This is a genomic window from Ereboglobus sp. PH5-5 (genome assembly GCF_029504805.1).
In the GTDB taxonomy this organism is placed as follows: Bacteria; Verrucomicrobiota; Verrucomicrobiia; order Opitutales; family Opitutaceae; genus Ereboglobus.
On sequence record NZ_JAQFIT010000015.1, the window covers coordinates 1 to 56,766 of the forward strand.

At 59.0% G+C, this 56,766-nt stretch carries 57 protein-coding genes (1 of these 57 only partly in view); 42 read left to right on the plus strand and 15 right to left on the minus strand.

Going from position 1 to position 56,766, the window contains the following annotated elements:
- The 4 genes from M2103_RS10530 to pyrH form a co-directional block, all read right to left on the minus strand.
- On the minus strand, positions 1-1,205 hold a 1,205-nt coding region (locus tag M2103_RS10530), incomplete at its 3' end, for a glycosyltransferase family 4 protein (protein WP_277510455.1).
- Between the two features lie 169 nt (positions 1,206-1,374).
- A complete protein-coding gene (gene frr / locus M2103_RS10535; protein ID WP_277510456.1) occupies positions 1,375-1,932 on the minus strand; it encodes a ribosome recycling factor in 558 nt (185 codons plus the stop codon).
- 123 nt (positions 1,933-2,055) lie between these two features.
- Positions 2,056-3,288, minus strand: a complete 1,233-nt coding sequence (locus M2103_RS10540; RefSeq protein ID WP_277510457.1) for a serine hydrolase domain-containing protein — start codon at positions 3,286-3,288, stop codon at positions 2,056-2,058.
- Positions 3,289-3,442: 154 nt separating this feature from the next.
- Entirely contained in the window at positions 3,443-4,186 is a 744-nt protein-coding gene (gene pyrH, locus M2103_RS10545) for a UMP kinase (protein WP_108824580.1), read from the minus strand.
- Between the two features lie 138 nt (positions 4,187-4,324).
- On the opposite strand from pyrH, the gene M2103_RS10550 reads away from it, so the two are divergent.
- The 4 genes from M2103_RS10550 to upp all read left to right on the plus strand — a co-directional run bounded on the left by M2103_RS10550 (position 4,325) and on the right by upp (position 7,036).
- On the plus strand, positions 4,325-4,531 hold the full coding sequence (locus tag M2103_RS10550; RefSeq protein WP_108826433.1) for a hypothetical protein: 207 nt from the start codon (positions 4,325-4,327) through the stop codon (positions 4,529-4,531).
- Positions 4,515-4,973 carry a nucleotidyltransferase gene (locus tag M2103_RS10555; protein WP_277510459.1) on the plus strand — a complete coding sequence of 153 codons (459 nt, stop codon included), beginning with the start codon at positions 4,515-4,517 and terminating at the stop codon, positions 4,971-4,973. The genes M2103_RS10550 and M2103_RS10555 overlap by 17 nt, the downstream gene beginning before the upstream one ends.
- Positions 4,974-5,077: 104 nt before the next feature.
- On the plus strand, positions 5,078-6,340 hold the full coding sequence (locus M2103_RS10560; RefSeq protein ID WP_277510461.1) for a S41 family peptidase: 1,263 nt from the start codon (positions 5,078-5,080) through the stop codon (positions 6,338-6,340).
- A gap of 81 nt (positions 6,341-6,421) precedes the next feature.
- Positions 6,422-7,036 (plus strand): uracil phosphoribosyltransferase, encoded by a 615-nt coding sequence (gene upp, locus M2103_RS10565; protein ID WP_277510462.1) that lies wholly within the window; start codon positions 6,422-6,424, stop codon positions 7,034-7,036.
- Between the two features lie 61 nt (positions 7,037-7,097).
- Here the strand turns inward: upp and M2103_RS10570 are convergent, their stop codons facing one another.
- The gene (locus M2103_RS10570) at positions 7,098-8,159 is read right to left on the minus strand and encodes a DUF481 domain-containing protein (protein ID WP_277510464.1); all 1,062 of its coding nucleotides are present in this window, start codon (positions 8,157-8,159) and stop codon (positions 7,098-7,100) included.
- Positions 8,160-8,280: 121 nt separating this feature from the next.
- On the opposite strand from M2103_RS10570, the gene M2103_RS10575 reads away from it, so the two are divergent.
- The 4 genes from M2103_RS10575 (at position 8,281) to M2103_RS10590 (ending at position 12,999) form a co-directional block, all read left to right on the plus strand.
- On the plus strand, positions 8,281-9,216 hold the full coding sequence (locus tag M2103_RS10575) for a class I SAM-dependent methyltransferase (protein WP_277510466.1): 936 nt from the start codon (positions 8,281-8,283) through the stop codon (positions 9,214-9,216).
- Positions 9,217-9,475: 259 nt separating this feature from the next.
- The gene (locus tag M2103_RS10580; protein ID WP_277510467.1) at positions 9,476-10,984 is read left to right on the plus strand and encodes an O-antigen ligase family protein; all 1,509 of its coding nucleotides are present in this window, start codon (positions 9,476-9,478) and stop codon (positions 10,982-10,984) included.
- A gap of 143 nt (positions 10,985-11,127) precedes the next feature.
- Positions 11,128-11,589, plus strand: a complete 462-nt coding sequence (locus M2103_RS10585) for a hypothetical protein (protein ID WP_277510468.1) — start codon at positions 11,128-11,130, stop codon at positions 11,587-11,589.
- A gap of 522 nt (positions 11,590-12,111) precedes the next feature.
- Positions 12,112-12,999: a fructose bisphosphate aldolase gene (locus M2103_RS10590; RefSeq protein ID WP_277510470.1), complete on the plus strand. Its 888-nt coding sequence runs from the start codon at positions 12,112-12,114 to the stop codon at positions 12,997-12,999.
- An 82-nt stretch (positions 13,000-13,081) separates the two neighbouring features.
- Here the strand turns inward: M2103_RS10590 and M2103_RS10595 are convergent, their stop codons facing one another.
- Entirely contained in the window at positions 13,082-13,759 is a 678-nt protein-coding gene (locus tag M2103_RS10595; protein ID WP_277510471.1) for a hypothetical protein, read from the minus strand.
- A 239-nt stretch (positions 13,760-13,998) separates the two neighbouring features.
- Between M2103_RS10595 and M2103_RS10600 the strand changes: the two genes are divergently transcribed.
- The 11 genes from M2103_RS10600 to M2103_RS10650 all read left to right on the plus strand — a co-directional run bounded on the left by M2103_RS10600 (position 13,999) and on the right by M2103_RS10650 (position 24,396).
- Positions 13,999-16,116, plus strand: coding sequence for a sulfatase-like hydrolase/transferase (locus tag M2103_RS10600; RefSeq protein WP_277510472.1), 2,118 nt, complete (start codon positions 13,999-14,001; stop codon positions 16,114-16,116).
- A 72-nt stretch (positions 16,117-16,188) separates the two neighbouring features.
- Positions 16,189-16,488 carry a hypothetical protein gene (locus M2103_RS10605; protein WP_152032696.1) on the plus strand — a complete coding sequence of 100 codons (300 nt, stop codon included), beginning with the start codon at positions 16,189-16,191 and terminating at the stop codon, positions 16,486-16,488.
- 12 nt (positions 16,489-16,500) lie between these two features.
- Complete coding sequence (locus tag M2103_RS10610) at positions 16,501-16,803, plus strand: hypothetical protein (RefSeq protein ID WP_108824590.1); 303 nt, start codon at positions 16,501-16,503, stop codon at positions 16,801-16,803.
- 137 nt (positions 16,804-16,940) lie between these two features.
- Positions 16,941-17,315 carry a hypothetical protein gene (locus M2103_RS10615; RefSeq protein WP_277510474.1) on the plus strand — a complete coding sequence of 125 codons (375 nt, stop codon included), beginning with the start codon at positions 16,941-16,943 and terminating at the stop codon, positions 17,313-17,315.
- 215 nt (positions 17,316-17,530) lie between these two features.
- A complete protein-coding gene (locus tag M2103_RS10620) occupies positions 17,531-17,905 on the plus strand; it encodes a metalloregulator ArsR/SmtB family transcription factor (protein ID WP_277510475.1) in 375 nt (124 codons plus the stop codon).
- Between the two features lie 102 nt (positions 17,906-18,007).
- A complete protein-coding gene (locus M2103_RS10625) occupies positions 18,008-19,312 on the plus strand; it encodes a permease (RefSeq protein WP_277510479.1) in 1,305 nt (434 codons plus the stop codon).
- Positions 19,313-19,356: 44 nt separating this feature from the next.
- Positions 19,357-19,590: a thioredoxin family protein gene (locus tag M2103_RS10630; protein WP_108826435.1), complete on the plus strand. Its 234-nt coding sequence runs from the start codon at positions 19,357-19,359 to the stop codon at positions 19,588-19,590.
- 13 nt (positions 19,591-19,603) lie between these two features.
- Positions 19,604-20,026 (plus strand): thioredoxin family protein, encoded by a 423-nt coding sequence (locus M2103_RS10635; RefSeq protein WP_277510481.1) that lies wholly within the window; start codon positions 19,604-19,606, stop codon positions 20,024-20,026.
- Between the two features lie 19 nt (positions 20,027-20,045).
- Positions 20,046-20,744: a cytochrome c biogenesis protein CcdA gene (locus tag M2103_RS10640; protein WP_277510482.1), complete on the plus strand. Its 699-nt coding sequence runs from the start codon at positions 20,046-20,048 to the stop codon at positions 20,742-20,744.
- Between the two features lie 388 nt (positions 20,745-21,132).
- The gene (locus M2103_RS10645; protein ID WP_277510483.1) at positions 21,133-22,383 is read left to right on the plus strand and encodes an FtsW/RodA/SpoVE family cell cycle protein; all 1,251 of its coding nucleotides are present in this window, start codon (positions 21,133-21,135) and stop codon (positions 22,381-22,383) included.
- Positions 22,384-22,611: 228 nt separating this feature from the next.
- Complete coding sequence (locus M2103_RS10650) at positions 22,612-24,396, plus strand: Rne/Rng family ribonuclease (RefSeq protein ID WP_277510484.1); 1,785 nt, start codon at positions 22,612-22,614, stop codon at positions 24,394-24,396.
- Positions 24,397-24,567: 171 nt separating this feature from the next.
- Here the strand turns inward: M2103_RS10650 and M2103_RS10655 are convergent, their stop codons facing one another.
- The 3 genes from M2103_RS10655 to M2103_RS10665 all read right to left on the minus strand — a co-directional run bounded on the left by M2103_RS10655 (position 24,568) and on the right by M2103_RS10665 (position 27,138).
- Complete coding sequence (locus tag M2103_RS10655) at positions 24,568-25,362, minus strand: glycerophosphodiester phosphodiesterase family protein (RefSeq protein WP_277510486.1); 795 nt, start codon at positions 25,360-25,362, stop codon at positions 24,568-24,570.
- Between the two features lie 184 nt (positions 25,363-25,546).
- On the minus strand, positions 25,547-26,347 hold the full coding sequence (locus M2103_RS10660) for a glycerophosphodiester phosphodiesterase family protein (protein ID WP_277510489.1): 801 nt from the start codon (positions 26,345-26,347) through the stop codon (positions 25,547-25,549).
- Positions 26,348-26,442: 95 nt separating this feature from the next.
- A complete protein-coding gene (locus M2103_RS10665; RefSeq protein WP_277510490.1) occupies positions 26,443-27,138 on the minus strand; it encodes an L-ribulose-5-phosphate 4-epimerase in 696 nt (231 codons plus the stop codon).
- A 225-nt stretch (positions 27,139-27,363) separates the two neighbouring features.
- On the opposite strand from M2103_RS10665, the gene M2103_RS10670 reads away from it, so the two are divergent.
- The 13 genes from M2103_RS10670 (at position 27,364) to M2103_RS10730 (ending at position 40,452) form a co-directional block, all read left to right on the plus strand.
- A complete protein-coding gene (locus M2103_RS10670; RefSeq protein WP_277510491.1) occupies positions 27,364-28,704 on the plus strand; it encodes a sn-glycerol-1-phosphate dehydrogenase in 1,341 nt (446 codons plus the stop codon).
- A gap of 335 nt (positions 28,705-29,039) precedes the next feature.
- Entirely contained in the window at positions 29,040-30,428 is a 1,389-nt protein-coding gene (locus M2103_RS10675; protein WP_277510492.1) for an MFS transporter, read from the plus strand.
- Positions 30,429-30,626: 198 nt separating this feature from the next.
- The gene (locus M2103_RS10680; protein WP_277510493.1) at positions 30,627-31,412 is read left to right on the plus strand and encodes a DeoR/GlpR family DNA-binding transcription regulator; all 786 of its coding nucleotides are present in this window, start codon (positions 30,627-30,629) and stop codon (positions 31,410-31,412) included.
- A 66-nt stretch (positions 31,413-31,478) separates the two neighbouring features.
- The gene (locus tag M2103_RS10685) at positions 31,479-32,678 is read left to right on the plus strand and encodes an AAA family ATPase (RefSeq protein WP_277510494.1); all 1,200 of its coding nucleotides are present in this window, start codon (positions 31,479-31,481) and stop codon (positions 32,676-32,678) included.
- Positions 32,679-32,765: 87 nt separating this feature from the next.
- Positions 32,766-34,286, plus strand: coding sequence for a carboxypeptidase M32 (locus M2103_RS10690; protein ID WP_277510495.1), 1,521 nt, complete (start codon positions 32,766-32,768; stop codon positions 34,284-34,286).
- Between the two features lie 38 nt (positions 34,287-34,324).
- The gene (locus M2103_RS10695) at positions 34,325-35,131 is read left to right on the plus strand and encodes a TatD family hydrolase (RefSeq protein WP_108824605.1); all 807 of its coding nucleotides are present in this window, start codon (positions 34,325-34,327) and stop codon (positions 35,129-35,131) included.
- Positions 35,132-35,153: 22 nt separating this feature from the next.
- A complete protein-coding gene (locus tag M2103_RS10700) occupies positions 35,154-35,528 on the plus strand; it encodes a metallopeptidase family protein (protein ID WP_108824606.1) in 375 nt (124 codons plus the stop codon).
- Between the two features lie 67 nt (positions 35,529-35,595).
- Positions 35,596-35,985 carry a hypothetical protein gene (locus M2103_RS10705; protein ID WP_108824607.1) on the plus strand — a complete coding sequence of 130 codons (390 nt, stop codon included), beginning with the start codon at positions 35,596-35,598 and terminating at the stop codon, positions 35,983-35,985.
- Positions 35,982-36,905, plus strand: a complete 924-nt coding sequence (gene nadC / locus M2103_RS10710) for a carboxylating nicotinate-nucleotide diphosphorylase (protein ID WP_277510496.1) — start codon at positions 35,982-35,984, stop codon at positions 36,903-36,905. Before M2103_RS10705 ends, nadC begins: the two co-directional genes overlap by 4 nt.
- A 16-nt stretch (positions 36,906-36,921) precedes the next feature.
- The gene (locus M2103_RS10715) at positions 36,922-37,974 is read left to right on the plus strand and encodes a biotin--[acetyl-CoA-carboxylase] ligase (protein WP_277510497.1); all 1,053 of its coding nucleotides are present in this window, start codon (positions 36,922-36,924) and stop codon (positions 37,972-37,974) included.
- On the plus strand, positions 37,971-38,324 hold the full coding sequence (locus tag M2103_RS10720; RefSeq protein ID WP_277510498.1) for a four helix bundle protein: 354 nt from the start codon (positions 37,971-37,973) through the stop codon (positions 38,322-38,324). Before M2103_RS10715 ends, M2103_RS10720 begins: the two co-directional genes overlap by 4 nt.
- Positions 38,325-38,420: 96 nt before the next feature.
- Positions 38,421-39,200, plus strand: a complete 780-nt coding sequence (locus M2103_RS10725; RefSeq protein WP_277510499.1) for a type III pantothenate kinase — start codon at positions 38,421-38,423, stop codon at positions 39,198-39,200.
- Positions 39,193-40,452, plus strand: a complete 1,260-nt coding sequence (locus M2103_RS10730) for a helix-turn-helix domain-containing protein (protein WP_277510501.1) — start codon at positions 39,193-39,195, stop codon at positions 40,450-40,452. Before M2103_RS10725 ends, M2103_RS10730 begins: the two co-directional genes overlap by 8 nt.
- Positions 40,453-40,524: 72 nt before the next feature.
- On the opposite strand, the gene M2103_RS10735 is transcribed toward M2103_RS10730, so the two are convergent.
- Together M2103_RS10735 and M2103_RS10740 are read right to left on the minus strand one after the other, a co-directional pair.
- Positions 40,525-41,646, minus strand: a complete 1,122-nt coding sequence (locus M2103_RS10735) for a tetratricopeptide repeat protein (protein ID WP_277510502.1) — start codon at positions 41,644-41,646, stop codon at positions 40,525-40,527.
- A 285-nt stretch (positions 41,647-41,931) separates the two neighbouring features.
- A complete protein-coding gene (locus tag M2103_RS10740; RefSeq protein WP_277510504.1) occupies positions 41,932-42,843 on the minus strand; it encodes an archaemetzincin in 912 nt (303 codons plus the stop codon).
- 251 nt (positions 42,844-43,094) lie between these two features.
- On the opposite strand from M2103_RS10740, the gene M2103_RS10745 reads away from it, so the two are divergent.
- On the plus strand, positions 43,095-43,739 hold the full coding sequence (locus tag M2103_RS10745) for a YajG family lipoprotein (protein ID WP_277510505.1): 645 nt from the start codon (positions 43,095-43,097) through the stop codon (positions 43,737-43,739).
- Between the two features lie 24 nt (positions 43,740-43,763).
- Here M2103_RS10745 and M2103_RS10750 read toward each other — a convergent pair whose 3' ends face one another.
- The gene (locus tag M2103_RS10750; RefSeq protein ID WP_277510506.1) at positions 43,764-44,183 is read right to left on the minus strand and encodes a hypothetical protein; all 420 of its coding nucleotides are present in this window, start codon (positions 44,181-44,183) and stop codon (positions 43,764-43,766) included.
- 135 nt (positions 44,184-44,318) lie between these two features.
- On the opposite strand from M2103_RS10750, the gene M2103_RS10755 reads away from it, so the two are divergent.
- Positions 44,319-45,152: an ABC transporter ATP-binding protein gene (locus tag M2103_RS10755; protein WP_277510507.1), complete on the plus strand. Its 834-nt coding sequence runs from the start codon at positions 44,319-44,321 to the stop codon at positions 45,150-45,152.
- A 78-nt stretch (positions 45,153-45,230) separates the two neighbouring features.
- On the opposite strand, the gene M2103_RS10760 is transcribed toward M2103_RS10755, so the two are convergent.
- Complete coding sequence (locus tag M2103_RS10760; protein WP_108824614.1) at positions 45,231-45,911, minus strand: nucleoside 2-deoxyribosyltransferase; 681 nt, start codon at positions 45,909-45,911, stop codon at positions 45,231-45,233.
- 148 nt (positions 45,912-46,059) lie between these two features.
- Here M2103_RS10760 and ruvB point away from each other — a divergent pair, with 148 nt between their 5' ends.
- Positions 46,060-47,106, plus strand: a complete 1,047-nt coding sequence (gene ruvB / locus M2103_RS10765) for a Holliday junction branch migration DNA helicase RuvB (protein WP_277510509.1) — start codon at positions 46,060-46,062, stop codon at positions 47,104-47,106.
- A gap of 30 nt (positions 47,107-47,136) precedes the next feature.
- Here ruvB and M2103_RS10770 read toward each other — a convergent pair whose 3' ends face one another.
- Both M2103_RS10770 and priA read right to left on the minus strand, forming a co-directional pair.
- The gene (locus tag M2103_RS10770) at positions 47,137-48,108 is read right to left on the minus strand and encodes a DNA polymerase III subunit delta' (RefSeq protein WP_277510510.1); all 972 of its coding nucleotides are present in this window, start codon (positions 48,106-48,108) and stop codon (positions 47,137-47,139) included.
- Positions 48,109-48,169: 61 nt separating this feature from the next.
- Positions 48,170-50,407 (minus strand): primosomal protein N', encoded by a 2,238-nt coding sequence (gene priA / locus M2103_RS10775; protein ID WP_277510512.1) that lies wholly within the window; start codon positions 50,405-50,407, stop codon positions 48,170-48,172.
- A 119-nt stretch (positions 50,408-50,526) separates the two neighbouring features.
- On the opposite strand from priA, the gene M2103_RS10780 reads away from it, so the two are divergent.
- The 7 genes from M2103_RS10780 to M2103_RS10810 form a co-directional block, all read left to right on the plus strand.
- On the plus strand, positions 50,527-50,997 hold the full coding sequence (locus M2103_RS10780; protein WP_277510513.1) for a transcriptional repressor: 471 nt from the start codon (positions 50,527-50,529) through the stop codon (positions 50,995-50,997).
- A 42-nt stretch (positions 50,998-51,039) separates the two neighbouring features.
- On the plus strand, positions 51,040-51,426 hold the full coding sequence (locus M2103_RS10785) for a hypothetical protein (RefSeq protein WP_277510514.1): 387 nt from the start codon (positions 51,040-51,042) through the stop codon (positions 51,424-51,426).
- A gap of 151 nt (positions 51,427-51,577) precedes the next feature.
- Positions 51,578-52,912 carry a sialidase family protein gene (locus M2103_RS10790; protein WP_277510515.1) on the plus strand — a complete coding sequence of 445 codons (1,335 nt, stop codon included), beginning with the start codon at positions 51,578-51,580 and terminating at the stop codon, positions 52,910-52,912.
- 276 nt (positions 52,913-53,188) lie between these two features.
- On the plus strand, positions 53,189-54,985 hold the full coding sequence (locus M2103_RS10795; RefSeq protein WP_277510516.1) for a hypothetical protein: 1,797 nt from the start codon (positions 53,189-53,191) through the stop codon (positions 54,983-54,985).
- 345 nt (positions 54,986-55,330) lie between these two features.
- Positions 55,331-56,008 (plus strand): phosphate propanoyltransferase, encoded by a 678-nt coding sequence (locus tag M2103_RS10800; protein ID WP_108824619.1) that lies wholly within the window; start codon positions 55,331-55,333, stop codon positions 56,006-56,008.
- Positions 56,009-56,218: 210 nt separating this feature from the next.
- Positions 56,219-56,488 carry a BMC domain-containing protein gene (locus M2103_RS10805; RefSeq protein ID WP_108824620.1) on the plus strand — a complete coding sequence of 90 codons (270 nt, stop codon included), beginning with the start codon at positions 56,219-56,221 and terminating at the stop codon, positions 56,486-56,488.
- Between the two features lie 68 nt (positions 56,489-56,556).
- Positions 56,557-56,766: the 5' portion of a BMC domain-containing protein gene (locus M2103_RS10810; RefSeq protein WP_277510517.1), read on the plus strand. Its footprint extends 69 nt past the window's final position; 210 of the gene's 279 nt are visible here — the first part of the coding sequence; its start codon is at positions 56,557-56,559; its stop codon lies beyond the right edge, outside the window.

Consider the following 56,766-nt stretch of genomic DNA (forward strand, 5'->3'; position numbering starts at 1 on the left):
TTGTTGTTCCGGGCGTGGCGGCGTCCGGCCTCGCCCATTCGCCGACGGAGCGGTTCATCGGCGAGGAGTTTTTCAAAGGCGGCGGTGAGCGCGGGTGCCGGGGCGTCGAGGTTGGGCTCGGGATCAACGAGGAGGCCGGTTTCGCCGTCGATGACGGCCTCCTGCACGCCGCCGACTTTGTGGGCGACGACGGGCAGGCCGTGCGCCGAGGCCTCGAGGTAGACGAGGCCGAAGCCCTCGACGCTTTGGCGGTAGTTGATGCTGGTCATCGCAAAAATATCGGCGCGTGAATAAACGTCGCCCAGTTTGTTGTCGGGAAGTCCGCCGAGGAAGCGCACGGTGAGGCCGAGGCCGGCGGCGGTTTCGGCTTCGCGCACGAGGATTTTTTCGTAGGACGAGCCGTTTATCTTTCCGACAATCCAGTATTCGGTGGTCTCGCGCCGGGCGAGGGGAAGGTTTTTGAGGGCGCGGAGGGTGCGGACCTGGCCTTTGCGCGGGTGGATGCGGCCGACGGTGAGCACGACGTTCTTGCCGGGCGCGGCAACGGGAAGCTCGTCCCGGTCCAGGGAGGAGGTGGCCAGATTGTCGATATTGGCGAGCAGGTCGCTGCGGATGGCGCCGGGGGTGATGATGGTTTTGCCTTTTGCCTCGGGGAAGCGGTTGCAGAGGAGGTCGCGGGTGAATTCGGTGAGCGTGCTGATGCGCGTGGCACGGCGGATGAGGCGGCGCATGAGCAAGCGGTGCGCGGGGTTGGCGTGCATGCGCAGGATTTCCGAGCCGTGAAAGGTGAGGATGAGCTCCTTGGGGCGCATGCTTTTGTTGAATTGCAAAACCATCAGCGCGAGCATGGGGCCCGGTTCGGGAATATAAACGGTGGCGTTGCGCAGTTCGCGCCGGCGTTTGGCGATGACCATCATTGATTTCGCGAGGCAAGTGAGGTTGAGCGTGCCTTTGATGGGAAGGCGATGCACCTCAAACGGCCATTGTTTTTCGTCCGTCGGCGCGGCGGCCTGCGCCCAAACCTCGACTTTGCGTCCGAGGGCGGCTGCTGCGCGCGCGATTTCCTCGGCAAACGTGGCGATGCCCCCGTGCTTGGGATAAAATTCGTGCGTGATCAGGTAGATCGGCCGCGGTTGTTTCCCGGCGTGCGTGCGCGCGGGTGTCGAGTCCGATGGCGCGGTTTGCTGAGAGACTGCGGGCGTCATTTGGAGAGAGATGGATGAGCGTGCGACGGTGCGGCGTCACAAACGAGTTTGTGCAAAAATTGCATGTGCCGGTTGGAATCAGGAAAGGAAAAACGGAAACCGGGAGGATTCCAGTTTTATAGCCGGAACAGCTCCCGATTAACGATTTTTTACCAACAGGCAGACCGTCTTACAGCGTCGTGAGTTCCTTTTCCTTATTTTCGAGGTGCTCGCCGATGTCCTTGATGGTTTGGTCGGTGGCGGTCTGCACTTCTTTTTCGAAGCGCTTTAATTCATCCTCGGAAATATTGCCGTCTTTCTCGGCTTTTTTGAGCGCGTCCATCGCATCCCGGCGGACAATGCGCACTTGCACGCGTCCTTCCTCGGCCATGCCGTTGGCGCGCTTGACCATTTCCTGGCGGCGTTCGCGGCTCAGCTCGGGAAGGGGCACGCGGACGTTGGCGCCGTCAACAAGCGGGTTGAAGCCGAGGTTGGCGATTTGGATGCCCTTGACGATGGATTGCGTGATGCCCTTGTCCCAGGGCTGGATCAAAATCATACGTGCGTCGGGCGTGGAAATCGCGGCGCACTCCTTGAGGCGCATCGTTGAGCCGTAGGCCTCGACCATCACGGTTTCGACCATCGTGGGCGAGGCTTTGCCGGTGTGGATTTGGCTGAATTCATGCAGGGTGTGCTCGAGGGCTTTTTTCATTTTAGCCTGCATATCGGTGAGGATCGGGTGGGACATGATGATGGATGATTATGAATGTTGCTCAACACGGGGAGCAATGGTGATGGCTTGGATTGTTGATTTTCTAGGTTGTCACAGAAGGGCGGCGGGGATGCAAAGGATTTTTAATTCAGGAAAACGTCACTGCGCGGAGTGGGTTTTGAGGGCGAGTTTTTCAAGCGCGGGCCTCAGTTTTTTGCCATCGGGGGTTCCCCACTTGGAGATTCTTTGGACCATGAAAACAGTCACGAGTTTTTCCTTGGGCCAGACGGCGAAGTTGGTGCCGTGGGCGCCGCTGTGCCCGAACCGGCCGCCTTCGCCAAGGCTGAGTGTGAGGCCGCTGCTTTTGGTCGCGGCCTGGCGGCGGGTCATTTCGTTGATGGAGGCTTCGCTGATGAGGCGCTTGCCGTTGAACACGCCCTTGTTGAGGAGGAGCTGGCCGAAGCGGGCGACATCGTGCGCGGTGGAAAACAGGCCGCCGCCGGGCGTGGGATGGCGGCGAACGCGGTCGTCGAGCGGATACTGGCGGTTGCCAATTTTTCCCGCGGTGAGCGTTTTTTTGGAGGGGTTGCCGCGGTAGCTGGTGGCGAGGCGTTCGAGCTGGGCCTTGGTCGGCCAGAAGGTGGTGTCGGTCATGCCGAGCGGATCGAGGAGGCGTTTCTGCAGAAAGGTTTCGTAGGGGATTCCGCTGGCGACTTCGACGACGCGCCCAAGGACTCCAATGCCGATGCTGGAGTAGCTGTAACTGGTGCCCGGCTCGAAGAGAAGGTTGAGGCGGGCGTAGGCGGGCACGGCTTTCGCGAGCGGGCGGGTGTCGATGTAAGGCGTTTCATCCGGGTCGACCCTCGGCAGGCCGGAGGTGTGGCAGAGGAGGTGGCGGAGGGTGATCGGGGTTTTGCGAAGGGTGTTTTTGGGCGCGGTTTGCCGCGGGGCGTTGTCGGTAACCCTCACTCCCTCCTCGTTGACCGTGGTGGCGCTTTTTTTTGGGACGATTTTTTGGGGCGCGTCAAATTCGGGAATGTATTTTGAGACCGGGTCGTCGAGGGAAACCTTGCCCTCGTCAACAAGCATCATGATGCATGCGCCGGTCATGGGCTTGGTCATGGAGGCGATCCAGAAAAGAGTGTCGTTGCGCATGGGTTTGGCACTGGCGATGTCGGCAAATCCGACGGCCTCGCAGTCGAGCGTTTTTGTGTCGTCGGCGACGAGAAAGACAACGCCCGCCGTGGCGCCATCCTCAACAAACCGGCGGGCGGTGTCGGCGATTGGCCCGGCAAAAAGCCCCGCTGCGGAAGCGAGGAAAACGAGAAGGATGGCGAGGGGCGGAAGCGCGGCGGGGAAGGGGGAGGGAAAGGGGGGAGGTTTTGTTTTCATTGGGGAAGAGAGGGGAGGGGAATTTTCGATTTTCGATTCTCGATTTGGCAGACTGTCGGCCTTCGGCCTCGAAACGATTGCGTGCTACCGCGCGGGTTGGAAATTCAAAACGGAGCGGAAGCTCCCAATCAAAAATCGAGAATCGAAAATTTCTTCAGCCGTGGACAAGCGTGCCGACCTTTTCGCCGCGAACGGCGCGGAGGATGGCGTGCTCGGCTTTCAGGTCGAACACGAGGATGGGCACGTTGTTGTCGAGGCAGAGGGAAAACGCGGTCGAGTCCATGACGTTGAGGCGCTGCTTGAGCGCGTCGATGTAGGAGAGCTCCTCGTATTTGACGGCGTCGGGGTATTTTTTCGGGTCCTTGTCGTAGATGCCGTCAACCTTGGTGGCCTTCATGATGATGTCGGCGTGCATCTCGGATGCGCGGAGGGCGGCGGTGGTGTCGGTTGAGAAATAAGGGTTGCCGGTGCCGGCGGCGAAGATGACGACGCGGCCTTTTTCGAGATGGCGGATCGCGCGGCGCATGATGAACGGCTCGGCGATTTGGTCCATGGGGATCGCGCTTTGCACGCGCGTGTTGACGCCGGCCTTTTCGAGGCTGTCCATGAGCGCGAGCGAGTTGATGACGGTGGCGAGCATGCCCATGTAGTCGCCGGTGGTGCGGTCAACGCCGCGCTTTTCGCCCTGAAGGCCGCGGAAAATATTACCTCCGCCGATGACGAGGCAGATTTGCACACCAAGGTCGTAGATTTCCTTAACTTGTTCGCAGACCTTGTCGAGAATGGCGCGGTCAAACGGATCTCCGGTTTTGCCGCTGCGGAGAACTTCCCCGCTCAATTTGAGGACAATGCGTTTATATTTTACTGATGGATCAATAGGGCGAGGGACGTCGTGCATATTGAGTTAGTAGCAAACGGCTTGTTCCGCAACGGGTCAAGCCAGCGCATTGGTTGACGGACAATGTTTTTAAAACAGGAGGGCCGCGCGGGGTCTTTCATCATTGCCTCGGGCATCGGACTCCGGAAACTTTGGCGCATGAATGAACGGCTGAAGAGAGAGCGAATTTTCGATGAGGCCCGCAAGGCGGGAGTCGATCTGGATTTACTCGACACCAATCTTCGCCTGAGCGTTTCTGAACGCGTGCGCCGGCATAACGAGGCTTTGCGCTTGGCGGCGAAACTGGAACGCGCCATGAAGGCACGTCATGGAAGACCTAAGCATCCTCTTGAAGCGTCTCAATGATGAGGGCGTCGACTTTGTCATCATAGGCGGGTTTGCCGCCGTGGCTTACGGGGCTTCAACGCTTACGCGAGATGTTGATCTTTGTGCCGCGCTTACACGGGAAAACGTGGAAAGAATTCGCGCAGCCCTGTCCGGATGGAATCCAAGGCACCGCATGACGCCGGCCCGACTTTCGTTTCTCACGCATCCAAGTGCCGGCGAGGATGTGAAAAACCTTTATTTGGAAACTGACAAAGGCGTGGTGGATATTCTTTCGTCGGTGATAGGCGTGGGTGATTTTGAGCGACTCAGGCGGGCGGCGGAGGTGGTGGAAATTGACGGCTGCGAATACCGCATCATGGGGCTTGCCGATTTGATTGCCTCAAAAGAGGCGCTCGGGCGCGACAAAGACTTGCTCGCCGCCAGGGAGTTGCGGGTCATTGAGGAAAAACGAAAGTCTTGAGCAAAAACTTTCGTCCCGGCGTCCTTTCTCAAGCGGCGTGTTGCTTTTGCGGCGGGGTTTTCCAGTCTGCTCGCAACGTGCTGGTTTTAAGGACAACGGACTGGTTGAAAACACGCGCTGCGAAAGGCCGGTGCGCGTGGCTGTTTCTTGCGGTGGCATTCGCGCTGCTGTTTTCCGGCTGCGCGAGCACGCCGGACCGCGCGTGGTTTATGCCGCGCGTCACTCCGCGCGCCTCGGATAAAACACCGCGCGCCGATTACAACCGCATCGTTTTCGACCATGCGTGCAAATTGACGGGGATTTATTTTTACGACGAAACTTTCGGCGGGCGCGACTGGCCCGCGCTTCAGGCGAAACACCGGGCAAAAGCCGGCGCCGCCAAAAACAACGAGGAGCTTTATAACGCGCTCAACGAAATGCTCAAGGAGCTCGGCTCCAGCCATGCGACCGCCATCGCGCCTGAAATCGTGCGCGCGCAAAAGAAAATGCGCGCCGACGCGGTTTCGCTCATCGGATATATTTCGGTGCGGCTGCCCGGCCTCGACACACCCGTCGTGTATGAAGTCACGCCCGACAGTCCGGCGTCCGAGGCCGGCGTGAAACGCGGCTGGCTGCAGGTCGGCGTGCTGCTGCGCGACAACACCGACGTGCCGGCGCATGAGGGCGAGGTGGCGCGCCAGCAATTTCTCGACGAGAACAACACGCTGCGCACGGTGACTTTCACGCTGCGCGCGGTGCGCGGACTGGGCTCGCGCAATTTTGCCGAGATGCGACCCGACGGCGTGCTCTATTTGCGCTTCGACCGTTTCAGCGGGGACTCCGCCGCCTGGGTGCGCGAGCAATTAAAAACGCATGCGGGTTCCGCGCGCGGCGTGGTGCTCGACCTGCGGCTAAACGGCGGCGGCGAGGTGGGCGCGTGCCGCCGTGTGCTGGGGGAGTTTTTCACGAAGCCGGTCAAGGCGGGCGTGTTTCTGGACAGGCGCGGCAGAGCTTCCGCCGTCGAGGCCAGTGTCAGCCGCCGGGGCGCGCACTACACGGGACCGCTTGCGGTGCTCGTGGCGCGGATGAGCGGAAGCGGCGCGGAGGTGTTTTCGGCGGCGATTCAGGACAACAAGCGCGGCGTGATTGTCGGCAGCACATCGACGGGGCGCACGGCGGGCGCGGTTTTGATGAGCGTCGATTTTTCCCTGCCCGGCGGCGGCAGGCTGCAACTGCCCTTGAGCAATTACAAAACCGCGGCGGGCGTGTTGCTTGAGGGGCGCGGAGTGCCCGCCGACATCAACGCGCCGCTGCCAACCGTGGAGAGCCTGCGCGCCGGCGAGGACCCGGCGCTGGAATGCGCGGCGCGGACGGTTTTGGGAAAATAGAGAAAATTTTCACGAACCTTTCAGATAAAACGCGCCGCTTTTGTTTTCCTTTTTTCGCGCCGGTGGTTTTCCATTCACGCCATGCCGCACCTCATCAAACATCCCCTGGCGTTGCATGTGATTGCGCGTCTTCGCGAAAAGACCACCAAGCCGGCTGAGTTTCGCTCGCTCTGCCATCATCTGTCGATGTTGCTCGCGCTCGAGGCGACGCGCGACCTTGCCATGCGCGAGGTGGCCGTCAACACGCCGCTTGAGGCGTGCATCGGGCACGAGCTGGCGCGGCCGCTCGTGGTCGTGCCAATCTTGCGCGCGGGGCTTGGCATGGTGGAGCCAATCGTGGCGATGTTTCCCGATGTGAGTGTCGGCTACATCGGGCTGGAGCGCGATCACGAGACGGCCATGGCGCGAAACTACTACTGCAAGATGCCGCCGCTGGCGGGCACGCGCGTGATGGTTGTTGACCCGATGCTGGCGACGGGCGGCTCGGCCGTGCAGGCAATCGACGTGGTGAAACAAAAAGGCGGCGGGGAAATATGCATGCTTAACGTGGTCGCCGCGCCCGAGGGCGTGAAGGCCGTCAAGGACGCGCATCCCGACGTGCCGATTTACACCTGCGCGCTTGATCGCGCGCTCAATGACAGAAAATACATCCTGCCGGGGCTGGGGGATTTTGGCGACCGGCTTTACGGGACGTAAGCGGCGGAAAGCGGAAACCCTTCGGGAACGCCGGGCCGGGGCGCGGCGTTCCCCGGATTTATTATTTCCACGTCAGGAGCAGACGCGCGAAATACGTGGTGTCGAGGCGTTCGACCCCGGGGTTCGGATGGCTGTTGTAATCGTTGGAAATACCGACGCGGAATTTCCAGCGCGGGCTGGCCATGGGGAGCTCGATGAATGACTCGTGGTAAATGCGATACACGCCGAAATCATCAAAGGTGGGAGTGTAGGAAACGCGGTTTGTCATCGACCAGGTTTTCATCGTGAGCTGGTTGATCAGGCCGAGGTCGAGGCCGAGTTCGCTCAGGTTCGGAATTGCCGTCAGGCCGGGGCCCGGGTCGTCGTATTTCTCGTAGCGGTGCGAAAGACCGGCGCGGAACGTGAGCGTGTCGACTTTGTTTTTGATGATGTCGTAGCCCAAGCCGGCCGCGGCGGTGTTGTAGAGTTTGATTTCCTTCACGCGGTCAAACCCGGCCTCGTCGCGCGCATACCAGGAGAAGCGCCCCGAAAAGTTGTTCTGGTAATCGGCGCCGGCGCGGAAGAGGTCGGCTGATTTTTCGTGATCGCTGACCTGGCGGTCGTAGCCGGTGTAGAGTTGGAGAATGTCGAAACTCGACTTGAGCGTGGCGCGGAAGGAAAAGCTCGTGCCGATTTGCTCCTTCGTGCCGGTTTTGCCCGTCACGTCCATGCCGGCCTCGAAGCTCCAATGGCGTTCGTTTCTGGCGACTTCGGGGTCCTTGGCGTCGATGGCCCAGGATTCCTTGACTTGGGCGAGGTTTGCCGTGACCGGACTGCCCGCGCTGGTGCGCACGACGGCGCCCGCGGGTGAGCCGCTGATGGAGCCGGTGATCACCCTGCCGTCGGCGAGGCGCACATTGATCGGCGCGTCGGTGGTGACCGAGGTGATCTCGCTTTGCTTGACCTTGATATCGCCGGCGAAGTCGGTGTTGATGACCACGGTGGACGAGTCGACTTTCGTGACCCTGCCCGTGAGCCGGGATCCGTTTTTGGTTTCGATAACATCTGCGAACAACGAGCCCGTTGCCAGCAGCGCCGCGGAGAGAATGGCGGCCGCTTTCTTGATGGTTTGAATGTGTGTCATGGATGGATGCAAAAAGCTCACGAAATGCCCGGCGGGGATTTTGGCAAACGCATTTGTGCAAAAACACCGTCTAGCACTCGACATCGCCGGCTGATCGCGTTTCGCTCGCGGCATTATTCCAATGTCCGCGTCCAAACAGCAAAATCCCGCCGCGCCTCAATCCGCGCGCTCCGCGCTCGTCGTCGCCGACGGCTGGCGCGACTACCAGTTGCTCGATTGCGGCGCGGGCATGAAGCAGGAGCGCTGGGGCGAATACACGCTTGTGCGCCCCGACCCGCAGATCATCTGGCCGCGGCGCGACGGCGGCGGGGCCGGCCCCGCGGACTGGAAAAACTGGGACGGTTATTATCACCGCCACGCCACGGGCGGCGGGCGCTGGGAGTTTCGCAAGCCGCTCCCCGAGTATTGGAAAATTGGATACGGGCAGCTCGTCTTCAAAATACGGCCGACCTCGTTCAAGCACACGGGGCTGTTTCCCGAGCAGGCGGTGAATTGGGACTGGTTTTCAAAAAAAATCCGCGACGCAAAAGCCGCCGGGCGCGAAGTGTCCGTGCTGAATCTCTTTGGTTACACGGGCGCGGCCACCTGCGCGGCGGCGGCGGCGGGCGCGAGTGTCTGCCATGTCGACGCCGCCGAGGGCATGGTGAAGTGGTGCCGCGAAAACGCCGCGCTCTCCGGCCTCGAAAACGCGCCCATCCGCTACATCACCGACGACTGCATGAAATTCGTGCGTCGCGAGATCAAGCGCGGACGCCGTTACGATGCGATCATCATGGACCCGCCCACCTACGGACGCGGCAGCGGCGGCGAGATGTGGAAGCTCGAGGATCACTTGTGGGAGCTGCTGAGGGAATGTCGCGAAGTGCTGAGCGATCAGCCGCTGTTTTTCCTGATCAACGCCTACACCGCGCGCCTTTCGCCAACCGTGGTTGTCAACTTGCTCGGCGAATTGATGCACGCCGCCCGCGGCACAATCACCGGCGGCGAAGTCGGCCTGCCCATCCAGCGCGATGGCAAGGTGCTGCCGTGCGGAATCTACGGGCGATGGGACGCGTGAGGATCAAGAGGGCGGCCCGCGTGTCATCACAAATGGCCCCGGGGCGGCAACCGGCGCCGCCAATGAAACGATCTCCTTTTTACAGTGCTCTTGATCCATTGGACGTCGTTTTTGCGGCTCCAAACATTCACATTTTTGGAAGCCTCCCAAACCAGATGCACTCGCGCGCCGAGGGGAAGCCCGGCGCGGCGCCTTTCCCGCCTTTTTATGGTGCGAACACTTGCACGTTGTGCGCGAGGTGTTCAGCATCCGGCACTTCGTGAAACTATCCGGCAAAGACTTGGTTATCGTGCTCATCGCGCTTGTCGTGGCGGTGTGGGCGGGGCTGCGCATCGCGAGCGAAACGATGACACTGCCGATCATGGTCGGGGGGATTCTCCTTTGCGTGATTGTCGCGCATGTGTCGCCGGTCCGGTTCAACCCGCTTGTGCTCGGTTTGCTTATCGCGGGTTACGTGCTCGGGAACCGCGGGTTCGCGCAGCTTTCGATTTCCGGGAGCCTGCCGTTGTTTCCGGCGGAGCTGGGGATTGCGGCCACATTGACGGTGCTGCTCTGGCGTTGCGCGCGGGAAAAAAAGCTGCCGTGGCGGAATGATTTTCTGAACTGGGCGTTGATTTTCTGGATCGCGGTGAGCACGGTGCGGCTGCCGCTGGATGCGCGCACATACGGGGCGATGGCGTTGCGCGATTATGCGATGGTGTATTACGCGCTGTTTTTCTTTGTGGCGCAGGAGGCGTTTGCCTCGGACGCGGGCAGGCGCTGGGCGAGGCGCTGCTTGCTGGCGGGCACGGCGATGCTGCCGTTGCTTTACGGGGCGTTTTCGTTGTGGCCGGATTTTTTCCTGGGCACGCTGACGGTGCGCGGCCTGCCGTTAATTTATTTCAAGGGCGACCTGGCGGGCACGTTCATGAGCGTCGGCGCGCTGGTGTGGTTTATTGTGTTCGAGCGGGGCAAGTCGCCCTGGCGCTGGCTGGCCGTGGCGATTTCGCTGGGGCTGGTCGCGGCGATGCTGGCGACCGAAAACCGCGCGGCGATGCTGGCGCTCGCCGCGGGCGTTGCGGTGATGTTGATCGGCGGCCGGTGGCGGTTTGCGGCGGCGCTTGTCTCGGCGGGCGCGGTGGCGGTGGTCGCGATTTTGTTCTGGGCGCAAACCACGGGGCGGCCGTGGGAGAAGACGCCGCTGCACGGCATTTCGCAACGAGTGGTGTCGATTGTGGATTTTCAGGGCGCTCGGGATTATTCGTCGGCGGAGGGCGCGGAATCGAAGGGCGACAACAACCGGTTTCGCGCGATCTGGTGGGAGACGGTTGTTGACGAAACGGTGGCGGCCAATCCGTGGACGGGGCTGGGTTACGGTCACGATTTGGCGGAGGGTTTCCTGCGGGCGTATTACGCGGATTCGAGCGACCAGTTCACGACGCGCAGTCCGCACAACCTGCTGCTGAGTATTTTTGCGCGGACCGGCGTGGCGGGGCTGGGGGCGTTTATGATTCTGTGCACGGCGATGCTTTTTCGCACGTGGAAAGTGTCGCGCGAGGATTCGCGCCGGAGCCGGGAGCGACTGATCGACACGGGCGAGTGGACGGGGCCGCAGTGGAAATCCGGCGCGTGGTGCTGCGTGTGGGCGATTTTCACGAGCGCGTGCTTCGGCGTTGTGCTTGAGGGGCCGATGGGCGCTGTGGTCTTCTGGATATTGCTCGGCGCGGCGGCGGCGAGCAGCAACGGCGGGGCGCCGAAGGGTGACGAGGCGAAGGAAAACGCAAAATAGAAATTATATTTCACGCAAAACAGAAACCCCGACGAACGTGAGCGATCAATATTCCCCCTCCGCTGCGCGCGCCGCGCAAAACCACGGCGTATGGAAGATTTGTTGTTTCGGAATGGCAAAAAACGACCTTCCTCTTTTCATAAATGAAAAATATGAATGTCACTAAAGTTATATTTATTTTAAGCGCTTCATTGTTTTTATTTGGTTGTCAGCATAAGATAAAAGATGACTCAGGACCGTTAACGGTGGCGGAGTTAAAAGGTAAGATTTTTCGACTGAATATACCAATGGGAAATATCATCGATGACCGGAGCGCTGCATGGCTTGAGAAAAATAAACTTTGCCTCTATTATTACGCATGCTTCGGCTATGCTATATCGGGGACGGGAATGGTGCTACCAGCCGAGACTACCCTTGGCAATATACTTGCCCGCCTACCTGCGGGGCGGGCTTCGTTTATCATGAGTTCGGCGTGTAAAGTTTCAATAATAAACTACAAAAGGAATTACAATATTCCAATCCATCACGAAGAATTTGAAAACGGCAGCGCTCTTCTGCGATATATTGTATCTGGAGATATAATTTGTGTAACTTTTCAACCATAGTAGGAAGGGATGATTTGGAGAGATGAATGATAGATATTCCGTGGTGATAGGAACCTGAAACAGGTCAATTCGAGGCTTGTTAATTTGTCCTTCGGTCAAATCTCTGGCCGCTTGCTTTGGACGAAAAAGCCGAAAAAATCAGGTTATATTTTGTAACTTTTATGATTGCTTGAGAAAGGCGTTTTGAGGGCGTTGTCGAACGCCGCGCACATTGAGAATCCAGCATGCCGGAGCATTGTGCTAGGTGAGCCGCCAGGGTAATTATCGCAACGCTCTATTTTAGAGAGCGCTGTGCGGCGCGGGTGTTAGCAGACGCTCTGTTCGAAGCGGCTTCATGGCATGGCTGGAATTTGCGCACCTATAATATAACATTTTTGATCAAAAATTGGTAAATCCCGGATTGGCGCCTTCCGAATTCCCCAAAGGTGAGACAATACCGTCTCCGGCCGCTTGAAACATTTCGTATCATGATTATACTTTGAAGTGAAATAGTTTTATCAACCACCATCAAAGGCACTGAATATGAACAACGAACAACTTCTGCGAATGCAAAATGGCAAGGGCTTCATCGCGGCCCTGGACCAAAGCGGCGGCAGCACTCCCAAGGCACTGCTCCAATATGGCGTTCCCGAAAGCGCCTATTCCAATGACGAGGAGATGTTCGCCCTCGTCCATGAAATGCGCACGCGCATCATGACCAGCCCCGCCTTTACCGGCGAGCGCATCCTCGCCGTGATCCTCTTTGAGCAAACCATGGACCGCCAGGTCGAGGGCATGCCGACCGCGGATTACCTTTGGGAGAAAAAACGAATCGTTCCCTTTCTCAAGATCGACAAGGGCCTGGCCGGGCTAAGCAACGGCGTGCAGCTCATGAAACCCATGCCGGAGCTCGACAAGTTGCTTAAGCGCGCCGTTGAGAAACACATCTTCGGCACCAAGATGCGCTCCGTCATCAAGGAGGCAAATCCGGCCGGCATCGCCGGGTTGGTCGCCCAGCAATTTGAAGTCGCCGGGCAAATCGCCGCGCATGGACTCGTCCCCATCATTGAACCCGAGGTGGATATCCACAGCCCCGACAAGCCCGCTTGCGAAAGGCTTCTCAAAGAAAACGTCGTCAAGCAGCTCAACGCGCTTCCCGCCGGCACCAAGGTCATGTTTAAGTTTACCATTCCCAGTGAGGACAACTTCTTCGCCGACCTGATGCAGGACCCGCATGTCGTCCGCATTGTCGCCCTCTCCGGTGGTTACAGCCAAAAGGAGGCAAACGAAAAGCTGCGACTCAACAAGGGGCTTATCGCCAGCTTCTCCCGCGCCCTTGCGGAGGGACTCGGCGCCCGGCAAAGCGACGAGGAATTCAACAAGACTCTCGCCGCCTCGGTCGAATCCATCTACGAAGCTTCGATCACCTGAGCGTGGGTAAAAGTTTCTTTTTTCAAGCTCCGCCTTTTCCCCCGAAGAGGCGGAGTCTTTGTTTGTCCTGATCGGGCTATCGCTATCGCTGCATGATTCTTTCAAGGGCAATCGCCACGCCCAGCAAAAGCAGCCGGAAGGTGCTGCCAGGCTCCAGGGTGTCGACAAACTCGATCAATTTTCCGGGGACTTTTTCGCGGTCGTTGCAAACCTTCAAAACACATGGTTTGTATGATGCGAATTTTGCCCCATTAACAATGAGATCATAAGAAAGGCTGGCTGTTGACAGCACCAAGAAACCTTTTCGTTTTATCCTCAACTCGGCGATGGGCGATCTGTTTTCATCCGTGAACCGCCATTTGTCACCGCTCACAATGGTAAAACATTGTTCAAGCCTGAGAATACGGTTTTCCGCCAAAAGATGAAAGAGACAGGTTCCCTTTATTCCGGGCTCACGGGAGATTTTCAAAATAGGGCGGTGAATCAATGAGTCATTTATGATGTATTGAAATCCAGCCATTTTCCCGAATTTTGATGTCAATGTCAGAGGTATTGCACCTGCATGACGCAAGGCATTGCTTGCCGAGGTTAATTCTGGCTCTCCTGTGTGTAAAAGTAATTCTTTATTATCCGCATTAAGGACATAAAATCTGTCGCCATCCGCGCGATGTATTCCCGTGAGAAACAGACTGTTTGTTTCATGCCAACTTGGCGAGGGCTCGTGCTGGTTTTTTGAAGTGGATTGAGATTGATTGGGCATTGAAAATAACAACTAAAGGTCTGGATATTTTTTGGATTTTTATAATATGGCCTCACAGGGTTCAACTTGGTTTCGATCAATCCTTTTTCCCAACCGTTTTTTTCTAATTATGCTTGCATATTGCATGGGGCTGAGACGGAGCCGCTCCTCACTTTTTGATGTTTGCGGGAGGGCTTTGCTTTGAATTGCGATGGTTGGCAGGTGGGCGCATTTTGCATGTGATACGGACTTCGCATAGCATGAGCAATCGCATTCCTGCCGTAGTTTCGACGAGTTTGTCGCGGTTGGGGGAGGCCGTTGGAACAGTGATCGAGAGCCGAAAAAGAGTCGGATTATGTTTTGCCACTCCCGAGGTTGCACTTGTCAATGACTGCGGACGGGGCAATCTCTCAGTGCATGGCCCCTGCCGCCGTCAAAACCCCGCCCGCTGCGCGCCGCGCAAAACCGCGACGTGTGGAAAGTTTGTTGTTTTCCGAAGGGAAGGGCAAAAAATCCTCAAAGTTGCATGCGGGAAGAATGGATATAATGACAAAACACAACCTGCCCCCTTCAATGACCCTTGCCGGCAAGCACTCCAGAAAACCACGCGACGTTCATTATACGGCGGAGGGCGGCAAGGAAATCGCGAGGGTGGTCGCCGCCGCAATAGCCGAGGCGCTGCGAGATCTGCCATCGAAAACACGCAAGCAAACTCCAAACGAACCATGAAAACACACGGGCAAAACATGCATGCGAACGTAAAATTGAAAAAATCCGCCCTTTGGGCCTCGGCGGCGTTCTTGACTACCCTGCCCACGCCGGGCATCGCGAGCACGCCCCGGCAACAGCCCAACATACTTTGCATTGTATGCGAGGACATAGGCCCGTATCTGGGTTGCTATGGGGACACGGTTGCAGTCACGCCAAATCTCGACAGATTCGCAACGCAAGCACGGCGTTATACGCGCATGTTTTCCTCGGTTGGGGTGAGCGCCCCTTCAAGGGCGTCGCTGATAACCGGACTTTATCCCACCTCATTCGGCGCAAACAATATGAGGACCTCGTCGGCCAGCCCGGATAACGACGCTCGCGTGAAACCTTACGAAGCCGTCCCGGTCGCCGGGGTTAAATGCTACACGGAGTTTCTCCGCGCCGCCGGATATTATTGCACAAATAACAGCAAAACCGATTACCAGTTCAACGCTCCCATAACTGCCTGGGACCAAAGCAGCGGCAAAGCCCACTGGAAAAACCGTCCCGAAGGAATGCCGTTTTTCGCAATATTCAACATCGCAGTCACCCATGAGTCGCAGATATGGAAGCGGGCAAAGGAGCCGCTTGTGGTCAATCCGGACGACATCACCCCGCCACCCTATCATCCCAACAATAAAATATCTCGCCGCGATTGGGCCGTTGTTTACGGCAATATCGCCGCGATGGACCGCATGGTCCAAAAATATATAGACGAAGTCCGGGAAGCGGGTCTTCTCGATAACACTATTATCATCTGGTATTCCGATCACGGCGGGCCGATGCCGCGTCAAAAGCGCGCGTTGCGCGACAGCGGCACGCTGGCCCCGTTCATGATAAGGTTCCCCGACGGGCGTTTTGCCGGGACTGTTGACAATGATCTTCGCGCATTCGTGGACATTCCGGCCACCATCCTGTCGCTCGCCGGCATCAAGCCGCCCGAGTATATGCACGGGAAGGCCTTTTTGGGCAAATACAAGGAGGCGGCGCGCGATTATATTTACGGGGCCCGGGACCGTTTTGATGCGAAAACGGACTGCCAGACCGCCGTTCGAGACCGCCGCTTCAGACTGCTGCATAATTATATGCCGGAACAGTCCGAATTTCTCGACATCAGTTATCATCGCAATATTCCCACCCTGCGAAACATGATGGAATTATACAACGAAGGAAAATTGGAAAAACTCCCTTCGCTGTGGTTCACGAAGCCGCGCCCAACCGAGGAATTCTACGACATTGAGCAGGATCCGCACGAGATGAACAATGTCATAGACGATCCCCGGTATGCAAAAGACGTCGCTCGGCTGCGTAAAAAACTGGCGGAAATGGATGCCGCGTATAATCCTTTCGCGGGCAAGCCGGAATCAGCACTCCGTGAACACCTCTGGCCCGGCGGCGAGCAACCCAGGGTTGCCGACCCAATTTTTACCCGCGCGAAACGCAAGCTCACCATAGAGTGCCCCACGCCGGGGGCATCCATCGCCTACCAAATAAATGGCGAGGGGCTGACGAGGGGGCATTGGAAACTTTACACTGGCCCCCTGACGATAAAAAACGGTGACAAAGTGACGGCAGTATGCACCCGCATAGGGTATAAACCCACGGGGGAGATTGCGTATAACTATTAACACGAGTTCATCAGTTGGGCCATGCCGTGAATAAATTGCCCTCAATCGGTGGGACTGTCTCGGCGATTACCAATGTTTGAGCGACTTCATTCAAGCAGAGCGGAAATCGATACTGATATCTGGCAAAAATTTTTATTTCCACCCACATCAACCCTCCGGACTCAAAACGGCCATGTGTTTCAGGGCCGTTACAAGGCGATATTGCTGGAGAATGCGACGGCATTGAGCCGCGTGGTTGATTTCATACACTTGAACCCAGTGCGCGCGGGTGCGGTGCCGCCCGGACTGGTGGAGCAATACCAGCGAAGCAGTTTGCCGGAGTTCATTAAAAAGAAAAAGGCCCGCGGGATTGACCGCCGCCGACTGGCTTGAGGCGAGGGGCGGATGGTCCGACGACGCCAAGGGCATGAAAAATACCTGCAATATCTGAAGGATATAGGAAACGATGAGCAGGCGCAGAAGCAAATGGGGTTGGTGAAACTTTCACGGGGCTGGGCATTGGGCACGCATGGTTGGAAACAAGCGCTGGCCCGCGAATATGCGCATAAAACCTATGCGGAAGGCATGAACAAAGAAGAGGCGGGGGAAATACAGGAATTGCATTGGGAGGGGCAATTGGAAGCGGCACTGAAAGCGGCGGGACGGAAGCCCGGCGACCTGAAAACCACACCGAGGCTGCGGGGGTGAAAAATGAAGATCGCGGCGCAACTGAGAAAAGAGGGCGGGGCGCCGGTTGGATGGATCGCTGAAGAATTGCACCTTGGCACAGCGGGCACAGTGCGCAACTATCTTGCCAAGCACAGAGTCTCCAAAAAAACACGCGCATGACAATTAACAACACGGCAACCATTTCGCTGCGAGCGATTGCAGTTTTATTGTGCATTGCGATATCGTTTGTCTCTGGATGCGGAGGAAGCCCGGACGAGGAACAGCGAGCCGGGGCGGCGGCTTCACAGGCGACATTGAGGAACCTGAAAAGAGAGCTCCAGAAGACCAGGGACATGCTGAACGCCTACGATCAGGGTTTGAAAAAACTCAGGGCAAACGCACCTTACTGCGGAGGCCGGCAAATGACGGCGGAGTATGCGCCGGAAACGCTCGAAAAAATCGAATCGCTAAAGTCGAAGGCAAAAGACTTGGAGCTTCAAATACAGGCCATCGAGGCATCGCCACTCGAACAGGATCAGGGGCAACTGTAGGATGATTATAAGTCAAACTGGGATGGATTTTTCCAAGCCGGAGTTTTTGATTTATTCCGTCGCTTTTTGAGGCCGAAAAGGGCCGAAAAAGGGTCAGATGCACGCAAAAATCCGAGGCGTGTGTTGTTGATTCTCTCATGTCTTTTTTGAATTCCGTGAGAAATGACTAAAAATATATGTCTTGCTATTTCGCAAAACGGCGAAATGGTCGTGGCATGTTTTTAACCAAATCAGCGCGTTCCAAAAGGGCCCGTTCACCCTCTTTCGAGCATGAGGCGGCGGTTTTTAAGGCGCTCGGACATCCCGCGCGCCTGCAAATTGTCGCCAGGCTCGCCGGGGGCGAGCAGTGCGTTTGCGACCTCGTTGATCTCACCGGACTCGGCTGGTCAACCGTCTCGCGCCACCTATCCGTGCTTCGGGACACCGGGGTCATCGAGGCCGAAAAACGCGGCATGCAGGTATTCTACCGCCTCCGGCTTCCGTGCGTCGCGCGTTTCATCTCGTGCCTGCAATCGGCATCCGACGGGCAGGATGTGCGCTTCACTATCAAAGCCGGGGCCGGCGCCAAAACAGCCTGCTGCGCAAACTGATTTTTCCCGCCTAATAACAACGCGCAAAACCGTCGCCGACTATTTCGCAATTTCACGAACTACCCGCCGTCCTCCATCTGCCCCGCCATCCGCATTCGCACAATGAACAAACTCAAGGAAACAAAAACATTTCTCCTGATGGCGGGCGTTTTTGCCGCGTTCTATTTCCTGCCGTCCGGCTGGCCGCGTTTTGACTCGGCGATTCGAGAGGCGCTCGAACTCGCCAAATGGTATGCGCGCGAGCACGTCATCCTGTGCCTGCTGCCGGCGTTCTGGATTGCGGGCGCGATCGGTGCGTTTGTCTCGCAGCAATCCGTCATGCGTTACCTCGGCCCGAAGGCTCCGAAGGCGCTCAGCTATGGAGTTGCGTCCGTTTCCGGCACCATTCTTGCGGTGTGCTCGTGCACGGTGCTGCCGCTGTTTTCCGGCATCTACCGCATGGGCGCGGGACTCGGGCCGGCGTCGGCGTTCCTCTACTCGGGCCCCGCGATCAACGCCCTCGCGATTATCATGACCGCAAAGGTGCTCGGCTTCCAAATCGGCGTCGCGCGCGCAGTGGGCGCGGTCGTGTTTTCCATCGTCATCGGCATTTTAATGCACCTGTTTTTTCGAAAAGAGGAGCAGGCCAAGGCCGCCAAAATCGCCGCGCTACCCGAGGCGCCGGCAACGCGTCCGCTTTGGAAAACCGCCGCGTTTTTCGCAACAATGGTCGGCATTCTTGTGTTCGCCAACTGGTCGCGCCCGCCCGGGGGTGAAAGCGGTTTTTTTGCCGTCGTCTTTTCCATAAAATGGCCGCTCACCGCGCTGCTCGCCGTCGTGCTCGGCGTGATGCTCTGGCGCTGGTTCAAGCTCTCCGGGGCCAAGCTCGCCGTGACTGGAATCGTCACCGCGGCGCCGGCGCTGCTGCTGCCCGCGCATCCCGAGGCGTGCGTGCTCGCCGCCATCGCCGGACTCGTCTGGGCGACCGCGGGGCGCGACGGCGAGGCGGGCGAGTGGTTCGACCAGTCGTGGACGTTTGCGAAGCAGATTTTCCCGCTCCTCATCGGCGGCGTGCTCGTCGCCGGATTGCTCCTCGGACGGCCCGGGCACGAGGGGCTGATTCCAGCGGAATGGATCACGCAATCGGTCGGGGGAAATTCGTTTTTCGCCAACGCGTTTGCCGGCATCGCGGGCGCGTTCATGTATTTCGCCACGCTCACGGAGGTTCCGATTTTGCAGGGACTCATCGGCAACGGCATGGGCGAAGGCCCCGCGCTCACGCTGCTGCTCGCCGGCCCCGCGTTGAGCCTGCCAAGCATGATCGTCATCAACTCCGTGCTCGGCCTGAAAAAAACCGCCGCCTACATCGGCCTCGTCATCGTGCTCTCGACACTCGCCGGCTGGGGCTACGGCGCGATCTTCGGCTGATGAATTTATTTTCCACCACCACACAACCAACCAACACACACATCATGAAAAAAATCCAAATCCTCGGCATGGGATGCGCCAAGTGCAACAAGCTCGCGGAGGTTGCCGAAACCGCCGCCAAAAACCTTGGCCTCCAATACGAAATGACAAAAGTCAAGGACCTGAACGAAATCGCCGCGCTCGGCGTCATGTTCACGCCCGCGCTCGTCGTGGACGGCGTCGTGAAAGTTTCCGGCAAAGTCCCCTCAGACGAGGAGATGAAACAACTGCTCGCCTGATTTTTCGCGCATTATGAAAACCCGCCTTCTCATCACGCTCTGCGCCGCCGCGCTCGCGTTTGTTTTCACCCCGGCGTCGCGCGCCGACGACACCAGGCCCGGCGCGCCCAAACCCACGTTGCCCAAGCTCGTCGATCTCGGCGCGGACAAATGCATTCCCTGCAAACAAATGAAGCCCATCCTCGATGAGTTCATGCGCGACTACGCCGACCAGTTTGAGACGGTGTTCATAGACGTTTGGAAAAAACCGGACGAGGGCCGGGCTCACAAAATCCGCCTGATTCCGACGCAGATTTTCTACGACGCCAGCGGCAAGGAACTCGCGCGCCATGAGGGATTCATTTCCAAAAAAGACATTTTGGCCAAATGGGCGGAACTGGGAATCACGGTGAGGGAACCGGCACCAAAGCCGGTGCCCGCGCCCGCGAGGGAATGATCCCGAATCGTCCGCGACAATGGACACCCTCTTCGAAACCCTGACCTCCGCGATGGGCGGCGCTCCGCTCGTCGCGCTCGCTGCCGCGTTTGCGTGGGGCGTGTTGAGCATCATCCTCAGCCCGTGCCACCTCGCGAGCATCCCGCTCATCGTCGGCTTCCTTCAGGGAGGCAAACGTGTTTCGGCCGCGCGCGCCGCCGGGCTGTCCACGCTGTTTGCGTTCGGCATACTCTGCTCCATCGCACTTATCGGAATCCTGACGGCCGCGGCCGGTCGCATGCTCGGCGATCTCGGCGCGTGGGGAAACTACATCGTCGCGGCCGTGTTTTTCATATTCGGACTGCACCTGCTCGGAGTCATCCCGCTGCCGGCCGCGCTGCAAGCCGCGCCCAACAATCCGCGACGCGGCCCGCTCGGCGCGTTTTTGTTCGGCTTCATATTCGGCGTCGCGCTCGGCCCGTGCACGTTTGGTTTTATGGCTCCGGTGCTCGGCGTCACGTTTGGCATGGCGGCGACGGCCCCGGTTTTTGCCTACGGCGTGCTGCTGCTTTTCGGGCTTGGCCACTGCGCCGTCATCGCGCTGGCGGGCACGTCGAGCGCGTGGGTGCAAAAACTCCTCTCGTGGCAAAACGACGCTCCCGGCGGACGCTGGCTGCGCCGCGCCTGCGGCGTCCTCGTGATTCTCGGCGGCGTCTATCTCATTCTGACGGCGCGATAAACCGCCCCTCCCTCAACCCCGCCGCATACGCGGTGAAGACGATCTTGATCTCACCGCGCACGCGCCGGAACTCGGTGAGGATTTCATCCTCTGTGCCGACCGCGTGCGCCGGGTCGTTGAAGCCCCAATGATGATTGAAAAAAGGGGCAAGTTATATTTTGTCGTTTTTGTGGCTTGAGAACGCCAATCTGATGGTGATGCCGAATGTCACGCACATTGAGAATCCGGCATCTTTCCGGCGTCCGAATCCGAAAAAAATAACCGCCGCGGTTCGCTTTTTGCTCTTTCGCGCATTGGTGCGATGTGGTTTTTTGCATCCTTTCATTCCTCATTTCACGTTTTTCATTCCGCACTCCGCATTCCGAGTTCCGCATTCCATCCCGTCCGCATGGTAGCCAAGACACGCATTTCGTTGCTCGACTGGTTCAGCGCCTTCAAGATCAAGACGCAGGAGCGGTTCGACGTGTTCACGCCCGCGGCGTTGCTTGTGCTCGGCGTGACGGGGGTGATGTTTATTTACAGCGCGCAGCTCGAGCGGCACGGCACGGCGTGGAAGGCGCAGTGCATTTTTTGGGTTTTGGGCATCGCCGTCTATGTGGTGGTGTCGCTCATTGATTACCGAATCTGGCTCAGTTATGTGCACTGGATTTACATCGCCGCGCTTGTGCCGTTGGTGCTGGTGCTTGTGCCCGGTATCGGCGATTCGCAGTTTGGGGCGCAGCGCTGGATTAATTTTGGTTTCTTTAAATTCCAGCCGTCCGAGACGGCGAAAATCGCCGTTCTCCTTATGTCGGCGGGCATTCTCGCGCGCTCGAAAATAGGCAATGTGTTCGATTCGCTCGGAGTGCTTGGCAAATTGGCACTTGCGGCGGGCGTGCCCATCTTCTTGATCTTTCTGCAGCCTGATATCAAATCGGCCATTGTCCTTCCTCCCGTGATTTTCGCCATGCTTTACGTCTCACGCCTTTCGCTCCGCTTTTTCGCGGTGGTGCTGGGCGCGTTTGTGCTTCTTGTGGGCGTGGTCGCATGGGACACCGCGTGTTATGTGAATTTCATGCAGGAAAACGGCTACTCGTATCAAAACAGCGAACAGCGCGATCTTTACAACAAGCGCTCTCCGCTGCCTTTCCGCGGGTATCAGCGCAACCGCATCCTTGCCTTCGCCGCGCCCAACATCATCGACCAGGCGGGCACCGGCGATTCTTACAACCTCAACCAATCTCTCATCTCAATCGGCACGGGCGGGCTTACCGGCAAGGGCTGGCGCCAAGGCACGCAGGCCAAGCTCGGTTACCTGCCCACCGCCGTTTCGCATAACGATTTTATTGTCTCGGTCATCGCCGAGGAAACAGGATTTTTGGGAAGTCTTACGGTTATTAGTCTGTTCGGATTGATCCTGTTCAACAGCATACGCATCGCGGGTCTCGCAAGGGACCGCTTTGGAACCCTGATCGCCATCGGCGTGACGATGTTCTTCACGGTGCATGTGTTTGTGAACATTGCCATGTCCATCGGACTGGTGCCCATCACGGGCATACCGCTTCCCTTCATTAGCTACGGAGGCTCCTTTTTGCTTTGTTGCTGCTTGCTGCAAGGACTGGTCCAGAGCGTCTATCGTTTTAGGAGGGATTTTTCATGAAATCTGAAAAATCCAGCCTCGCGATACTGACCGCCCTGCCGGGATTTCCTGCGCCGCAACCACCGCGTATTGGGGCCGCCGACACCACCACCACACACAACAAAAGAAAAAGCCTGAAAGCCCGAAAACCTGAAAGCCTGAAACAAGCAGGCGCGCGCTCCCGACGCCGCCCGATTTTTTCAGTCTTCAGCCTTCGGAACTTCAGTCCTTTTCGCCCATACATACGCCATGAGCGACCAATCACAAACTCCCTCGCCGGGAAACTCCGGCGACTCCAACGCGCCGCGCCAGCAAACCCCGGCCGCCGCACTCCAGAAATACGACGAGGAGCTCGTCAACCCGCCTCCGCAAACGCAAGTTGACCCCGTCAGCCCCGCCGAACTCAAGGCCGGGGCGAAGGAACGAGCCAAGGATCGCCCGATCCTCCAGAAAATCCTCTCCGTGTTTCGAAAGGAAAAAACCACCTTCCGCGAGCTCATCATCAACTCCGAGCCGCTCGAAAAACGCGTCGCCCTGCTCGTTGACGGCACGCTCGAAAAGTTCGAGATCGAGCGCGACTCCGACAACCGCATGGTTGGCGGCATCTACAAGGGCCGCATCAAAAACCTCGACCCCGGTCTCAAGGCCGCCTTCGTCGATATCGGCTATTCCAAAAACGCCTTCCTCCACTACTGGGACATGCTTCCCGCCGCCGCCGACTCGTCCGTCGAGGTGGTGCGCGTGAACAAGCGCAAAAACGCGCCCCAGCGCCCCGCCGAGCCCACCATCAAGGACATTCCCAACCTCTACCCGCCCGGCAGTGAAATCGTCATTCAGGTCACCAAGGGCCCCATCGGCACAAAGGGCCCGCGCACCACGACCAACCTCGCCATTCCCGGCCGCTACCTCGTGCTCATGCCCTACTCCGACCAGTGCGGCATCTCGCGCAAAATCGAGGACAACAAGGAGCGCCACCGCCTCAAGCGCATGATCAACGAGCTCACCATCCCCGAGGGCATGAGCGTGATCGTGCGCACCGCGGGCGAGGGCAAAAAGACGCGCTACTTCGTTCGCGACCTCCACATCCTCCTCAAAACCTGGGCCGGCATTCAGCAAAAAATGCAGTCGGAAAAATCCCCCGCCTGCCTTTACCAGGAACCCGACCTCGCCGAGCGCACCGTGCGCGATTTCCTCACCGAGGAAGTGGACCGCGTGCTCGTTGACAGCTCCGAGGATCACTCGCGCATCCAGAACCTCGTCGCGCAAATCAGCAAACGCTCCCGCTCCAAAATCGCGCTCTACAAGGACAACATCCCGATCTTCGAGCGCTTCAACATCGAGCGCCAGATTGAGCAGACCTTCCAGCGCCGCGTGCCGCTGCCCAGCGGCGGCGAAATCATCATCGACGAAACCGAGGCGCTCATCGCCATCGACGTGAACACCGGCTCGCACAAAAACCGGGGCGGCGACGAGAAGAACACCATCTACGCCGTGAACCTCGAGGCCGCGCAGGAAATCGCGCGCCAGATCCGGCTCCGCAACCTCGGCGGTCTCATCATCATGGACTTCATCGACATGAAGGAGCGTCGCCATCGCAACGCGGTTTACGAGAAAATGGTGCAGGCCATGTCGGAGGACAAGGCGAAGAACCACATCCTCCCCATCTCGCAACTCGGCATCATGCAAATGACGCGCCAGCGCCAGCAGGAATCCCTTTCGAGCAACCTTTACACGGACTGCCCGTATTGCCGCGGTCGCGGCATTGTGAAGAGCGCGACGACCATGTCGGTCGAGCTCCAGCGCAAGCTCAGCTCGATTGTTCGCCGCCTGCAAAACCGCAACGACGGCAAGGAATACTCGCTGCGCGTGCTCGTGCACCCGAGTATTCTCGAGCGCCTCCGCAGCGAGGACGCCGAGCTGCTCGTGCGCATGGAGCGGCTCTACGGCGTGAAGCTCGCCTTCCGCGCCGACCTCAACTACCATGTTGAGAACTTCAAAATCATCAACGCGGTCACAAACGAGGAATATCGGTAGGCCGCACACTCATCTCGCAGGGGCGCCGCTTGCGACGGCCGCTCAACCTTGCAAGTAACAAAAACGCGAACCGAATGAGTCGGTTCGCGTTTTTTTGTTGGATTGAGGCGTGTGTTTGGCGCGCCGATCACCAGCGGGTGCGGTGTGGAATAAGCGAATGGCATGCCGCGATCATGGTTTTGTCCTGAATTGCGCCACCGCGTCGAGATAGGCTTTCACCTTGTTGGGATAGTCTGACGAAACGTAGGTGACGCCGTGGCGGATCGCCCAGTCCACCACTTCATGGTCATTGGCCTGCCAGATGGTGGTCTCGATGCCGAGCTTGTTGGCTTCGCTGATCAATTCCGGGCGGTTCATCATCACGTTCAGGGGATAGGAAATGCCTTTGTAGCCCAACTGCTTCGCTTCCGCGGGGCCCATCGCCTTCAGGCTGCTGCTCAGGTAGATCACCGTCATGCCGGGTTGGAGCCGGACCACCTCGTTGCACATGTGTTTGCTGAATGAGGTGATTTCCATCAGCGGGATGACGTCCATTTCGCGGGCGAGCGCCAGCACCGCCTCCACGACTTGCGTTTCGCGCTTCGGTGTCGGATGGGTTTTGATCTCGATTATCATTTTGGTCGCGGGGCCTTTTTTGCCCTGCTCGAAGATTTCGCGCAGCGTCGGCACCTGGCTTCCGTTGGGCAGCCTGGCGGCGCGGATTTCCGCGAACTTGTTTTTTTGCGCGTGCAGATCGGTGCCATTGATCTTGGGGCCGTGGACGACGATGAGCTGGCCGTCCGCGGTCATGTTGACGTCGAGTTCGGCCGCGTGGGTTCCCAGTTTTTGGGCGTTGGCGAGGCTCGAGACGGTGTTTTCCCACGAGCCCTCGGTGTTATAAAATCCACGATGGGCGATGATCTTGGGTTGCGCCGCGAGGTTCAGCATGCCGGCGGTGAGCGCGCACAATAAAAGCAGTTTTTTCATATCGGTCGGAGGTTGGGTTTTGGGTGAAGTTGCGGGGCGACGGTATTCTGGTTTATTCGGCGAACGCGAGGCGAAATTGGCGGGGCGAGCGTGGCGGCGGCGCGGCATGTATCGACGCGAGTCGACGTGTGGCGACATGTATCGGAACGATGCCAAACCGGGCGTCGCGAGCGAGGGGGATTTTTTACTTTTTAAACTGCGCGATCGCGTCGAGGTAGGCTTTGGCTTTGTCGGGGCTGTCCGTCGAAACGTAGGTGACGCCGTGGCGGATGGCCCAGTCGATCAGTTCGCGGTCGTTGACCATCCAGAGCGTGGTTTCGATGCCGAGTGCGTTGGCCTCGCGAACGATTTCGGGGCGGTTCATCATCACGTTGAGTTGATAGGAGAGGCCTTTGTAACCCAGCGCCTTTGCCTCCGCGGGGCTCATGGCTTTCATGTTGCTGCTGACATAGACAACCGTGGCGCCGGGCTGGAGTCGCACCACTTCGTCGCAGATGTGCTTGCTGAACGAGATGAACTCGATCTGCGGCACGAGCTCCATTTCTCGGGCGAGCGCCAGGATCGCCTCCACGACTTGCGTTTCGCGCTTCGGTGTCGGGTGGATTTTTATTTCGAGGATCAGTTTGGTGGCGGCGCACTTTTTCCCCTGCTCGAAGAATTCGCGCAGCGTCGGTATTTGGAGTCCGTTGGGAAGTTTGGCGGCGCGGATGTCCGCGAATTTGCTTTTTTGCGCGTGGAGTTTGGTGCCGTGGATTTTTGGGCCGTGGACGACGATGAGCTGGTCGTCCGCCGTCAGGTTGACGTCGAACTCGACTCCGTAAACTCCCAGCTTTTGGGCGTTGGCGAGGCTCGAGACGGTGTTTTCCCACGAGCCTTCGGTGGCGTAAAAGCCGCGATGCGCCACGATCTTGGGTTGCGCCGCGAGGTTCGCCGCGCCCGCGGCGGTCAGCATGCATAGTGATAAGAGTGAAAGCAGTTTTTTCATGTTGGGTTGGTGGGTTGGATGCGTTGGAAGGACAAAGCGGGGTGGGGCGGGGGAGTGCGGTGTGCGCGAGGATTGCGGTCGTGTTGGCGGGCAAATCACGGTTTCTTTTTCTGGCCGTAATAGGCGCCGGCTCCGTGTTTGCGGCTGTAGTGTTTTTCGATGAGCAGGTTGTTCATCGGCATTTCCGCGTTGAGCTGGCGGGTGATGAGTCCCATGCGGGCGATTTCCTCCAGCACGACGCTGTTGTGAACGGCTTCCGCCGCCGTCCGTCCCCAAGTGAAGGGGCCGTGGTTGGAGACGAGCACGCCCGGTGTGTGCAGGGGGTTGCGTTTTTCAAAGCATTCGAGGATCACGGCGCCGGTGTTTTTTTCGTAATCGGTTTCGACTTCGGGGGCGAGCATCGGGCGCGTGCAGGGCACCGGGCCGTGGAAATAATCGGCGTGCGTCGTGCCCATGACCGGGAGCGCCATGTTGGCCTGCGCCCAAGCGGTGGCGTGGCGGGAGTGCGTGTGGACGATTCCGCCGATGCCGGGGAACGCCTTGTATAACTCGATGTGCGTGGGTGTGTCCGAGGAGGGGTTGAGCGCGCCCTCCACGGTTTTGCCCTCAAGATCCACCACCACCATGTCGCCGGCGGTAAGCGCGTCGTATTCCACGCCGCTGGGTTTTATCACAACTAACCCGCGCTCGCGGTCTATCGCACTGGCGTTTCCCCAAGTGAAAATGACCAGCCCGTGTTTCACGAGGTCGAGATTTGCCTTAAGCACTTCTTCTTTGAGGTGTTCCAACATTTTTTGAATAAACTAGGAATGAGTTGAGGTGAGAATCGAGAGAGGCGTGGAATCGCTAAAACGCAAAAATAGAAAACTAAAAATAAAGAAAAGGAAAGAATAATTCTTATTTTTCTTGTTTTTTGCGAATGTTTCTTTCATTTGTCTGCTAAATAGCATGAAAAAGAAAAATTGATCGCGAGGAGACGCTCTTTCGTGTTCTGCCTCAAACAGAATATATTACCCATGAATAAAATACAAAACGCATTATCCCGCACAACCGACACCAAGGCGCTCATTATTGCCCGCGACGCGCTTCCCCAAACGGCGGAGATGTTCGCGGAGCTGTTTCCCGGCAGGCGCGCGCTTGTCATGGCGGACACAAACACTTATCCGATTGCCGGGCAAGCGGTTGTCGATTCGTTTCGACAGGCGGGGATTGGACAGGATGAGCCCGTTGTCTTTCAAGCACCGGAGCCACATGCGGAATGGACTTATGTTGAGAAACTTATGGGTATTCTCAATGCCACCGACGCGGTGCCCGTTGCCGTGGGTTCGGGTGTGATCAACGACCTCGTCAAGGTCGCCTCGCATCGTTGCGGGCGGCGTTACTTGTGCGTCGGCACGGCGGCCTCGATGGACGGCTACACGGCTTACGGGTCGTCGATTACTTACAAGGGCTCGAAGCAGGCTTTTGATTGTCCGGCGCCGCTTGGAATGCTTATCGACACCCGCGTGGTGGCCGCCGCGCCGAGCGACATGTCCGCTTCGGGATACGCCGATTTGCTGGCCAAGGTGCCCGCCGGCGCCGACTGGATTCTCGCCGACGCCATCGGAGCCGAGCCCATGAATAAGCCCGCTTTCGACATGGTGCAGGACGGGTTGCTGAATGCGTTGGGCGATCCGAAAGGTGTGAACGACGGACGGGAGGATCGCGTGGCGCCGCTCGTCGAGGGATTGTTGCTCGCCGGTTTTGCCATGCAGGCGCACCACTCCAGCCGTCCCGCGTCCGGCGCCGAGCACCAGTTCAGTCATCTGTGGGACATGGAGCACCACACTTTTAACGGGCAGGGTGTTTCGCACGGATTCAAGGTCGGCATCGGCACGCTCGCCTCGACCGCGTTTCACGAATTTTTGATCGCCGCGCCCGTCGGCGCGCTCGACATCGACGCGTGCGTCGCCGCCTGGCCGTCGTGGGACGAGACCGAAAAGGAAATCCGGCGCGTCTTCAACAACGACGAAAGTTTTCTCGGACGCTGTATCGGCGAAACGAAAGCCAAATACGCGACCCCAGTGGAATTGCGCGCGCAGTTGTCGGCGTTGCGGGAAAAATGGCCGGAGCTGAAACCCGCGCTCGAAAAACAAATACTGCCCTTCGCGGAGATAAAACGCCGCCTGCGCGAAGTGGGCGCGGCGCATGAGCCGGAGCAGATCGGCATTTCGCGCGCCAAGCTGCGCGAGACGTTCACCAAGGTGCCCTACATGCGGAGCCGCGTGAACGTGATCGACGTCGCCGTCCGATGCCGGTTTTTCGACGCCTGGCTCGACAGGCTCTTCGGCCCCGGCGGCGTGTGGGAGATCAAATGACCGCCGCATGAAAAATCGAGCCGAGCGGCCGACCATCCCCAACGGGGATGTGTCTCATAGCCCAAGGTTGGCGCGAGTTGCGAGCGCCTACCTTGGGTTTGATGAAAAAGAAAACACAACCCCGAGGGGGTTGTGTCTGCTGAAAATCCACGCCGGACACACCACAGGCCGCAACCCCGTTGGGGTTGGTTGTCTTTTCATTATTCCCGGGGTAGCTCGCCACGCTCGCAACCCCGGGCTATGAGACGGAAGCCCGTTGGGCTTCATGCAACGTCCCCTTTGTTTCGAAATTAATAATAATAGTCCGCCAACCCAAATAAGCCGAACAACCCAAAATGACCCCCGAGCAAAAACAGAGATTCAAATACTGGCAGACACGCACGCTGATAGGGACGATGTTTGGCTACGCGCTGTTCTATTTTGTGCGCAAAAACTTTTCGCTCGCCATGCCCGGCATCGAGGCCGACCTCGGCGTCACCAAAACCCAGCTCGGCATTTTCCTCACGCTCAACGGGCTGATCTACGGCGTCTCGCAACTCGTCAACGGGATGTTCGCGGACCGCAAAAACGCGCGCTGGTATATGTCGATCGGACTCCTCCTGTGCGCATCGGTGAACATATTTTTCGGCTTCGGGGCGGATGTCTCGGCGTTCCTCACGGGCGAGCACGACGGGGCGCGGTTCACCAGCACAATCGTGCTCTTTCTGGGCCTCATGTGGGTGCTCAACGGCATCTTGCAGGGCGCGGGATTTCCGCCATGCGCGCGATTGCTGACCCATTGGATTCCGCCAAGGGAGCTCGCCACAAAAATGTCGATTTGGAACACCTCGCACTCGGTGGGCGCGGGCCTGGTGGTCATCATGTGCGGCTACATCATGACCAACATGGGCGAGGGGCCGAATCACGTCGGGGCGTGGAGATGGTGCTTTTGGATTCCCGGGCTGATCGCGCTGGCGGGCTCGGCGGCGCTTTTCATGACGCTGCGCGACACGCCCGCGTCCGTCGGCTTGCCCGAACTGGAGGGCACCGAGGTCAGGAAAAACGCCACCAAAAAAGAACAGTCCGCCGAAACCAAGCTGCTGATTCGCAAAAAAGTGTTCGGCAATCCGATCATGTGGATTCTCGCGTTCGCCAATTTTTTTGTCTACATCGTGCGCTTCGCGGTGCTCGACTGGGGGCCGTTTCTCCTGAGCGATTCCAAGGGCGTGAGCCTCGCGCACGCGGGCTGGCTTGTCGCCATGTTCGAAATCGCGGGCATCGCGGGAATGCTTTTCGCGGGATACGCCACCGACCGGTGGCTCGGCGGCAGGGCGCACCGCACCTGCGTGTTCTGCATGCTGGGCACGGCCATTTTCATGGCGATATTCTGGCGACTCGAGCCGGGGATTCCCGTGTGGATTTATTACGCGACACTCTGCGCCGCCGGATTCTGCATCTACGGACCGCAGGCGCTCATCGGCATCGCGGCCGCGAACCAGGCGACCAAAAAAGCCGCGGCCACGGCCAACGGATTCAAGAGCATGTTCGGCTACGCGAGCACGATGATTTCGGGCGTGGGTTTCGGTTACGTGGCTCAGCACTACGGATGGAATTACACCTACCTGGCGCTGATCGTCGTCTCGTTCATCGGCATGGGCATCCTCATGCTGATGTGGAACACCAAGGCCGACGGCTACGGCGATCTGGAACGCATTGAAAACGCCGGAGCCGGCGAAAAAAGATAGGGAAAGAATCAAAATTGGAATAGCCGCAAAAAGGCGCAAAAGGCTCAAAAATAAAGAAATGCATTTTATGATATGAAATTTTTTCACGCCTCCTGCGCCTTTTTTCGGCTATTGGATTGCGAGATTTAATTTAGAACATTCTTTCAAGGACCCGGGAAAAAGGCATCGTCGTGATGTTAACCCGAAAGCAACCATCCCATGTTAAGCATCGCCGAAAGACATAAGTATATTCTCGACCTTCTCAACACGCACGGATTCGTGCGCGTCACGGACCTCGCGGAACGTCTCGGCATGACAAAAGTCACCATCCGCAACGACCTCAAGATGCTTGAGGGAAAAGGCATGCTCTACCGCATGCACGGCAGCGCCAGCAAAGCCAACCCGCACGTGAGCGACGTGAACGTGAAAGTGAAGGGGCAGTTGAACAGCGAAAAAAAGCGCCTGATCGGACTGGAGGCGGCGCGGCACATTTTGGAGGACGACTCGGTGATCATCGGCTCCGGCTCGACCGTCGAGGCCTTTGCCGCGGTGCTCAAGCCGGTGCGCCACCTGAACGTCGTCACGCTGTCGTTGCGCGTGTCCATGCTGCTATGCGAGCAGGAAAACATCGACGTGCTGCAACTCGGCGGCAACGTGAATCACAACTCGCTTTCCGTGCGCGGGGATTATTCCGCCTCCGGGCTCGCCAACCTCGTCTGCTCGAAATTGTTCATCGGCGTCGACGGACTGGACCTTGAATACGGCGTCACCGCCTCCACGGTGGAGGAGGCCACGCTCACGCAAAAGATGATGCAAGTGGCGTCCCAAGTGGTGGTGCTGGCGGACTCGTCGAAGTTCGGCAAACGAGGTTTCGGCCGCATCGGATCGCTTGAGGACATCGACATGCTCGTGACCGACGACGGCATCCCGGAGCATTTCAAAACCGCCCTGGAAGACGCCGGCGTGGACGTGCGCGTGGTGGCGGGCGAAAGGCCATTCGCCTAAAGGACCATTTTGCCGACTGCGGCAAATTAGTCTGGACTATTTTGCCACGTCCGGCAAAACGGTCTCATGTCACAGCGCCTCCGTTTTTACGATTCCCTGCTTGCATGGCATCTCAAAGAATATCGTCAGATGGCATTTGTCAGCGGTCCGAGGCAGGTTGGAAAAACGACCGTGTGCGAAGGCACAGCCGATGTTTGCTGGAATTGGGACAACACTGACGATCGACGCCTAATGTTGTCGGGGCCGTCCGTCATGGCGGATAAAATAGGCATTGATCAGTTGCGCGAGAAACCGCCGGTTGTGGCCTTTGACGAACTACACAAGTATTCGAAATGGAAAACACTGCTGAAGGGATTTTTTGATACATACGGAAAAAAAATAAAAGTGGTTGTTACGGGGAGCTCGCGTCTGGATGTTTTTCGACGGGGCGGCGACAGCCTCATGGGCAGATATTTGCTTTATCGAATGCATCCGTGGTCGGTCGCGGAATGTCTGCACACGGACATGCCGGCCAATCCTGTTCGTTTGCCAAAAAACGTAACCGATGCCGATTGGGATGCGCTGTGGGCGCATGGCGGATTTCCGGAGCCATTTCTTAAAAGAGACGCCCGTTTCACCAGACGGTGGAACACACTGCGGCAGGAGCAGCTTTCCAGGGAGGATCTGCGCGAGGTGAGCCAGTTGCAGGATTTGGGCACTGTCGAGGTGCTTGTCCAATTGCTGGCGGAACGTTCGTCGCAGCAACTCGTGTATGCCAACCTTGCCTCCGAGATCGGCGTTTCGGTGAACACAATAAAGCGTTGGGTCGATCTGCTCGGCCGGTTGCACTATGGATTTTTGGTGCGCCCTTGGTTCAAGAATATCAACAAGGCGTTGCGCAAGGAGCCCAAGTGGTTTTTGCGCGATTGGTCCGGCATTGAGGACGTTGGTGCGCGTGCGGAAACATTTGCCGCCTGTCACTTGCTTAAGGCGGTGGAGGGGTGGACCGACATGGGCTTGGGTCGCTTTGAATTATACTACTTGCGCGACAAAATGAAGCGGGAGGTCGACTTCCTCGTGACGCGCGATCGCAAGCCCTGGTTTTTGGCCGAGGTCAAACATTCGGAGACGACAATTTCTCCCGCACTTGGTTATTTTCAAAGGGAAACCAAGGCGGCGCACGCATTTCAGGTTGTCTTGGACATGCCGTATGTGAATGCGGATTGCTTCAAGGAATCCGCTCCCGTGGTTGTTCCGGCGCGCACATTGTTCAGCCAGCTTTTATAATAAAGGAAGAGTGGGTGTTGATAAAAACAGCTTCGTTTTTTGAATTTCTTGCTGCGTAGCGCCACTGGGCGCTGTTTTATTTGTAACATGTCAAAACTCATTGATGGTTCCGTTGCCAAACTTTCCTCGCTTCTCAAGCGCCCGCATTTGTTTCTCACGATTACCGAGCTCCTCGGCTGGGACGAGCAGGTCTATCTTCCCCCCGGCGGGGCGGAGCATCGCGCGGAGCAGCTTTCCGCGCTGGCCGAGGCGGCGCATGCGGCGGTGAGCGATCCGCGCATCGGTGAACAACTCGCCGCGCTCGAAAGTCCGGAGGCGTTCGAAAAACTGACCGCGCCCGAGCGCGCAATCATCCGTTGTGCGCGCCGCGATTATGACCGCGCGACAAAACTTCCCGCCGAATTTGTCCGCGAGAAAGCCGCGCAAACCAGTCGCGCTTATCATGCGTGGGCCGCCGCGCGCGAGAAATCGGACTTTGCCTCCTATGCGCCAATGCTGGAAAAAAACATCGAGCTTGTGCGGCGCGAAGCCGCGCATCTCGGGCATGGAGGCACAGGCGCCGAGGCTTACGATTACATGATCGACCAGCACGATCCCGGCATGAACGCGGCGGTGACCGAAAAGCTCTTCGATGAACTGAAAGCCGGCTTGGCGCCGCTCGTGCGCCGCATCACCGAGTCGCCGGTGAAAGCGCGGCCCGATCTTTTGCGCGGATTTCCCGTGGAGAAACAACACGCGTTTCTCCGCGATGTCACGGAGCGCATCGGGTTCGACTACAATCACGGCCGCATCGACATTTCGATCCATCCGTTTTGCTCGGGCACGGGCGACGACATCCGCATGACGACGCGCTACGACGAAAACAACCCGCTCGATTCGCTTTTCAGCGCGATCCATGAGGCAGGGCACGGCATTTACGAGCAGGGGTTGACCGCCGGCGTGCGCCACACCGCGCTCGGACAGGCCGCGGGCATGGGCGTGCATGAATCGCAAAGCCGCCTGTGGGAAAATCAAGTCGCCCGCAGCCGCGGTTTCTGGCGTTGGTTCGAGCCCAAGTTCCGCGCGGCGTTCCCCGAGCAGATGCGCGCGATTTCGTCGGACGAATTTTACCTCGCGGTCAACGCCGTGCAGCCAACGCTCATTCGCGTCGATGCCGACGAGGTCACATACAACCTGCACATCATTCTGCGCTTCGAACTGGAAAAGAAACTGTTTTCCGGCGAGCTCGCCATCGCCGACCTGCCGCGCGCGTGGAACGCCGCGTCGCGGGAGCTCCTCGGGCTTGAGCCGCAAAACGACCGCGAGGGCGTTTTGCAGGACGTGCATTGGAGCGCCGCGTCGTTTGGATATTTTCCGAGCTACTGCATTGGCAACATGGTGGCCGCGCAGCTTTGGTATTCCGCGCTGGCCGAGCGTCCCGCGCTCGAGGATGATTTTGCCCGGGGGGATTTTTCGTGGATGTTGAAATGGCTGCGCGAAAAAATCCACTCGCAAGGCAAGCAACACGACACGCTCGAACTCGTGCGCCACGCAACCGGCGGCGAGCTTTCGCCTAAATGGCTGCTGCGTTATTTGGAGGAGCGTTACGCGCCGCTGTATCTAAAGTGACACCGGCGTTTCCATCGGGTCGCCTGTTTTAAAAATCCATGCTCATCGACACGCACACACATCTCGAATCCTTCCACCGCAAGGGAACGCTTGACGCCGCGCTGGCGAACGCGCGCGAGGCCGGGCTTTCCGCCATGATCACCATCGGCACCTCGACCGACGACTGGGCGCTCTACCGTTCGCTCGCCGCCGCGCATCGCGGGTTTGTGCATTATTCGGCCGGGCTGCATCCGTGCTCGGTCGATGAGAACTGGGAGCGGGAGGTTTCGCAGATCGGGCAATTCTGGACGCGCCATGAAAACGATCCGCTTCCCGTCGCGCTCGGCGAGTGCGGGCTCGACCGCTTTCATCTTCCGAAAAACGACGAGGCGCTCGCCAACCGGATTTTCGCGTGGCAGCGCGCCGCGTTTGCCGCGCAGCTCGAAATCGCCCGCAGTCTTGCGTGCCCGGTCGTGATTCATTCGCGCGGCGCGTTTGACGAATGCGTGCGGATGATCGACGAAAGCGGCGTTGATTGGACTCGCGTGGTGTTTCACTGCTTTGTCGAGGGCGCGCCGCAAATGCGCGAGCTCATGCAACGCGGCGGGCGGGGCTCGTTCACCGGCGTGCTCACCTACAAGAGCGCGGAAATTGTGCGCGAAGCCGCGCGCGAGCAGGGGCTTTCGCGCTTCATGGTCGAGACGGACGCGCCCTATCTCACGCCCGAGCCGCACCGTGGAAAACCCAACGAGCCCGCCTTCGTGCGGCACACGGCGGAATACGCGGCGGGAAAAGTTTTCAACGTTTCCGCGGAGGAACTGGCCGGCGTGAGCACGCAAAACGCCCGCTCGTTTTTTGGCATTTGATGCTTTTTGATAAGATTGCCGCATGTCCCTATTCTCCAAACTCGTGGCCGAGGCCGAAAAAACCGTTGCGAAGGCGCAACGCAAGCTGCCGCCCGATGTCGCGAAGTATGCCGCCGATTTGCCGGTCGTGTATCACGACTGGCCTGGCGAGGAGATTTTGGACGACGAGTTTGAGCCGGACATCCTCGGCCTGTTCGTGGGCGATCCGCTCGGTGTCGAACCGGGGCTGGGCAATGTCGCGCCCGCCCAGGTGCTTTTGTTTTTGGAGAGCATCTATGATTACGCGGAGGGCGACATGGCGATTTTTCGCGACGAGGTGCGTCTCACCTATTTGCACGAACTCGGGCACTACCTCGGTTGGGACGAGGACGACCTCGAGGCGCGCGGACTGGAATGACCGCCCCGAAACCATTCCCACAAAAACACTGGAATCGCGCGCGCGCGCCCCGCATAGTGCGGTCACGATGAGCCATCATCCATCAACACAAGATTCGCCGCCGTCCGCGCCGCACGCCATTGAGGGCGTTTGGGTTGCCGTGCGCCTCGAATACGCCGGCGAGGCCGCGCCCGACATGGTGCTTGAAAAAACGGAAGTCATTTTTCGCAACGGCAACTACACCGTGCGCTTTGGCGGCGAGACGTCATTCGACGGCACATACTCGCTCACGGAAACACACATTCTCATTGAGGGCCGCCGCGCGTCCGACAAAAATTCGATGACCCTCCGCGGCATCTACCAGCTCGTCGGCAACCGCCTCCGCACCTGCCTCGGCATGGACGGCGTCGCCCCGGAAACCTTCGCGACCAAACCCGGCTCGCAACACTACCTCGGCACCTACCGCCGCATCTCATGAAACGCAACCGCACCGCCATCGCCCGCTCGCTCATCAAACGGCTCGCTTGGGACGAGCTCGACCCCGCGTATCTGCGCCGCCTGGTCGAAATCGCCCGCGACGAAGATCTCGCCGGACTCGGCCTGCGCGCCCGTCCGCGCAAAACCGGTGATCGTTCCACGGGCAGCATCGCCGCCGCGCCGCGCGCTGCCGCCGCAAATCTCGTCGCCCGCCAGGAGCTCGTCGCATGCGGACTTCCGCTCCTGCCCGTCATACTCGCCGCCTATGGCTCCGGCGTTTCCGTCCAGCTTCGCGCCAGGGACGGTAGCCGCATCCGCCCCGGCGGCACGCTCGCCACGCTCTCCGGCGATCCGCGCGCGCTCCTCGCCGCCGAACGCATCATCCTCAATTTTCTCCAGCGACTCTCCGGCGTCGCCACGCAAACCCGGCTCTATGCGGACGCCCTCGGCAAGTCGCGCACCCGGCTTTTGGACACGCGCAAAACCACGCCCGGCTACCGCATGCTCGAAAAATACGCAGTCGCTTGCGGGGGCGGCTGGAACCACCGGCTCGGCCTCTTCGACCGCGTCATGCTGAAGGACAACCACCTCGCGCTCCTCGGCTCCAACGACGGGCTCGCCGCCGCCGTCGCCCGCGCAAAGAAAACCGGCCTTCCCGTCGAAGTGGAAGTTGACCGTCTCGACCAAATCCCGCCCGTGCTCGACGCCGGCGCCGACGTCATCCTCCTCGACAACTTCACCCCCGCCATGCTCAAGCGTGCGGTCGCCCTTGTCGGCAGGCGCGCATTCACCGAGGCCAGTGGCGGCATCACCTTGAAAACACTTCCCAAACTCGCCGCGCTCGGACTCGACTTCGTATCCACCGGCGCGCTCGTCCACCAAAGCATCTGGGTCGATATCGGCCTCGATTGGAAAAGCTGAAAAAGCAATTCTCGCAATGCCCGGTCACAACCTTGAAACCAGCATCCTCCGCGCGCTTCTCGAAGACCGCGCGCGCTTCATTTCGGGCGAGCAGCTTGCCGAGAATCTCGGCATCACGCGCGTCGCGGTTTGGCAGCATCTGCAAAAACTCCGCGCCGAGGGATTCGATTTCGAGGCGATTCGCAACGTCGGCTACCGCATCGCGAGCCTTCCCGAGTCGCCCCATGCCGCGCTTCTGCGCATCCTAGTCGGCCCGCGCAAACACACGCCGGCCATCATCGTTCACGAAACGCTCGACAGCACCAACGACGAGGCCACGCGCCAGCTCGCCGCAAATTGCCCCGCGCCATTCATCGTGATTTCCCGCGCCCAAACCAAGGGACGCGGACGTTTCGGACGCCCCTGGCACAGCAGGGAAAACGGCAATCTTTACATCACCTTCGCCTTTCGTCCGCGCGCCACTCCTTCGCACATGCAAACCTTCACGCTCTGGATGGGCGTCAACATTTGCGATCTCGTCACGGCGCATGTGAAAAATACTCCCGGCATCAAATGGCCCAACGACCTTCTTTTCGGCACTCGCAAGGCCGGCGGCATGCTCACGGAGGCCCGCATCGATGCCGACCAGATACGCGACCTCATCTTCGGCCTCGGCCTTAACATCAACAGCGCGCCCGCCGGCTGGCCCGCCGAGCTTCGGCCCGTTGCGACTTCGCTCATTGAGCAAAACGACGGCGCCCCGCTCGACATGAACATCTTCACCGCCGCGCTCATCACGCGCATTCTCGACGCCTACGAGCAATTCATCGACGAACCCGAGGCCACGGCGGCGACCCTCGCCGCGCTTTGGAAAAAACACGATCTCCTGCGCGGCAAACCCATCACCATTCTCTCCGGCAACGAACGCCTCACCGGTATCGCCGGCGGCATCGACCCCGAAGGCTCGCTCATCCTGAAACCCGAATCCGGCCGCCCCCAAAAAGTCCGCGCCGGGGAAGTCACAATTGAGAAAAATTCCAAATCCCAATATCCAAATTCCAAAGAAATCCCAAAAAACAAAACCCCATGAAACCCCCGCCGGAAAATTTGGAAGCACGCACTGCCGAGTTTGCCGCAAACATCAGGTCGTTTGCGAGAAAACTTCCGCGAACCATTTCAAACATGGAGGACGTGAAACAGCTCGTCAGGGCGTCCGGCTCCGTTGCCGCCAATTGCATTGAAGCCAACGAATCCCTTGGTGAAAAAGACAAGCTGCTTCACTTTCAAATCAGCCGAAAAGAAGCCAAGGAATGCGGACTTTGGCTGCGACTTGTTCATATCGGTGAAGCCGCGGCGCTGGATAAGCAAAGAAATATTCTCGCGCAAGAATCTCATGAGCTGCGTTTCATTTTGTCCGCTATCATTAAAAAACTGGAATAGTCATTTTTGAGGTTTTGAATTTCGTGATTTGAGATTTTTTTGAAATTTGGGCGTTGGGATTTGGAATTTTTCATCAAGCTTACACACACACTGCAGATGTTATTTTGCATAGACATTGGCAACACCCACACGCACTACGGCGTCGTAGCCGAAGGCGACGGCGCGCGCGCGCAATACGACACGCCCACGCGCACCCTTGAGGACCCCGCCAGCGGCATCGGTCCGAAAATCGCCGATCTCCTCGCGCGCCAGCCCGGAATCATCGGGCTCGCTTACTGCTCCGTCGTTCCCGCCGCCACCGAGGCGCTCCGCCGCGTCCTCGCGCGCGACAAGTTTTCGCTTCCCGCGCTCCACCTCACGCACGACAAAAAACTCGGCGTCCCCATCACTTACCCGCGCCCGGGGGAAATCGGGCAGGATCGCCTCGCCAATGCCGCCGCCGCGCGCCTTCTCGGCGAGCTCCCCGCCGTCGTTATCGACATGGGCACGGCGGTCACATTCGACATCATCACCCGCGCGCACGGATACGAGGGCGGCATCATCGCCCCCGGCGTCGAGCTCATGCGCCGTTATCTCCACGAGCAAACCGCGCAACTCCCCCTCCTCGACGAATCAATCGACGTCACCCGCGCCGTCGGCCAGTCCACAATCGAGGCCATGCGCATCGGCACCGTGCTTGGTTTTGGTGGAATGATCCAGGCGCTCCTCGACACCGTGATCGCCGACCTTGCCAGGCGCGGCGAAACAAACCCGCGCATTTACAGCACCGGCGGTTCCGCCGCCCTCTTGCGCGACCGGCTCAAAACTCCCTTCGAGGTTGTCCCCGATCTCACGCTCCGCGGCCTCGCGGCCGCGTGGAAACTCAACCATGAATAAGACAAGAGGCCAGAGTGCCGGAGACCAGAAAACCAGGGGCCAAACCTCCGGCCTCCCTCCTCTTTTCCCCGGCATCCTCACCCAGGTGGCGTTTGAAAAACTTGCAGCCCGCTACAAGCGCGCGCACGGTCTCGATCTCGCCGCCATCGACTCCGCCGGCAAGGTTCTCGCCGGTCGTATCCATTGCACGGATACAAAAACCGCCCGCGCCGCCGGTCCCTCAGCCCTTCAGCCTTTCAGTCATTCAGCCTTTTTCAACCAGGCGCTCGAGGAAACTCTCCGCTGGGGCGAGCCCTGCATCATGTGCTGCCCTTGTGGAAACGCGCTCTGGGCCGTGCCCGTGATGCGCAACCAGCAAACGCTCGGCGGGCTTCTCGTTGCCGGCGTCCCCCTTGAGCCCGACGGCTCCGCCGGCGAGCTTGACCGCAGCCTGCTCTCGGCCAGTCACGGCCTCCTCAATCTTGCCGCGCGGGAAAACCTCACCAACACCGCGCTCCTTGAGCAAAACCGCCTTGCGGCGCGCCGCGAGTCGGGTCGCGCCGAGGCCCTGCACGATCTCAAGGAACGCCTCTACGACGAAATCCGCAGCGCCTATCTTCACGAGGAACCCGCGCTCCTCGCCGCCATCCAGCGCGGCGAGCGCGCCGAGGCGCGCGGCATCATCAACCGCATACTCACGGCCATCTACGCGCGCGGCGCCGGACGTCGCAGCCTGCTCAAAACCCTCTCGCTCGAACTCGTCGTCATGATGGCCCGCGCCGCGGTGCAAGCCGGCGCCGAACCCGAAAAAGTCCTCGGCCTCAACTACCGTTCGCTCACCGAGCTCGCCGACGTGCATTCACAGGAGGACCTTTCGCGCTGGCTCTGCGACATGCTCGAGCAGCTCATCGACGCGATGGGCGCGCCCGCCGCGCACCCCAACGCCGTGCAGCTCGCCCGCGCCGTCGCCCACATCGAGCAACACTACGCCAACGACCTCACACGCGACGAAGTTGCCCGCGCCGCCGGTCTTTCCCCCGGGCATTTTTCGCACCTCATGCGCGAGCACGCCGGGGCCACCTTTACCGGGCTGCTCCTCCGCATCCGCCTCGACAACGCCCGCCGCCGCCTCGCCCGTGAAAACGCCCCTGTCGCCGAAATCGCCCAATCCTGCGGTTTCAGCGACCAAAGTTATTTCACCCGCGTCTTCAAAAAAGCCTTCAGTGAAACCCCCGCCGCCTACCGCCAGCGCACCCGTGGCGCGGTTTTGTAGCACAGTTGCCAGCCCTCGGGGCTGGGGATGATTGACGCGACCAGAGGCTTCGTCCTACAAAAACCTTAAAATCTAGCGAACGGTTATCCCGGCTTGGATTTGTTTGGCGTTTTGCCGAGCTTGCTTGATCGATTTTTTAGGAAGGTCTTTCTCAAGCCTTTTGATAAGGGCATTAGCCTTGGCTTCAAGTGAGTCAGTGAGTTCTTTTTGGTTCGCTTTGACTGTATAAAGCCAGGCGAGCGCTTCGACCTCATCCTTGTCGATGCCTTCGCCATCATAGTATGCAACGGCAAGCTGAAACTGCGCTTCTCCATGACCTTGTGCGGCAGCCTTTTGATACAATTTGAACGCTGCGGGCAGATCCTTGGGTGTGCCCGCACCATGGTAATGCATGGTGGCAAGGTTGTATTGTCCCTTGGAGTCGCCTTGTTCAGCCGCCTTTTGAAACCACTTGACTGCAGCAGGGAGGTTTTGGGGTGTTCCTTCGCCAGCGCGATACATAAGCGCGAGGCTGTGTTGCGCCCACGCATTTCCTTGTTCAGCTGCCTTTTGATACCATTTGAACGCGGACGGGAGATCTTTTGATGTGCCTTGCCCCATTTTATACATGTAGGCGAGGTTGTATTGAGCGTTTACATGCCCCTGTTCAGCCGCAGTTTGGAAGTATTTGAATGCGGTGGATATGTCCTTGGGCGTGCCTCGCATTAAATGCGCAAGGCCAAGATTGTATTGTTCTTTTGCGTCCGACTTTTTTTCTGGTTCATCCAGCGCCTTTTCAACCGCCTCGGAAAGCGCATTCCATTTGGTTTTTAGCTCTTCGGAGTCTTGAAAAAGCGCCCTATACGCCGTCAAAAGCTCCTTCGTTTTTTTGTAATCTTTTTTGAAGTAATAATTTTCCACTATCAGCATGTATATCTGTGGATTGAGTTTTTCTTTTTTAATATATATATTTTCTGCAATTTTTAAGGTCTCAATTGAATCATCAAATTTTGCCTGTCCTCTTTGGACAATGGCGAGCAACACAAGCGCCTGCTCATTCTCGGGGTTATCCTTAAGCTCAAGTTCAAGCTCGGAGATGACTTGGTTTGCCGCAGACGGCCCTTTTGCATAAAGCTCGAGAGCCTTGTCGAAATGTCGTCCTGCAAACGCAAGCGGGCTGAGAAATGTGAATAATATCAATATATATTTTTTCATCTTTTGAAATGGGTATAAAAAAGCGAAAGGACGTTCGCGTCGCTGTTTCTAATTTTTAGAAACGCTTAGTGATGCTGTAAAAAACAGTTGAACGGTCAATCGAGATTCATCGTTTGCCAAAACGGATAGTGCAATCTGCGCAATGGGCGCGACATTGAGTGGAAGACTGGCGGAAGCCCCGCGCTGTCGAAAACCTCGCAACACGGCGTGCCGATGATGTTTTGCCCCGCCCTATGGCGTTATGAAACGCCGCCCGCCACTCCGGTTTCGCTCATCTTGCAATTGTCACTTCACCTTCGCCAATTGCCTTTTCACCCATTCCGCTTCGTCGGTCATGTCGTGCTTGCGATAAACGGCCTCCAGTTTGCGGTAGCGTTTCACGGGGTCAAAGCGGATCACCTCGCGCAGTTTTCGGAGGCAGATTATGCACGCATGCTGTGGCTGCCGGTCCGCCTCGGCCAACGTGTTCGAGCCGTTTATCAGGCATTGATAATAAACGCAGTGCCACAATCCAAACATGTGGGCGATCTCATGCGCGAGTGTGTGACAGCTTCGCCACAACATCCGCTTTCCGAAGTCCGCCGGACGTCCCGTCATTCCGATGCCGAGGAACGCGGGATCATGCCTCGCGAAACTGAACACGCCCACGCGTTCCCTCAGTGACGCCTGCCCGAACACAAAATTCCACGACGCCTGCGGATACAAATCAGTCATTGTCACCCCGATCATGCAGTAGGCGTCCTTTGGCAGCAATTCGCGCAAAAACGCCATGATGCTTCCCGTGAGAATCTGCCGTTTCCCGCTGTATTTGTTGATGCGCGGCGAGAACAACTCCTCCGCAGGCTCGAAAACCGGAAGCACTCGCACCTCCATTTGAAAAAACACCGCCGCATATTCGCGCAACGCCTCCAGCGACGGGCTCGCTTCCTCCTCGAATTTTCCGATCGGAAAAAGATAAATCACGCGGCGCGCGTTGTCGGGCCGGTTGGCGTTGCTCCGCTTGTAATCCGGAAAAGTTTGCCCGCGTTCCTTGTGGCGCGACAGCCAGTCACTCGGCCCCGGCTTTGCAATAACCTCAAAGTCCGCATCCGCCGCGAGCAGTTTTCGAAACGGTTCGGACTCGTCCGAAACATCACCCAGCGCTCGTGCGCGCGCCTCCTCCGACGGCGCGACAAATTCCGCGCCGCATGTTTTCACTGGCAAAACTATCAGGGCCAAAACAACGCACAGGCGCAGGGGTATGTTCATGTTTCGCATGAAACTGTTTTTTTCCGGGAAATAAAGCGCAATGGACTGCCTGAAAAAACATCGCCGCATCCATGTTGTTGATTGCTCCTCTTTGGGACCCGATATTGCGGGTATGTGTTGAAGCGCACTTGACGCTATCAGCTTGTGGAGAGCATAAATTCATGCGCGATCTAAACTCCAACAAATCCCACCTCCATATTATGAGAAAGTGCCTCATTGTCTTGTTACTCACCAGCGTAGCCCTGCTCAGCGGCTGTGTTACCGGTCGGCGTTCGGTTTCCCTTGGCGTTCCTCAGGTCACTCCGGGGGCCGTTGACAGGGGTGCCATCCAGATCACTTCGGTTGCGGACAATCGCGAATTTCAAAACAACCCGCTTGATGCGTCAGTGCCCTCAATCAACGGCGATGTCTCGACCATGACGCCCGAACAAAAATCAAAAATGATCGGACGCCAGCGCAACGGTTTTGGAAAAGCGATGGGCGACATCGCCCTGGCCAACAACGAATCCGTCCCACAGCGCGCCCAGGCCCTTGTCGAGGCCGCGCTCAAAAAACGCGGTTATAAAATCGCAACCGATGGCTCCGCGCCCGTGACCGCGTCGGTTTCGGTCGATGAATTTTGGGCGTGGTTCACGCCGGGAATGTGGACGATTTCCTTCGAGGCCAAAGTCGTCTGCACGATTACGCTCACAAGGGCGGGCTCGCCCGCAAGCGTCACCATACGCGGCCATGGTATGAACAAGGGCCAGGTTGCAAGTGATGAAAACTGGCAGCGCGCCTATGATCGCGCCTTTGCGGATTTCCTCGAGAAGTTCGACAAGGAACTCGACACCACGCCATTCTGACGCGCGATCAGATCGCCCGTGTTTTTATCTTAGCAGCGTGATCTCGCGTCGCGCGGCGGCGATCCGCTCGTCGATTCCCGCGCCGGGAAATTTTTCCGCCGTCAACTCCAGCAACTGCCGCGCATACTGCCACGCGCCGCGCGCCAGCGCCTGTTGCTCCTTGTAAACATACACCCGCGCCATTTCCGACAGCAGGTCGGCTTGCAGCAGGCATTTTGCGCGCGCCTCGTCCGCCGCCTCGCCTAATGTCAGCGCGCGAAACTGCTCCTCCGGCGCGAGTCCCATGAACAACGCCGCCTTGCGCCCGAACAAGCGTTCCTGCGCCTGCAGGATCGCCATCATCGCGTCATCAGGCCGCTCCGCCTCGCGCAGCCGCACAACTTGCGAAAGAAATTCCCGCAGTTGGTCGAGAAGCCGCAAAATATAATCGCGCTGGAGGCTCATGCAAAAAACGTATCCCAAATGAAACGCCCGCTGCCAAGCCGCATTGTGCGCGGCCGCAATCCCCCGCCATGCGCCCTCCCTGTTCGCTCCGCGCTTGGCACGCCGCGCCGCCCTGTGTTTCATGTTTTGTTTCACATGAAAAAGCCCGCCGCCACGCCCGCGAAAAACGCGCCCATCCTCGACGTCTCCGGCCTGCGCCTTGAGCGCGGGCAAACCGTCATTCTCGACGATATAACATGGCGCGTCGCGCGCGGACAGCACTGGGTTATCCTCGGCCCCAACGGTTGCGGCAAAACTTCGCTGCTGCGCGCGCTCACCGGATACATCTCGCCCACCGCGGGCGACGTTTCCGTGCTCGGCCACACCTACGGCGAGTGCGACTGGCGCGACCTGCGCCTGCAAATCGGCATTGTCACCACCTCGCTCCAAGCCTCGATTCCGCCCGCCGAGCCCGCCATCGAAACCGTGATCAGCGGCAAATACGCGCAGCTTGACCTTTGGATAAAAAACACCCGCGCCGACGAGACCGCCGCGCTCAAGCTTCTCCGCTTCGCCGGCATCGGGCACCTTGCGCGCCGCGAATGGCTCCACCTTTCGCAGGGCGAGCGCCAGCGCATCCTCATCGCGCGCGCGCTCATGGCCAACCCGCGCCTGCTCATCCTCGACGAGCCCTGCTCCGGGCTCGACCCCGTGGCGCGCGAACACTTTCTCGCTTTCATCGAAAAGCTCGCCCGCCGGCGCGCCTGCCCGGCGCTCGTCCTTGTCACGCATCACGTCGAGGAAATCACACCCGCCATCACGCACGCGCTCGTGCTTCGCGCCGGAAAAATCGTCGCGCAAGGCCCGCTCGCCACGGCGCTCACCGGCAAAACGCTTTCCGCCTCATTCGACTCGCCCATCCGCCTCACCCGGCGCGCAAACCGCCTCGGGTTGCAATTCGCCGGACGCGGAAAGAACAGCGTGTTTTAAAACCGCCGTGCCGGCGGCCGGCATGAATCGGCCCGGAACGGCTTGTGTTAAAATTTGTGGCGCGGCGTTTTTTGCCGCTCACAACAGGTCGCGGTCGATTTTGTTTTCGAGGATGCGGCTTATGTGTTTGCGCAGCACCTTTTCCTTGCCCTTGAAACCGGGCATGAGCGCGAGCCAGCTGTAAACTTCCTCGCACAAATGTTTCGGCATGCGCGGTTTTGTTTTGATCGCGCGGTCGAGCGCGCGCACGCACGCCTGCGCGATTTGCTCGCACATCAACTGCGCGTAAACCGAGCTGTGCTGCCCCGCGAGCCGCACGATCTCGTCGATCGCCGCGATGCGCCGGCGTTTCATCGACGTTTTGTAAAGGCCGGGGCTGTCGACAACCACCTTTACGGTGCGCGGGAAAAATCCGGCCATCGCCGTCCATGCGTCGCCGCGCGTGTCACTGCGCAAAACGACGGCGGGAATGTCCGCAAACTTCGCGATCATGAACGCGGCGAGCGTGTCCGAATCGACCGCGGTTCCCTCGAAATTAAAAAGCGCGAGGTCGCACTCGAGCAGCTCCTTGATGTCGCGGTCGCGGGCCGCGCGGCTCGATGATTTTCCGTGCTCGATGTTTTGCGGGAGCACGCACAAAAACCGCCCGTGCGACTTTTCATAAATCGCCTCCGCGAGATACGCGTTTCCAATGAGGTGTTTCTGGGAAAAGAGCTCGCCGGAAAAATAAACCGTGTGGTGCTTCTGCTTGTGTTTCATTCCGTGGTGTAATGCGAAACACGTAGCGAAATCGCGGCGAAATCCAATGGAAAACGCAGGGTCGGGATTCGGGCGCCGCGCCGCGGGCGAAAACCCGCCGGCATCATTTCGCTCGTCACGTTTCCGTTTTCGACTTCTGTTTTGTCCCATGGCTTCCGCTCCCGAACCCAACAAAGGCCTCGGCTATATCAGCAACGCGCTCACCGCGCCGGTGACGGCGGCGGAGTCGGCGTTGCGCCCGTTGTCGTTCGATGATTTTGCGGGCCAGCCGAAAACCGTGGAGCGGTTGAAGGTGATGACGGATGCCGCTCGCCGGCGGGGCGATCCGCTCAACCATATTTTGATCAGCGGGCCCCCGGGTCTGGGCAAGACGACGCTGTGTTTCATCCTCGGGCACGAGATGGGGAAAAATGTGCGCGTGACCTCCGGCCCCGTTGTCGAGAAGGCGGGCGACCTGGCGGGGCTGCTCACCAATTTGGAGGAGGGCGACATTTTGTTCATCGACGAAATTCACCGCATCCCGAAGGCGGTCGAGGAGTATTTGTATTCGGCGATGGAGGACTTCCGTCTCGACATCATGATCGACCAGGGGCCGAACGCGCGCAGCGTGCGCCTGTCGATTCCGAAGTTCACGCTTGTGGGCGCGACGACGCGCGCGGGTCTGCTCACCGCGCCGCTGCGCTCGCGTTTCACGCTGCAAACGCGGCTCGATTATTACGGCGTGCCCACGCTCACCGGAATCATCAAGCGCAGTTGCGGCCTGTTGGGCGTGCGCATTGAGGAAACCGGCGCGAGGGAAATCGCGATGCGCTGCCGCGGCACGCCGCGCGTGGCGAACAACCTGATCAACTTCGTGCGCGACTATGCGCAGGAGCGAACCAAGACCGGCGTGATCACGCGCGAGGTCGCGGCGGCGGCGCTGGAACTGCTCGAAATCGACGCGACCGGCCTCGACGAAATGGACAAGCGCATGTTGCGCATCATCGCGGAGAACTATCGCGGCGGCCCGGTCGGCATGAGCACGATCGCAGTCGCCGTGGGCGAGGAATCCGAAACGCTCGAGGAAGTGCACGAGCCGTTTCTAATCCAGGAAGGCTACCTGCAGCGCACGCCGCAGGGCCGTATGATCACGCCGAAAGGTTATCACGCGATCGGTTTGAAGGCGGCGGTTGGCGCGCAGGACGAGTTGTTGTAGAACAAGGCGCGCCGCCGGGCGCGCTCCCGCTTATTTCGCCGTCGTCCAGATGCGCAGGGATGAAAGCAGAAAACTTTCCAGCGCGGCGGATTCGTTCATGTTCACCCGCAGGAGGCCGGTGGCGTGCTCGAGCTTGGCAACGGCCTCGGTGAGCGCGCGGCTTGCCTTGGGGTTTTCGGCAACGATTGCCGGCACGGCAAAGTCGCGCGTGGCCTGTTCGATTTCGATGAAAAGACGCGTGCGCAGGTCGTTGGCGATGCCGGTTTCAATGGCGATTTGCTCGGCCTCGCCGATGTCCGCGGGGAGATTCTCCTTTTGTTTTTTCCAAATCTCGTCGGTTGCGAATTCGAGAATCACGCCGAAGCGCGAGACCAATCCATAGACGGTGAAGATGCTGTCGGCGACATCGCGCCTTTCCATTTTGGGGCCGGCAAGACGCGCGAGCCACGCCTTGTAGTCGGCGAGCCACGCGCCCCAGCCGTCGGGCGAATAGGCGGCGGGGATGCTCGGGAAGCGGAAGTTGAGGCAGCGGCTGCGGATCGTGGGAAGCAGCGAATAGGGGCGCGTGGTGAGGAGAATGATCGTGGTGTTGGCGGGCGGCTCCTCGAGCGTTTTCAGGAAGATGTTTGCCGAGGCGGGGTTCATGCGGTCGCACTCGTAAATGATGGCGGTTTTCTTGACCGAAACATTTGGCGAAACCTGCACTTTTCCGATGAGCGCGCGCGTGGCGTCGGCGCCGATCTGGCGGACTTTTCCCGCGGGGCGCAGCGTGAAACAATCCGGATGGTTCGCGGGCGCAAAATAGGCGGAGGAGGCGTGTGTGTTGAGAATGCGGTCGGCGGTGCAATCGGCGATGCTGGCGAGGATTTCGATGTCGTCACCGGAAAGGAGCAGGCTGTGCGAGAGGCGTCCGGTCTGGATGGCCTGCTCGATCACGGCGATCGACGGTGAGTCGGCGAGCGCGGCGGGCCATTGGGTTTTGGGTGCGATGACATCGGACATGAGTGAAATTAAGAATTAAAAATTAAGAATTAAGAAAGCAGAAAGACTCGCGGCGGCCCGGCTACATCAGGCTCACCGGATCGACGTCGAGCACTTGGATCATGTCGTCGGGCCAGGCAAAATCCTGGCGCAATTTCGCGATCTCCGCCACGACTTTTGTCACTTGCGCCGTGAAATACCAGAGTTGGTAGCGGTATTCGTCCTTTATCTTTTCAATTGGCGAGGGCGCGGGGCCGCGCAGCTCGACTTTGTCGCCGAGAGTCTGCTCGATTTTTCGTGCCCATTGCTCGGCGAAAAACTGCAGCTTTTCGGGATTCGGCCCGCGAAACACATGCTGGATCAGGTGCCGGTAGGGAGGGTAGAGGAATTGTTCGCGCATCCTTAACTCGCCCGCCGCGAATCCGGCGAAGTCCGCGTGGCGCGAAAACTGGATTGCCTCGGACTGCGGTGTGAAGGTCTGCACAACCACCTCGCCCGCGCGGTCTCCGCGCCCGGCGCGCCCGGCCACCTGCACGAGAAGCTGGAATGTGCGCTCGTTCGCGCGGAAGTCCGGCACGTGCATCGAGATGTCCGCGTCGACCAGGCCGACGAGCGTGACGTTCGGGAAATCGAGCCCCTTGCCGATCATCTGCGTGCCCACGAGCACGTCGATCTTGCCCGAGCGGAATTGAGCGAGCACCTCGCGAAAACGGTTTTTGCGCGACATTGTGTCCGTATCCATTCTTTCAATACGAGCATGCGGAAGCACATGGCGCACGGCCTCCTCGACGCGCTGCGTGCCGAGGCCGCGCCAGCGGATTTTGAGCGAGCCGCATTTCGGGCAGCGAAGGGGCGCGGGGCGTTCCGCGCCGCAAAGATGGCAGCGCAGTTGCTCGTCGTGGCGGTGATACGTCATCGCGATGCTGCAATGCTCGCACGCCTCGACGTGTCCGCACTCGGAGCAAAGCATGCTCGATGAATAGCCGCGGCGGTTGATGAAGAGGATCGTCTGCTCGCGCTTCTCGAATCGATCCCGCATCGCGCCCACGAGCTGGCGCGAGAGCGTGGTCATGCCGCGCGTGCGCATGATCTCGATGCGCATGTCGACGATGTCGATGTCGGGCAGCTTGCGCGAGTCGATGCGCCGCGGGAGTTGCAGCAGGCGGTAGCGCCCGTTTTGCGCGTTGAAAAATGACTCGAGCGACGGCGTCGCGGAGCCGAGCAGGCAGTGCGCGCCGGCGAGCTTGGCGCGCATCACCGCGACATCGCGTCCGTGGTAGCGCGGTGTCTCGTCCTGCTTGTAGGCGGGCTCGTGCTCCTCGTCCACGACGATGAGCCGCAGGTTTTGCACGGGTGCAAAAATCGCCGAGCGCGCGCCGACCACGATGCGCTTCTCGCCCGTCGCCAGCGCGAGCCAGCCGTCGAGCCGCTCGCCGTCGGAGAGGTGGCTGTGCCAGACCACCGCGCCGTGGTGCGGGATGAGCGCGTTGAGCCGTCCGCGCAGGCGCGCCACGGTTTGCGGCGTGAGCGCGACCTCGGGCACGAGAAAAATCACGCCGCCGCCCGCCTCGAGCACGTCGTGGATCGCGTGCAGGTAAATCTCCGTCTTGCCCGAGCCGGTGACGCCGTGCAGCAGCGACACGCCGAATTTCCCCTCTCGCAACGATGCCGCGAGCGCATCGGACGCCGCGCGCTGCTCGTCGTTGAGCGCGGGAGGATGCGCGGCGACGATTTCGCCGGCGGCCCAGTCGTCGTCGTAGGCGATGCGCTCGACGCGGCGCTCCTCCTCGCGAATAATGCCGCGTTTGACGAGCGCGTTGGAAACCGCGGCGGTGATGCCGAGGCGCGAAAGCACGAGCGACTTGCGCTGCGGCTTGAATTGCTGCGCGAGAAACGCGTAGAGCTTGGCCTGCTGCGGCGCGCGGCGGTTGAGTGTTTCGAGCTCCGGCACGTCGAGCCGGCGAACGAGCGCGAGTTGTTTTTCGGTTTTCAGCCCCGCGCCGTTGCGCACGGAGGCGGGCAGCATCGTTTCGATGATCGCGTCGAGGCCGCACGCGTAGTAGGCGGCCATCCAGCGCGCGAGCGAAAGCAGGTCGGGCGTCAGCGCGGGGAAGGGGTGCAGCAATTGCGTGACGTTCTTGAGCTTGCTCACCGGGAAATCGTCGGGCGCGCCGATCATGCCGACGATGCCCAGGTGCATGCGGTTGACAATCGGCACGCGCACCAGCGAGCCGACTTGCATGTGCGCGCGCAGCCCCTCCGGCACCTGGTAGTGGAGGAGCTTGTCGAAGCCTGCGAGCGGATGGACGCCAACGATCATTTTGCGCAATTGGTGAGCGCCCATGACGGCGGGTGCGCGGGCCCGGCGCAAACTTTTTGGCGCGGGCGCGCAAGCGCGGTGGCTTGACACCTCACCGCCGCGCTTCGACATTACTCTTCGTGAGCAACGACGCCGCACGCGAAAAATTCAAAATCTACCTCTCGAAAAAGGGTCATCGAGTGACCAATCAGCGACTCGCCATCTTCGAGGCCGCTTTTGCGCGCACGGAACACTTCACCGCCGAGGAACTGCTTGATTACGCGCGTGACATCGACGACTCCGTTTCGCGCGCCACCGTTTACCGCACGCTCCCAATCATGATCGAAAGCGCGCTCGTGCGCGAGGTCGACATCGGCAAAAACCTGAAATACTACCTGCCCAACAGCGACGACAACACGCAAGTCGCGCAGGTGATCTGCGTTGATTGCGACCGTATTTTTGAGGTCAAGGCGCCCTTCATGGAATGGTATGGCAGCACCGTCTCGTCGAAGCTCGGCCTCACACCCTGCTCGCAACGCCTCCAAGTCAGCGCGCAATGCGACTCGTTCCGCAAGACAGGCGATTGCAAAAATCGCCCGCAGAAACGCTGACCCGCGGACCATCCCGCGCTGGAAGGGAGAGCCAGACCGCCCATGTCACGCAAATCGGAAGACGACCTGCCCTTTGTGATCTCCTTCTACGAGTCGATCCTGCGCCGCGACCCGCAATACGACTCGGTCATCGAAATCCTCGGCAGCCTTTACACAAAAACCGGGCGCATCGCCGACGGGCTAAAAATGGATCGCAAACTCGTGCGCATTCGTCCCGAAGACTCCACCGCGCGCTACAACCTCGCATGCAGTCTTGCGCTCTCGCACAAGTTTGAGGACGCCCTCCAAACGCTTTCCGAGGCCATCTCGCTCGGTTACAGCGATGCCGACTGGATGGCCAAGGACGACGATTTGAAATGTTTCAACAACCACGCCGCATTCAAGGAGCTGATCGAGCTCGCGCGAAAAAACCGCCTCCAAAACGGATGATGAACAATGCGCGGCGGTTTTTGAAAAAGGTCGCTTCCCCATGCAAATTCGTGCTCCATCGTGACTGCCTCGTTTCCCTGTTTGCCCCGGCTTCGGCGTCCGTTTTTTATCAACCGCCACCCCTCCTCAGTATAACAACCCGCCCAAAAACATGTGCGCACACATATCCGCCGCCCGCCTGATGATCGTCTCGTTCCTGCTTTGCCTGGCCGCGTCGTCCGCGCACGCCCAAAAGGAGGCGAAAACAGAAAAGCCGGAACCTCCCAATTACAGCATTGCCGAGCTGCGCCAGATCGCCGACCTCGCGCTGGTGCCGCCCGTCATCAACACCGCCCCGCTGCCGCGTTACGACATGTCCACGCAGGATTATGTGATGACGCTCACGACCGAGCGCACCCCGAAAGGCCGCATCTGGGCCGCGTGGATCGGCGGCGAGGACGGCCCCAAGGCGTTTCTTCTGGCGGCAAGCAGCGACGACAACGGCGAGACATGGACCAAGCCGCGCCTTGTCATCGACGGCCATTCGCCCGGCCTGCCCATCCCCCGCTCGGTGATAATCGGCAACTTCTGGACCGACCCGCTGGGGCGGCTCTGGTTGTTTTTCGACCAGTCGATGAGCCATTTCGACGGACGCGCCGGCCTTTGGGCGACCCTCTGCGAAAATCCCGACGCCGAAAATCCAACATGGTCGCCGCCCAAGCGCATCGCAAACGGCGCCATGTTGAACAAGCCGACCATGCTCTCCTCGGGCGAATGGCTGCTGCCCGCCTACCTTTTGCAGCGCGACGGCTACGGCCCCTACAAACCGCGCGTTTTCCCCGAGCTCGACCCGCAACGCGGCGTGAACGTGCTCGCGTCCACCGACCAGGGCAAAACATGGGAGCCGCGCGGCATCATCAAATTCCCCAATCCGAGCTGGCACGAGGCGATGATTGTGGAAAAGAAAAACAAACAACTCTGGATGATGACGCGCACATCGAAGGGCATCATGGAAAGTTTCTCCGACGACAAGGGCCGCACTTGGACCGAGCCCGCCTTCACCGCCGCCAACATACAAAACACCAGCGCCCGCTTCTTCTTCCGCCGCCTGGCCTCGGGCAACCTGCTGCTCATCAAAAACGGCTCCGACCTTCACAAAGCCGACACGAAGGAGGACGGCGGGCGCCGGCGCAAGCTCAGCGCATGGCTTTCCGACGACGACGGCGTCACATGGAAGGGCGGCCTGCTCGTCGAGGATCGCGCCGAGAAACGCGCCACCTATCCCGACGGCTTCCAAGCGCCCGACGGCACGATCTTCATAACCTATGACTACAACCGCGGCCCCGGCCAAATCCTCATGGCTCGTTTCACCGAGGCCGACATCCTCGCCGGCAAACTCGTCAGCCCGCAGTCAAAATTAAAAATGCCCGTCACCAAGCCCGGAAAAAAAGTGCCGAAGAAAAAGAAACCACCAGCGGCAAAAACAAAAGCCGCTACCCTCCCCTGAGCGCCTCCGAAATCACAAGACGCGAACACACCCGTTTTGCGATTTCCGCGTCGCCGCCCGCTCGTCACTCACCGGCGCATGCCGCCTTTCACCAGCACCGCGACAGAATCGTTCTGATAACTCACCGCATTATCCTGTATGAATTTTTTCAAAAAATTGTTTGGCGGGAAATCCCCCCGTCAAACCGGCCCGGCCAAGGAACCCGGTCCCGCCGGGACTCCGCCATCGCAGGCAGCCGCCTCCGGCTCATCATCAGATCCGTCAAAAGATCCTAACATGATTCGTGTCCACGATGCATACGGGCGTGAGTTGTTCATAACAAAACAGGCTTGGCGCGACTCGGTTCTCATTGGAAACCTCGAGAAGCTCAAAAACCAACCGGATGAGCTTGCCTCCATGATCATTATGGCGCTGCAAGACGGTTTTTATGCGGAAGTGCTTCCCTACGCAAAACATCTCGCGACCACAGACACGAACCACGAGCGCGGCCATATGTTGCATGCCGTCACCCTGCTCCAACTCAAGGAATACTCGAAAGCGGAAACAGTTATTGCGGCATTTATCCGCACTCACGGGGAGACTGGCACGGCGTTGACCAACCTGGCCAAGGTTCACGCGGGACGCAACGACAACGACCGCATGATCGAAACCCTTTGGCGAGGCCTCACGCTCGACCCCAATCAAGAAAACGGCCTTCTTTGGTATGAGTCCATTTTTAGGGAAAAAGGAGGCGATGCAGCCGGCAACAAAGCCTTCGAAAAAGTCGCCGCGCTGCCCGGCTCCTGGCGCTCGCAACTCTGGCTCGCCCGCAACTGCCTCAAACAACAAAACCTTTCCGACGCGCTTTCCCTATACGCCAAAGCCATCGCAAACGCCCCCGCTCCGGTGCCCGCCGATTTACTGCAACAAATAAGCGGCGACCTCGGGCAACACGGCCACCTCCCCGAAATACTCCAGCTCACTTTGCCCCATTTCAACGCGCGGCATCATGGTATCGTTGTTGGAAACAATCTCATAAAGGCTCATTTTGATCTCGGCCAACTCGACGCGGCTCAAAACATTCTTAACGCACTCTACGAACTCAAGCGCCCCGATTGGAGCCGAACCCTTTCCTTTTGGGACAATGAAATCGCAAAAATGCGCGTCTCCATCGCCGATAAAATAGATCCCGCCCGCATTGAGTTGACCTTGCTCTCCATCGAGGGTCCCGTCTGGCTTCCCGCCAGAATTTCCCCGCTGGAAATCTTCCAGCCCAAGCGTGCCGACGCTCCTGTCATCGCATTGCTCGGCGGCAGCGTCGAATCCGACGCTCTCAAAGCATCCGACCAACCTCAACTCAGCAACGAGGCGGGCCGCCTCAGTCGCGCAATCCCCCTCTACTTGGCGGAGCGAGTTGAGTTTTTCACGACCTCAACCACCCGCACCCTTGTCCCTTACATCACAAGCCCTAACCCGGCCTTTGCGCTCATGGGAAGCCCCATGCCGGATGGGGACGCGGCGCAACACGCCCGCAACAACCCGCGTCCCGCCGATTACGCAATCATAACACACATTATCCACAACATCTCTCCGTGGCTGATCACCCTGCGCTTGATACGCACCATTGACACTCGGTGTCTTTTTGAAACCAGCGTCCAATATGCATCCTCAACAATTGGCGCCGCCATCGGGGAACTGGAAGCCAAACTCCTCTCGTTTCTACCAAAGGAAACCGATATTGCGCATGCCACTCCGCCGCCTTCCTACCAGACAGTTCCGGCATCCTCGGTGCCCGGGTATTTATCATGCAGCGAACAGCTCCTCGCCATTCGGGCCGCCGCCACCCACAAAGAAACACGCACTCTCCATGGAGAGCGGGACATCCTGATGAACCAATTGCTGCTCTGCGCCCAACTCCCCCTCCACACAACCCCACGGCTCATCCTTTCCCAATCGCTCATAAAACTAAAGGAAATGAGCCCCAACATCGTTGCCGAATTCAAAGAGCGCGTGGCCACCCTGGAAAAAGAAAAGCCCCTGCCCGCGACTGAACAGCCCATACTAAGCCGGATATTCAGTGAAATTTTTTCCTGATCACTCCCGCCTCAAAACGCGGCCTTGGGATTTTCGAAAACGCGAAACCGCCACTCAATCCCCTCGGGCGGGAAGCCGCCGCCGCGTGCGCCCCCGCCGGCGATTGGTTTCCAATAAAGCCAATTTTTCGGGAAAATCGTGTATTGTTTGTTTCGAGTGTGAAATATACGGACTGAAAACACCCTTCGCCCCGAAAAAACACCGCGTTTCCCTGAAATTATATGATTGACTTGCGTCATAAATGAAAAAGTGTGTGCCCCTCTTTTCTTACAAAACAGCCCCAATTTTCACGGCATTCCACTTTTCCAATACTGTAATCCACGTCCGACATCCCGCATTTCACCCATGTCTCTCGCGCCTCCAGCTCCCCATCGCGCCACCATCGAACACCAGGTTCGCCGCGCGCTTTATGAGCGGCTCGGACAACCGATGCCCAAGACCGTCCGCGCGCCCAATCCGCTTCTCGTAAACGTCTCCGCGCGCCATTGCCACCTCACCCCGCAGGCGGTCGAAATCCTTTTCGGCAAGGGCCACACGCTCACGCCGATGAAGTGGCTGTATCAAAAGGACCAATACGCCGCCAAGGAGGCCGTCACGCTCATCGGTCCGCGCTCGCGCGTCATCTCGAATCTCCGCATCCTCGGCCCGTGCCGCGATCTCAACCAGGTCGAGCTCGCATTCACCGACGCCATCTCGCTCGGCTTTGAAATTCCCGTCCGCAACTCCGGCAGCATCAAGGACACGCCCGGCTGCATGTTGATGGGGCCCGCCGGATTTCTCGAATTGCCCGTCGGCGTGATTCGCGCCGCGCCGCACGTGCACATGCACCCGGACGACGCCGCGTTTTACCGCGTCAAAAACGGCGATTATATGAAACTCCGCGTCGGCGGCGATTGCGGCGTCACCTTTGACCGCATGTTCGTGCGCGTCTCGCCTGATTTCAAACTCGAGGTCCACATCGACACTGACGAAGCCAACGGCTGCGGCCTCGGGCCGAACACGCCGTGCGAGTTGCTGAAGTGAGACAACCGCAGATAAACACAGATAAACGCAGATAAAAAACCCAAAAACCATTTTTTCAAAAAAACAAAAACACCCGGCACAAAGAAGTGAACCTCCCGAATCTGATTCCTAATCTGTGTTCATCTGCGTCCATCTGCGGTTAAAAAGATTTTTCCCAAACCACTGAAACCATCAACCACAACCCAAACCTAAAACAACACACACAATCCCATGAGCGAATCTCTCGGAATGATTGAAACCAAAGGCTACGTCGGCGCGGTCCAGGCCAGCGACGCGATGGTCAAGGCGGCGGGCGTTACGCTCGTCAAGCAAGTGCAAATTGGCGGTGGCCTTGTCACCGTTCTCGTCAAGGGCGACGTCGGCAGCGTAAAAGCCGCCGTGGACGCCGGAGCCGACGCCGCGAAACAAGTCGGCGAGCTCGTCTGCGCCCACGTCATCGCCCGTCCCCACGCCGAACTCCTCAAGCAATTCGGCATCTGAAGCGCGCGAACCACGACGCCAACAACAACAAACTCTAAACACCAAACCCTAAACTCATTTTTATCACCATGGCTCAAGAAGCACTCGGCATGATTGAAACAAAGGGATTCTGCACGCTCGTCGAAGCTACGGACGCCGCCCTCAAAGCCGCCAACGTCACCATGACCGGTTACGAGGCGATCGGCTCCGGCCACGTCGCGGCATTCTTCCGCGGCGACGTCGCGGCCCTCAAGGCCGCCATCGACGCCGGCGCTGAATCCGCCCGCCGCGTCGGCGAC

Coding starts and splice junctions, on each gene's coding strand:
- M2103_RS10640 (WP_277510482.1), top strand. CDS start 20,046: ATGGACACCCTCTTCGAAACCCTGACCTCCGCGATGGGCGGCGCTCCG.
- M2103_RS10800 (WP_108824619.1), top strand. CDS start 55,331: ATGTCTCTCGCGCCTCCAGCTCCCCATCGCGCCACCATCGAACACCAG.
- M2103_RS10540 (WP_277510457.1), bottom strand. CDS start 3,288: ATGAAAACAAAACCTCCCCCCTTTCCCTCCCCCTTCCCCGCCGCGCTT.
- M2103_RS10585 (WP_277510468.1), top strand. CDS start 11,128: ATGAAAAATATGAATGTCACTAAAGTTATATTTATTTTAAGCGCTTCA.
- M2103_RS10635 (WP_277510481.1), top strand. CDS start 19,604: ATGAAAACCCGCCTTCTCATCACGCTCTGCGCCGCCGCGCTCGCGTTT.
- M2103_RS10610 (WP_108824590.1), top strand. CDS start 16,501: ATGGTCCGACGACGCCAAGGGCATGAAAAATACCTGCAATATCTGAAG.
- M2103_RS10700 (WP_108824606.1), top strand. CDS start 35,154: ATGTCCCTATTCTCCAAACTCGTGGCCGAGGCCGAAAAAACCGTTGCG.
- M2103_RS10770 (WP_277510510.1), bottom strand. CDS start 48,108: ATGTCCGATGTCATCGCACCCAAAACCCAATGGCCCGCCGCGCTCGCC.
- M2103_RS10750 (WP_277510506.1), bottom strand. CDS start 44,183: ATGAGCCTCCAGCGCGATTATATTTTGCGGCTTCTCGACCAACTGCGG.
- frr (WP_277510456.1), bottom strand. CDS start 1,932: ATGTCCCACCCGATCCTCACCGATATGCAGGCTAAAATGAAAAAAGCC.
- M2103_RS10790 (WP_277510515.1), top strand. CDS start 51,578: ATGTGCGCACACATATCCGCCGCCCGCCTGATGATCGTCTCGTTCCTG.
- M2103_RS10805 (WP_108824620.1), top strand. CDS start 56,219: ATGAGCGAATCTCTCGGAATGATTGAAACCAAAGGCTACGTCGGCGCG.
- M2103_RS10595 (WP_277510471.1), bottom strand. CDS start 13,759: ATGCCCAATCAATCTCAATCCACTTCAAAAAACCAGCACGAGCCCTCG.
- M2103_RS10590 (WP_277510470.1), top strand. CDS start 12,112: ATGAACAACGAACAACTTCTGCGAATGCAAAATGGCAAGGGCTTCATC.
- M2103_RS10660 (WP_277510489.1), bottom strand. CDS start 26,347: ATGAAAAAACTGCTTTCACTCTTATCACTATGCATGCTGACCGCCGCG.
- M2103_RS10665 (WP_277510490.1), bottom strand. CDS start 27,138: ATGTTGGAACACCTCAAAGAAGAAGTGCTTAAGGCAAATCTCGACCTC.
- M2103_RS10630 (WP_108826435.1), top strand. CDS start 19,357: ATGAAAAAAATCCAAATCCTCGGCATGGGATGCGCCAAGTGCAACAAG.
- M2103_RS10695 (WP_108824605.1), top strand. CDS start 34,325: ATGCTCATCGACACGCACACACATCTCGAATCCTTCCACCGCAAGGGA.
- M2103_RS10745 (WP_277510505.1), top strand. CDS start 43,095: ATGAGAAAGTGCCTCATTGTCTTGTTACTCACCAGCGTAGCCCTGCTC.
- M2103_RS10675 (WP_277510492.1), top strand. CDS start 29,040: ATGACCCCCGAGCAAAAACAGAGATTCAAATACTGGCAGACACGCACG.
- M2103_RS10685 (WP_277510494.1), top strand. CDS start 31,479: ATGTCACAGCGCCTCCGTTTTTACGATTCCCTGCTTGCATGGCATCTC.
- M2103_RS10715 (WP_277510497.1), top strand. CDS start 36,922: ATGCCCGGTCACAACCTTGAAACCAGCATCCTCCGCGCGCTTCTCGAA.
- M2103_RS10670 (WP_277510491.1), top strand. CDS start 27,364: ATGAATAAAATACAAAACGCATTATCCCGCACAACCGACACCAAGGCG.
- M2103_RS10625 (WP_277510479.1), top strand. CDS start 18,008: ATGAACAAACTCAAGGAAACAAAAACATTTCTCCTGATGGCGGGCGTT.
- M2103_RS10735 (WP_277510502.1), bottom strand. CDS start 41,646: ATGAAAAAATATATATTGATATTATTCACATTTCTCAGCCCGCTTGCG.
- pyrH (WP_108824580.1), bottom strand. CDS start 4,186: ATGCACGACGTCCCTCGCCCTATTGATCCATCAGTAAAATATAAACGC.
- M2103_RS10705 (WP_108824607.1), top strand. CDS start 35,596: ATGAGCCATCATCCATCAACACAAGATTCGCCGCCGTCCGCGCCGCAC.
- M2103_RS10600 (WP_277510472.1), top strand. CDS start 13,999: ATGAGCAATCGCATTCCTGCCGTAGTTTCGACGAGTTTGTCGCGGTTG.
- M2103_RS10615 (WP_277510474.1), top strand. CDS start 16,941: ATGACAATTAACAACACGGCAACCATTTCGCTGCGAGCGATTGCAGTT.
- ruvB (WP_277510509.1), top strand. CDS start 46,060: ATGGCTTCCGCTCCCGAACCCAACAAAGGCCTCGGCTATATCAGCAAC.
- upp (WP_277510462.1), top strand. CDS start 6,422: ATGCCGCACCTCATCAAACATCCCCTGGCGTTGCATGTGATTGCGCGT.
- M2103_RS10550 (WP_108826433.1), top strand. CDS start 4,325: ATGAATGAACGGCTGAAGAGAGAGCGAATTTTCGATGAGGCCCGCAAG.
- M2103_RS10725 (WP_277510499.1), top strand. CDS start 38,421: ATGTTATTTTGCATAGACATTGGCAACACCCACACGCACTACGGCGTC.
- M2103_RS10570 (WP_277510464.1), bottom strand. CDS start 8,159: ATGACACACATTCAAACCATCAAGAAAGCGGCCGCCATTCTCTCCGCG.
- M2103_RS10650 (WP_277510484.1), top strand. CDS start 22,612: ATGAGCGACCAATCACAAACTCCCTCGCCGGGAAACTCCGGCGACTCC.
- M2103_RS10720 (WP_277510498.1), top strand. CDS start 37,971: ATGAAACCCCCGCCGGAAAATTTGGAAGCACGCACTGCCGAGTTTGCC.
- M2103_RS10645 (WP_277510483.1), top strand. CDS start 21,133: ATGGTAGCCAAGACACGCATTTCGTTGCTCGACTGGTTCAGCGCCTTC.
- M2103_RS10760 (WP_108824614.1), bottom strand. CDS start 45,911: ATGAAACACAAGCAGAAGCACCACACGGTTTATTTTTCCGGCGAGCTC.
- M2103_RS10575 (WP_277510466.1), top strand. CDS start 8,281: ATGTCCGCGTCCAAACAGCAAAATCCCGCCGCGCCTCAATCCGCGCGC.
- M2103_RS10690 (WP_277510495.1), top strand. CDS start 32,766: ATGTCAAAACTCATTGATGGTTCCGTTGCCAAACTTTCCTCGCTTCTC.
- M2103_RS10730 (WP_277510501.1), top strand. CDS start 39,193: ATGAATAAGACAAGAGGCCAGAGTGCCGGAGACCAGAAAACCAGGGGC.
- M2103_RS10785 (WP_277510514.1), top strand. CDS start 51,040: ATGTCACGCAAATCGGAAGACGACCTGCCCTTTGTGATCTCCTTCTAC.
- priA (WP_277510512.1), bottom strand. CDS start 50,407: ATGATCGTTGGCGTCCATCCGCTCGCAGGCTTCGACAAGCTCCTCCAC.
- M2103_RS10655 (WP_277510486.1), bottom strand. CDS start 25,362: ATGAAAAAACTGCTTTTATTGTGCGCGCTCACCGCCGGCATGCTGAAC.
- M2103_RS10605 (WP_152032696.1), top strand. CDS start 16,189: ATGTTTGAGCGACTTCATTCAAGCAGAGCGGAAATCGATACTGATATC.
- M2103_RS10620 (WP_277510475.1), top strand. CDS start 17,531: ATGTTTTTAACCAAATCAGCGCGTTCCAAAAGGGCCCGTTCACCCTCT.
- M2103_RS10755 (WP_277510507.1), top strand. CDS start 44,319: ATGAAAAAGCCCGCCGCCACGCCCGCGAAAAACGCGCCCATCCTCGAC.
- M2103_RS10680 (WP_277510493.1), top strand. CDS start 30,627: ATGTTAAGCATCGCCGAAAGACATAAGTATATTCTCGACCTTCTCAAC.
- nadC (WP_277510496.1), top strand. CDS start 35,982: ATGAAACGCAACCGCACCGCCATCGCCCGCTCGCTCATCAAACGGCTC.
- M2103_RS10795 (WP_277510516.1), top strand. CDS start 53,189: ATGATTCGTGTCCACGATGCATACGGGCGTGAGTTGTTCATAACAAAA.